Source organism: Shewanella sp. Isolate13 (genome assembly GCF_022398325.1).
Lineage (GTDB): Bacteria > Pseudomonadota > Gammaproteobacteria > Enterobacterales > Shewanellaceae > Shewanella.
In genome coordinates this window covers 115,343-173,013 of sequence record NZ_JAKEVD010000004.1, presented here as the reverse complement: position 1 = coordinate 173,013, position 57,671 = coordinate 115,343, and the positions used below count along the sequence as shown (strand labels likewise).

Annotated in this window: 57 protein-coding genes and 1 riboswitch (2 of these 58 running past the window's edge); of the genes, 45 read left to right on the top strand and 12 right to left on the bottom strand. The window is 47.1% G+C overall.

Annotated elements, in window-relative coordinates:
- From L1D44_RS04315 to L1D44_RS04300, 4 genes are all read right to left on the bottom strand, one after another.
- Positions 1–515, bottom strand: the 5' portion of a protein-coding gene (locus L1D44_RS04315; RefSeq protein WP_239888965.1) for a sulfite exporter TauE/SafE family protein. The gene continues 226 nt to the left of window position 1, outside the view; only the first 515 of its 741 coding nucleotides appear in the window; its start codon is at positions 513–515; its stop codon lies beyond the left edge, outside the window.
- Positions 516–751: 236 nt separating this feature from the next.
- Positions 752–1,384 carry a DUF3157 family protein gene (locus L1D44_RS04310; protein WP_239888964.1) on the bottom strand — a complete coding sequence of 211 codons (633 nt, stop codon included), beginning with the start codon at positions 1,382–1,384 and terminating at the stop codon, positions 752–754.
- Between the two features lie 134 nt (positions 1,385–1,518).
- On the bottom strand, positions 1,519–1,866 hold the full coding sequence (locus L1D44_RS04305) for a hypothetical protein (protein ID WP_239888963.1): 348 nt from the start codon (positions 1,864–1,866) through the stop codon (positions 1,519–1,521).
- Positions 1,867–1,898: 32 nt separating this feature from the next.
- Positions 1,899–2,438, bottom strand: a complete 540-nt coding sequence (locus tag L1D44_RS04300; RefSeq protein ID WP_239888962.1) for a porin family protein — start codon at positions 2,436–2,438, stop codon at positions 1,899–1,901.
- A 190-nt stretch (positions 2,439–2,628) separates the two neighbouring features.
- On the opposite strand from L1D44_RS04300, the gene L1D44_RS04295 reads away from it, so the two are divergent.
- Positions 2,629–3,882 (top strand): mechanosensitive ion channel family protein, encoded by a 1,254-nt coding sequence (locus L1D44_RS04295; RefSeq protein ID WP_220768912.1) that lies wholly within the window; start codon positions 2,629–2,631, stop codon positions 3,880–3,882.
- Between the two features lie 57 nt (positions 3,883–3,939).
- Here L1D44_RS04295 and L1D44_RS04290 read toward each other — a convergent pair whose 3' ends face one another.
- Both L1D44_RS04290 and L1D44_RS04285 read right to left on the bottom strand, forming a co-directional pair.
- On the bottom strand, positions 3,940–4,566 hold the full coding sequence (locus L1D44_RS04290; RefSeq protein WP_239888961.1) for a LysE family transporter: 627 nt from the start codon (positions 4,564–4,566) through the stop codon (positions 3,940–3,942).
- A 64-nt stretch (positions 4,567–4,630) separates the two neighbouring features.
- Positions 4,631–5,182, bottom strand: a complete 552-nt coding sequence (locus L1D44_RS04285) for a lysophospholipid acyltransferase family protein (RefSeq protein WP_239888960.1) — start codon at positions 5,180–5,182, stop codon at positions 4,631–4,633.
- Between the two features lie 141 nt (positions 5,183–5,323).
- Between L1D44_RS04285 and L1D44_RS04280 the strand changes: the two genes are divergently transcribed.
- Positions 5,324–5,746, top strand: a complete 423-nt coding sequence (locus tag L1D44_RS04280; RefSeq protein WP_220768915.1) for a nuclear transport factor 2 family protein — start codon at positions 5,324–5,326, stop codon at positions 5,744–5,746.
- A 117-nt stretch (positions 5,747–5,863) separates the two neighbouring features.
- On the opposite strand, the gene L1D44_RS04275 is transcribed toward L1D44_RS04280, so the two are convergent.
- On the bottom strand, positions 5,864–6,634 hold the full coding sequence (locus L1D44_RS04275; protein ID WP_239888959.1) for an NRDE family protein: 771 nt from the start codon (positions 6,632–6,634) through the stop codon (positions 5,864–5,866).
- Positions 6,635–6,720: 86 nt separating this feature from the next.
- A complete protein-coding gene (locus L1D44_RS04270) occupies positions 6,721–8,343 on the bottom strand; it encodes a metal transporter (RefSeq protein ID WP_239888958.1) in 1,623 nt (540 codons plus the stop codon).
- Between the two features lie 217 nt (positions 8,344–8,560).
- Between L1D44_RS04270 and L1D44_RS04265 the strand changes: the two genes are divergently transcribed.
- From L1D44_RS04265 to L1D44_RS04250, 4 genes are all read left to right on the top strand, one after another.
- Positions 8,561–9,157: a YhgN family NAAT transporter gene (locus L1D44_RS04265; protein ID WP_220768918.1), complete on the top strand. Its 597-nt coding sequence runs from the start codon at positions 8,561–8,563 to the stop codon at positions 9,155–9,157.
- Between the two features lie 176 nt (positions 9,158–9,333).
- Positions 9,334–11,505 (top strand): trehalase family glycosidase, encoded by a 2,172-nt coding sequence (locus tag L1D44_RS04260; protein WP_239888957.1) that lies wholly within the window; start codon positions 9,334–9,336, stop codon positions 11,503–11,505.
- A 136-nt stretch (positions 11,506–11,641) separates the two neighbouring features.
- A complete protein-coding gene (locus tag L1D44_RS04255) occupies positions 11,642–11,944 on the top strand; it encodes a hypothetical protein (protein WP_239888956.1) in 303 nt (100 codons plus the stop codon).
- 1 nt (position 11,945) lies between these two features.
- On the top strand, positions 11,946–14,753 hold the full coding sequence (locus tag L1D44_RS04250; RefSeq protein WP_239888955.1) for an immune inhibitor A domain-containing protein: 2,808 nt from the start codon (positions 11,946–11,948) through the stop codon (positions 14,751–14,753).
- Between the two features lie 91 nt (positions 14,754–14,844).
- On the opposite strand, the gene L1D44_RS04245 is transcribed toward L1D44_RS04250, so the two are convergent.
- On the bottom strand, positions 14,845–15,402 hold the full coding sequence (locus L1D44_RS04245; protein ID WP_239888954.1) for a chorismate lyase: 558 nt from the start codon (positions 15,400–15,402) through the stop codon (positions 14,845–14,847).
- Between the two features lie 159 nt (positions 15,403–15,561).
- Between L1D44_RS04245 and L1D44_RS04240 the strand changes: the two genes are divergently transcribed.
- From L1D44_RS04240 to L1D44_RS04230, 3 genes are all read left to right on the top strand, one after another.
- A complete protein-coding gene (locus tag L1D44_RS04240) occupies positions 15,562–15,963 on the top strand; it encodes a flagellar basal body-associated protein FliL (RefSeq protein ID WP_239888953.1) in 402 nt (133 codons plus the stop codon).
- Between the two features lie 59 nt (positions 15,964–16,022).
- On the top strand, positions 16,023–17,144 hold the full coding sequence (rlmF, locus tag L1D44_RS04235) for a 23S rRNA (adenine(1618)-N(6))-methyltransferase RlmF (protein WP_239888952.1): 1,122 nt from the start codon (positions 16,023–16,025) through the stop codon (positions 17,142–17,144).
- A 120-nt stretch (positions 17,145–17,264) separates the two neighbouring features.
- Positions 17,265–17,636: a DUF4440 domain-containing protein gene (locus tag L1D44_RS04230; protein WP_239888951.1), complete on the top strand. Its 372-nt coding sequence runs from the start codon at positions 17,265–17,267 to the stop codon at positions 17,634–17,636.
- Between the two features lie 12 nt (positions 17,637–17,648).
- On the opposite strand, the gene L1D44_RS04225 is transcribed toward L1D44_RS04230, so the two are convergent.
- Positions 17,649–18,554 carry a helix-turn-helix transcriptional regulator gene (locus L1D44_RS04225; RefSeq protein ID WP_202723717.1) on the bottom strand — a complete coding sequence of 302 codons (906 nt, stop codon included), beginning with the start codon at positions 18,552–18,554 and terminating at the stop codon, positions 17,649–17,651.
- A 44-nt stretch (positions 18,555–18,598) separates the two neighbouring features.
- Entirely contained in the window at positions 18,599–19,429 is an 831-nt protein-coding gene (locus tag L1D44_RS04220; RefSeq protein WP_239888950.1) for a formate dehydrogenase accessory sulfurtransferase FdhD, read from the bottom strand.
- Between the two features lie 296 nt (positions 19,430–19,725).
- On the opposite strand from L1D44_RS04220, the gene L1D44_RS04215 reads away from it, so the two are divergent.
- The 21 genes from L1D44_RS04215 (at position 19,726) to L1D44_RS04115 (ending at position 44,790) form a co-directional block, all read left to right on the top strand.
- A complete protein-coding gene (locus L1D44_RS04215) occupies positions 19,726–20,193 on the top strand; it encodes a DUF3305 domain-containing protein (protein WP_220768927.1) in 468 nt (155 codons plus the stop codon).
- Entirely contained in the window at positions 20,190–20,837 is a 648-nt protein-coding gene (locus L1D44_RS04210) for a DUF3306 domain-containing protein (protein WP_239888949.1), read from the top strand. The genes L1D44_RS04215 and L1D44_RS04210 overlap by 4 nt, the downstream gene beginning before the upstream one ends.
- A 144-nt stretch (positions 20,838–20,981) precedes the next feature.
- Positions 20,982–22,661: a 4Fe-4S binding protein gene (locus tag L1D44_RS04205; RefSeq protein WP_239888948.1), complete on the top strand. Its 1,680-nt coding sequence runs from the start codon at positions 20,982–20,984 to the stop codon at positions 22,659–22,661.
- 10 nt (positions 22,662–22,671) lie between these two features.
- Positions 22,672–23,346 (top strand): molecular chaperone TorD family protein, encoded by a 675-nt coding sequence (locus L1D44_RS04200; RefSeq protein WP_220768930.1) that lies wholly within the window; start codon positions 22,672–22,674, stop codon positions 23,344–23,346.
- Between the two features lie 172 nt (positions 23,347–23,518).
- Positions 23,519–23,719, top strand: a complete 201-nt coding sequence (locus tag L1D44_RS04195) for a twin-arginine translocation signal domain-containing protein (protein WP_239888947.1) — start codon at positions 23,519–23,521, stop codon at positions 23,717–23,719.
- Positions 23,720–23,734: 15 nt separating this feature from the next.
- Positions 23,735–26,584 carry a formate dehydrogenase subunit alpha gene (locus tag L1D44_RS04190; RefSeq protein ID WP_239888946.1) on the top strand — a complete coding sequence of 950 codons (2,850 nt, stop codon included), beginning with the start codon at positions 23,735–23,737 and terminating at the stop codon, positions 26,582–26,584.
- 26 nt (positions 26,585–26,610) lie between these two features.
- Positions 26,611–27,198, top strand: coding sequence for a formate dehydrogenase FDH3 subunit beta (gene fdh3B / locus L1D44_RS04185; RefSeq protein ID WP_220768932.1), 588 nt, complete (start codon positions 26,611–26,613; stop codon positions 27,196–27,198).
- A gap of 53 nt (positions 27,199–27,251) precedes the next feature.
- A complete protein-coding gene (locus tag L1D44_RS04180; protein ID WP_239888945.1) occupies positions 27,252–28,259 on the top strand; it encodes a formate dehydrogenase subunit gamma in 1,008 nt (335 codons plus the stop codon).
- A 534-nt stretch (positions 28,260–28,793) separates the two neighbouring features.
- Positions 28,794–28,991 (top strand): twin-arginine translocation signal domain-containing protein, encoded by a 198-nt coding sequence (locus L1D44_RS04175; RefSeq protein WP_220768934.1) that lies wholly within the window; start codon positions 28,794–28,796, stop codon positions 28,989–28,991.
- 18 nt (positions 28,992–29,009) lie between these two features.
- Positions 29,010–31,865: a formate dehydrogenase subunit alpha gene (locus L1D44_RS04170; RefSeq protein WP_239888944.1), complete on the top strand. Its 2,856-nt coding sequence runs from the start codon at positions 29,010–29,012 to the stop codon at positions 31,863–31,865.
- 29 nt (positions 31,866–31,894) lie between these two features.
- Positions 31,895–32,464: a formate dehydrogenase FDH3 subunit beta gene (gene fdh3B, locus L1D44_RS04165; protein ID WP_239888943.1), complete on the top strand. Its 570-nt coding sequence runs from the start codon at positions 31,895–31,897 to the stop codon at positions 32,462–32,464.
- A gap of 80 nt (positions 32,465–32,544) precedes the next feature.
- A complete protein-coding gene (locus L1D44_RS04160) occupies positions 32,545–33,525 on the top strand; it encodes a formate dehydrogenase subunit gamma (protein ID WP_239888942.1) in 981 nt (326 codons plus the stop codon).
- Between the two features lie 899 nt (positions 33,526–34,424).
- Positions 34,425–34,622, top strand: coding sequence for a twin-arginine translocation signal domain-containing protein (locus L1D44_RS04155; protein WP_220768938.1), 198 nt, complete (start codon positions 34,425–34,427; stop codon positions 34,620–34,622).
- An 18-nt stretch (positions 34,623–34,640) separates the two neighbouring features.
- On the top strand, positions 34,641–37,514 hold the full coding sequence (locus L1D44_RS04150) for a formate dehydrogenase subunit alpha (RefSeq protein WP_239888941.1): 2,874 nt from the start codon (positions 34,641–34,643) through the stop codon (positions 37,512–37,514).
- Between the two features lie 29 nt (positions 37,515–37,543).
- On the top strand, positions 37,544–38,113 hold the full coding sequence (gene fdh3B, locus L1D44_RS04145) for a formate dehydrogenase FDH3 subunit beta (RefSeq protein ID WP_220768940.1): 570 nt from the start codon (positions 37,544–37,546) through the stop codon (positions 38,111–38,113).
- A 75-nt stretch (positions 38,114–38,188) separates the two neighbouring features.
- Positions 38,189–39,172 carry a formate dehydrogenase subunit gamma gene (locus L1D44_RS04140; RefSeq protein ID WP_239888940.1) on the top strand — a complete coding sequence of 328 codons (984 nt, stop codon included), beginning with the start codon at positions 38,189–38,191 and terminating at the stop codon, positions 39,170–39,172.
- A gap of 259 nt (positions 39,173–39,431) precedes the next feature.
- Positions 39,432–40,760, top strand: coding sequence for a coproporphyrinogen III oxidase family protein (locus L1D44_RS04135; protein ID WP_239888939.1), 1,329 nt, complete (start codon positions 39,432–39,434; stop codon positions 40,758–40,760).
- A 230-nt stretch (positions 40,761–40,990) separates the two neighbouring features.
- Positions 40,991–41,833: a PfkB family carbohydrate kinase gene (locus L1D44_RS04130; protein WP_239888938.1), complete on the top strand. Its 843-nt coding sequence runs from the start codon at positions 40,991–40,993 to the stop codon at positions 41,831–41,833.
- Between the two features lie 314 nt (positions 41,834–42,147).
- A complete protein-coding gene (locus tag L1D44_RS04125; RefSeq protein WP_239888937.1) occupies positions 42,148–43,605 on the top strand; it encodes a sensor domain-containing diguanylate cyclase in 1,458 nt (485 codons plus the stop codon).
- A 99-nt stretch (positions 43,606–43,704) separates the two neighbouring features.
- The gene (locus tag L1D44_RS04120; protein WP_239888936.1) at positions 43,705–44,400 is read left to right on the top strand and encodes an MOSC domain-containing protein; all 696 of its coding nucleotides are present in this window, start codon (positions 43,705–43,707) and stop codon (positions 44,398–44,400) included.
- A gap of 39 nt (positions 44,401–44,439) precedes the next feature.
- Entirely contained in the window at positions 44,440–44,790 is a 351-nt protein-coding gene (locus L1D44_RS04115; protein ID WP_239888935.1) for a DUF4870 domain-containing protein, read from the top strand.
- Positions 44,791–44,918: 128 nt separating this feature from the next.
- On the opposite strand, the gene L1D44_RS04110 is transcribed toward L1D44_RS04115, so the two are convergent.
- Complete coding sequence (locus tag L1D44_RS04110) at positions 44,919–46,568, bottom strand: electron transfer flavoprotein-ubiquinone oxidoreductase (RefSeq protein WP_239888934.1); 1,650 nt, start codon at positions 46,566–46,568, stop codon at positions 44,919–44,921.
- A 257-nt stretch (positions 46,569–46,825) separates the two neighbouring features.
- Positions 46,826–46,962, top strand: a riboswitch (molybdenum cofactor riboswitch).
- Between L1D44_RS04110 and moaA the strand changes: the two genes are divergently transcribed.
- From moaA to L1D44_RS04035, 15 genes are all read left to right on the top strand, one after another.
- On the top strand, positions 46,950–47,930 hold the full coding sequence (gene moaA / locus L1D44_RS04105; protein ID WP_239888933.1) for a GTP 3',8-cyclase MoaA: 981 nt from the start codon (positions 46,950–46,952) through the stop codon (positions 47,928–47,930). (Overlaps the previous riboswitch by 13 nt.)
- A gap of 82 nt (positions 47,931–48,012) precedes the next feature.
- Positions 48,013–48,537, top strand: coding sequence for a molybdenum cofactor biosynthesis protein B (gene moaB / locus L1D44_RS04100; RefSeq protein ID WP_239888932.1), 525 nt, complete (start codon positions 48,013–48,015; stop codon positions 48,535–48,537).
- A 73-nt stretch (positions 48,538–48,610) separates the two neighbouring features.
- On the top strand, positions 48,611–49,087 hold the full coding sequence (gene moaC / locus L1D44_RS04095; protein ID WP_202287363.1) for a cyclic pyranopterin monophosphate synthase MoaC: 477 nt from the start codon (positions 48,611–48,613) through the stop codon (positions 49,085–49,087).
- An 8-nt stretch (positions 49,088–49,095) separates the two neighbouring features.
- On the top strand, positions 49,096–49,347 hold the full coding sequence (moaD, locus tag L1D44_RS04090) for a molybdopterin synthase sulfur carrier subunit (RefSeq protein ID WP_239888931.1): 252 nt from the start codon (positions 49,096–49,098) through the stop codon (positions 49,345–49,347).
- A gap of 1 nt (position 49,348) precedes the next feature.
- Positions 49,349–49,801: a molybdopterin synthase catalytic subunit MoaE gene (gene moaE, locus L1D44_RS04085; RefSeq protein WP_239888930.1), complete on the top strand. Its 453-nt coding sequence runs from the start codon at positions 49,349–49,351 to the stop codon at positions 49,799–49,801.
- Between the two features lie 33 nt (positions 49,802–49,834).
- Positions 49,835–50,614 carry a molybdate ABC transporter substrate-binding protein gene (modA, locus tag L1D44_RS04080; RefSeq protein WP_239888929.1) on the top strand — a complete coding sequence of 260 codons (780 nt, stop codon included), beginning with the start codon at positions 49,835–49,837 and terminating at the stop codon, positions 50,612–50,614.
- A complete protein-coding gene (modB, locus tag L1D44_RS04075; RefSeq protein ID WP_220768952.1) occupies positions 50,614–51,294 on the top strand; it encodes a molybdate ABC transporter permease subunit in 681 nt (226 codons plus the stop codon). Before modA ends, modB begins: the two co-directional genes overlap by 1 nt.
- Positions 51,275–52,381 (top strand): ABC transporter ATP-binding protein, encoded by a 1,107-nt coding sequence (locus L1D44_RS04070; RefSeq protein WP_239888928.1) that lies wholly within the window; start codon positions 51,275–51,277, stop codon positions 52,379–52,381. Before modB ends, L1D44_RS04070 begins: the two co-directional genes overlap by 20 nt.
- Positions 52,382–52,511: 130 nt before the next feature.
- The gene (locus tag L1D44_RS04065; RefSeq protein WP_239888927.1) at positions 52,512–52,862 is read left to right on the top strand and encodes a NirD/YgiW/YdeI family stress tolerance protein; all 351 of its coding nucleotides are present in this window, start codon (positions 52,512–52,514) and stop codon (positions 52,860–52,862) included.
- A 42-nt stretch (positions 52,863–52,904) separates the two neighbouring features.
- Positions 52,905–53,426 (top strand): hypothetical protein, encoded by a 522-nt coding sequence (locus L1D44_RS04060; RefSeq protein ID WP_239888926.1) that lies wholly within the window; start codon positions 52,905–52,907, stop codon positions 53,424–53,426.
- Between the two features lie 3 nt (positions 53,427–53,429).
- Entirely contained in the window at positions 53,430–54,107 is a 678-nt protein-coding gene (locus tag L1D44_RS04055; protein WP_028766736.1) for a response regulator transcription factor, read from the top strand.
- A gap of 82 nt (positions 54,108–54,189) precedes the next feature.
- Positions 54,190–55,413, top strand: a complete 1,224-nt coding sequence (locus L1D44_RS04050) for a sensor histidine kinase (protein ID WP_239889006.1) — start codon at positions 54,190–54,192, stop codon at positions 55,411–55,413.
- A 48-nt stretch (positions 55,414–55,461) separates the two neighbouring features.
- Positions 55,462–56,151, top strand: a complete 690-nt coding sequence (locus tag L1D44_RS04045; RefSeq protein ID WP_239889005.1) for a TIGR01621 family pseudouridine synthase — start codon at positions 55,462–55,464, stop codon at positions 56,149–56,151.
- A gap of 195 nt (positions 56,152–56,346) precedes the next feature.
- Complete coding sequence (coaD, locus tag L1D44_RS04040; RefSeq protein WP_220768956.1) at positions 56,347–56,826, top strand: pantetheine-phosphate adenylyltransferase; 480 nt, start codon at positions 56,347–56,349, stop codon at positions 56,824–56,826.
- A 6-nt stretch (positions 56,827–56,832) separates the two neighbouring features.
- A protein-coding gene (locus tag L1D44_RS04035; RefSeq protein WP_239888925.1) for a capsule assembly Wzi family protein crosses the window boundary here: on the top strand, positions 56,833–57,671 show its 5' portion. 661 nt of this gene lie beyond the right edge of the window; the window shows 839 of its 1,500 coding nt (coding positions 1–839); its start codon is at positions 56,833–56,835; its stop codon lies off the right edge, out of view.

Here is a 57,671-nt window from a genome sequence, read left to right as displayed (position 1 = left end):
ACCGTGGCTCGGATTTGGTCTTTCGACAGTACGCTACGTGTTAGGTATGCTACGACCACTGGCCCAGGCATTGCCATTGCGCTAGCCATGACACCAGACATGGTACCTACTCCGAAGCAGGAGCCTTTGCCCATGCTAGCTGGAGTTGTTTCATGTCCTTTATGGGATTTAATCATCTCTAAGATGGTTTGGACGGTAATCGCTAGAATAAGTAGTGCGACAGAAACTTTAAGCGCGGTAAGATCGAAATTGCTAAAAATAATAATGCCGATAGGATAACCGAGTACACACCCTAGCATTATTTTTTTAACGAGATCCATTGGTGCTATCTTGCGAATTTTAACCCAGTGAACAAGCGACATGGCTAAGGTTAATATAATGACAATTTGAACGGCTGAATTAGATTGCAATAAAATAAGTAAGAAGCTGACGCCAATTAAACCAAATCCAAAACCAGTTGCAGCCTGTAAAGTTGCCGCGAAAAACACTGTCATTAATAATAATGATAGTTCCATGAGTTAACCAAAGTAATATATTTAATCTATGGATGGATTATATGTTTAGCCCCCCTGTTTGGGTCAATTGATTAAATATTTATCAGCTATAACTAAATGTTATGCTGGGAACTAGGTGAGGTTAGATTTACTGAAAAAAGGCGAGTTAGATCGATATATTTTGCGCTTTTACAAGATACTTAAATGAAAAAAGCCGCAAGGGTAGAACCCTTACGGCTTAGTTTTATTTTGAGAGGTTACATGCGTGAGTCCATCTCACCCATTTTTAGGCTCATTAACTGTTTTGTCCACTGAGCCTTGTCGATGCCTTCAATCCAGAATATGCGGCTATCACGGGTTTGGCCTTTACGCAGATAGGTGTCAGGCATTCTGAATATCGCCTGCCAGACTTTCACCTTCTCTTTGCTGATCAGCGTACCTGAGTCGGCAAATAGGCTGATCTCTAGCTCTATCATCACATAATGCTCTGGGCTGGTGCTGTTAAGCTCGAAAGTCAGTCCTAGGCGGCCATCGTCGTCCCACTGACTGTTAAGCAAGCTGACTTTCACTCCGCCTTTAGCCGTCGACTTGAGTAGTGCCGATTGAGCGATAGCATTAGAGGTCAGTGTTTCTGTTGTTGCTTGCTCTGCTGTGGTTGCTGCAGTGCTGTCAGCTGCTGCAACTGTGCCGACCGTTGCCGGTAGGGTCGCAGGCACTGCTGTGTCGGGCTTGGTTTGACTCTCAAGGATCACATACTCCCAGGTGAAGTCATCGTTTAGTTTAACGGTTGCACCATTTTCTAGGGTCACCCGCGCCACCTCTTCGGCGAGAGCAGGGATAGAAAACATCAGTAACGCGATAGTGGCGTAGGTTCGCAGAGCTTTATACATGGCAATTAACCTATTTAAGTTGATTGCCCTAGCATAGACAAAGAATTACTCGATTCATACTCATGCTGATAAATATGTGATCTTTCGGTGCGCTAATTCAATGCCTTATAGAAAAGCTTCATGGAGTAAGCAGATTAGATGGAGCAGCCGATACTGGCTAGGAAATAGAGCAGACTCGGTCGCTGGCAATAGTGAGTGATAGCTTGCGCCTCCCATAAGGCGCATAGCGGTAAGTTAGGCTGACTGCAACTTCTTATCAAATAGCGGATTACATGGGGTAACCAATACTGGCTACAAAATAGAGCAGACTCGGTCGCTGGTAATAGTGAGTGATAGCTTGCGCCTCCCATAAGGCGCATAGCGGGACTGCAACTTCTTATCAAATAGCGGATTACATGGAGTAACCAATACTGGCTACAAAATAGAGCAGACTCGGTCGCTGGTAATAGTGAGTGATAGCTTGCGCCTCCCATAAGGCGCATAGCGGGATTGCAACTTCTTATCAAATAGCGGATTACATGGAGTAACCAATACTCAATACTGCAGACTCGGTGGCTGAGTTATAGCCTGCGCCTAGCATAAGGTGTTTGCCTATAACGTAACGTAGGCCCACTTCGGCTCCCCAGCTGGTATCTTTTTCAGTTTCCCAAACGGGTTCTGCGCCAACAACATAGGGGACGATATTGGTGGTCGAAGAATATTCTGTGGTGTAGGCAGTTGCACCGCCGTAGAGGCTTAGGTCTGCTGTTAGAGTATAGCTTAGGCCAAAGCGCCAGAGGGTATTACGAGTATAGGCTTCGCCCGGCGGCTCAACATATACGTCCTCCTTTTTACTCTGGGCATAGCCTATATAGTAGCCCCAATCGGCGTAGTCGCGGTCATAATGACGGGGAGCCAAGGTGATACCGTACATATCTTCTGCGGCCGGTATATAGTCTACAGTTATAGCCATAACTGGGGCTGGTTTAGTGTCGGCTTCTAGATTGAAGTCATTTGCTATGACGCTGTGAGGGCTTAGCGCAATTAGGCTGGCTATCAAGTATCGAGTCATCATCGCCTCAATTTAATGGCTAACAGATGCTAGAGATTGTTCTAAAACTTTGGTTTACAGTCAACCAACAGTGCTAAAATGACTGATATAATAGCGTTTTGTAGCGTTAATGTTTCTACCTTCACGTATTTGTGTTGGGGTGGTTTTAACGTATTGGTTGCTTATTTGAGCGCTTAAGAATTGGAGAATAGCTTTGGATCAGGAATTACGCGCTGTGATTGCTCAGTGGCTAACTAATATGGGGATAGACACTCAGCCGTCAGATGGTGTTTCGAGTGCAATTATGCTGTTTGCGTGTTTTGTGGTGGCCTTTATTGGTTATTACTTTGTGAAGCGCGGTGTTGTGACCACGATGAATCTAGTGATCCAGCGTTCCAAAGCCCACTGGGATGACATCTTCATGCGTCATCAAGTATTGGAGAAGATGGCGATATTGGTGCCTATTCTGATCTTGAATATTTTGATGCCCCTAGCGTTAACAGATCACAAGCTTCTTAGCAGCCTGACCGACCGACTTCTCGATGTCACTATTGTGGTGTTGTTTATCCGCGCCATATACAGCGCCCTAGACGCCGCCAATGAGATCGCGGATTACAATTTGGTCAGCCGTAGATTACCGATTAAGAGCTTTGTACAGCTGGCGAAGCTGTTCATGTTTTTTGTCGCCATCATCATCTCAATATCGGTTCTAGCCGATCAATCACCGATCTACTTTCTTAGTGGTTTAGGTGTTGCGACCGGTTTAGTTATGTTGGTATTTAGAGATACTATCTTGGGCTTTGTGGCCGGGATCCAACTTGCGGCCAACCGCATGGTGAGCCCTGGAGACTGGATCGAGATGGATAACTATGGCGCAAATGGTACTGTCGAGGAGGTATCATTAACCACGGTTAAGGTGCGTAACTTTGACCAAACCTTGACTATGCTACCAGCCTATTCCTTAACTTCAGGTTCTTTTAGAAACTGGCGTGGCATGTCAGAATCTGGCGGCCGTAGAATTAAGCGTGCACTACAGATCGATATTCAATCGGTGCGATTTTTAACTGAAGAAGATATGCATAGTTTAAGCAAGATCAATTGTCTTAAGGACTATTTCTCTGCAAAATCGGCGGAGATCATTACATATAACGCTCAAGTTGAAGATGCGGAGATGTATGTGAATAGTCGCCACCTAACGAATTTAGGTACCTTTAGGGCCTATGTTCAAGAGTATCTGCAGCGGCACGATAAGATCCGCAAAGATATGACCTTGATGGTGCGTCAGCTTGCGCCTACTGAGCTGGGAGTGCCGCTTGAGCTGTATATCTTTACGAACGATACCCGCTGGGAGTTCTACGAAGGGATCCAAGCCGATATCTTCGACCATCTGTTTGCGATATTGCCAGAGTTTGGCCTAAGAGTATTCCAAGGTCCAACTGGGGCGGATGTACGCAGCTTGAAACATTAGTCATACACTAAAAAGCCAGCTTGAAAGCTGGCTTTGCTATTTTCACTCACTTGGAAACTAGTTTTCTCGGCTGACTAATATTGCCGCCAAAGCCACAAATACCCCACCACTGGTTCTATCGAACCAATGTAGCTTGTTGCTGGATTTCAATGTGGGGGCAAGCACATTGGCCATGCTGGCGTAGATCATCACAAAGCTAAAGTCGACCACCGCCCAAGTTGCGGCCAAGATGAATAGTTGTGGCCCTTGGGGCGCACTGATGTCGATAAATTGTGGAAACAGAGCGGCAAAAAATAGCAGATCCTTGGGATTGCTGATCCCAACGAGAAAAGCTTGTTTAAATAGCTGCTTTGGCGTGCCTTTACCTTCGGTGGTTTTTAGATCCAGCCCTTTGCCATCGCCTTTAGTGAGGAGTAGCTTAATGCCTAGAAACAGCAGGTATGCTGCACCACACCACTTCAATACCGTAAAGCCATATTCAGTGGCACTTAGCAGTGCGCCTAAGCCCGCTGCCGAGGCCATCATCAGTAGCAGTGCCGATGTTACGCTACCAAATGCCGTTGCGACGCTACGGCTCTTACCGTAGTGAATGCCGTGACCCATAGACAATACGGCCATGGTGCCGGGAGAGACCGCAATCAACAAGATGGCGAATAGGTAGAGTAACCAGGTATCGAAGCTCATAGATTTTATACAATTTTGAATGTCTGGCTGCACTATAGCCGCCAGACATTATTTAGGCAATAAGCTAAGGGTTATAGTCAGGAATCGCTTTTGGATGACGGCCTTGAATTGAGCGATAAAAATCAACTATCTCATTCATCTCTTGCCGAATGTCACCAGTGGGGAGTTTTCCTTCGGCGATCACTATGGTTTTTTTTCCGAAATCGAGCCCCACGGTAATGATCGGTACCTGAGCTTTATTGGCAATATGATAAAAGCCTGTTTTCCAGCGAGATACCGGACTACGGGTTCCCTCCGGTGCCAAGGCTAGGCAGAAATTCGGGTCGGCTTTAAATAGCTCGGCCACGGCATCGACCAGATTATTACTCTTGCGTCTATCGACAGGGGTTCCGCCAATGGCTTTGAAAAACCAGCCCCAAGGGGGAATAAACAGTTGATGTTTACCTAAAAAGTTCACTTTTGCACCAAGTGCGCCACGGGCGATAACCCCTATGATGAAATCCCAGTTACTGGTATGTGGCGCAACAATGGCAATAAATTGTTTATCTTTTGGCAGCTCGCCGGATATTTTCCAGCCGATGAGTTTTAGCAGCCCTTTCCAAAATAGTTGAAACATATAACGAAAACCTTCCGGCCTTTTTTATGAGTATTGATGTTTTCTGCGGCTTTAGCCAATCATTTGCTAGGATTGGTGACAAGACGTCAGTGAGATAATTGAGTTATAGTACACCTAATAAAGCCCGATCGGAGAGTGGCAATGTTTAAAAAAGGAATCAGTGTCTTATTGTTGTGCATGGCATTTAACGTAAATGCTGTACCAACCGATGATATTGCTAATATTTTGGCTGAACAGCAAGCTGCATGGAATCGCGGCGACTTAGATGCTTATATGCAGGGCTATTGGAATGACGACAAGATGCGTTTCGTCTCCAATGGTAAATTTCGCTACGGTTGGGAGAAGACCCTAGCCGCTTATAAGAAGCATTATCCCGATAAAGCGACCCTAGGCACGCTGACTTTCACCATTAAAGAGATCAAGATGCTCAGTAACTATGCCGCAGTTGTTGTCGGTCGTTGGTCACTGGAACGCACCAAAGATAACCCGAATGGTGTGTTTACGTTATTGGTCGAGAAAATCGATGATCGTTGGGTGATCACCCACGACCACACCTCTGATTAGTCGTTAAGGAGAAAGTTATGGTTTTTCTTATCCCCGCAGTAGTGTTGGTTGCAGGTTCACTTTATCTGCTCAAGCACGCCCAAAAATAAGATTAATATGGGCGTAGTGTGAGTCTGTTTACTCACTCGCTGCAATCGTAAACTCATCGCGACCTAAGTTGCGCCCCTTACCGTCATATCTCACCTCGGTGAAGTGTATCTTGCCCTGTTTGTCTTTAAGGATGATGCTGGTTGAGCGAGTGCCATATTCTTCATGCTGAATGTAGATCGAAGACAGGTGCCGCTCCCACTCTAAACTCACCCCTGTCTGGGGCAACTCCTCATCTGGTGCTTGGGTGTTATCTGTCATGATGCCGAGCAGGGCATCGATATCGGGACTCGTATTGTCGGTAATATGCTGCTCGATCGCTAACGTACCACGGGCCATCTTGGGCCAAATATCATCGAGTGCACCATTGCTGATGGAGTGAAACCCAGGGCTGAGTCGGGTGAGTGTCTGACTACGGCTATTGAAACACTGAAGCTGTTCTTCATCGCCAAAGAGTAAATTAAATGGGTTGTAGAAACGGCTATGGAGCTGTAACCAATCATGATCGATTGCATCGTCTTCTAAGGCTTTTAATACTAGCTCTCCGCGGCTTCTCATATCATTTTGGTTGAGCTCTGGCGCGCGGATATTGGTCAAGCCTGCTATCTTGCCTAGTTGATTCACACCTAGCCAAGTTCCCCCTGCTTCTAGGTCTTTCCCGGCTAATAACGCGTTGGACTTATTTGAGGTTGGCCAGAAATGAGCGGCCTCAGTGGGGCGATGATGAAACTCATCGCGATTGGCGCAGATGATTAATGGGAATTGTGGGTGAGTCTGCAACGCAACAAAAAGGATGCACATAAACATAGCTCAATTCTAAGTCATGGATACAGGTTAATGCCCATGACTTAGAAAAGCTAGCCAGAGTCGATTAGACGAAGCAGGCGTTAATGGTGGTGCTTATGGTCATGCCCATGCTTATGGCTCTTTTCATGACTATGTCCATGACTGTGTACTGGCTCATGGCTATGCTCGTCACCATGGGAGTGTCCGTGGTCATGATTATGAGCTTTGGGCTTAAGCAGCATGAGTCGGCTTAAGAACTTACGTGGCCCAAGGCGAAGCAAGCTGGTGGCGAACAACATAGCCACAATTACCAAGCAGAAGCTGTTGAGTGTGGCGGGTAAATGAACCATGGCTTGCCACTTAGGATGCAGTAACTCAATTGCTCCAAGTAATGCAATTAGCAGGGCAAACAGGCTAGTTCTTTGGCTCCAATTCATCATTTTTAGCTGGGCCAAGTTAAATATTGGTGCGGCGATTAACGGTAAGATCACTGCCGTGGTTGTCCAGCCACTGTAAGCTAAAGATAAGGACAATACCGCTGCGCCGAGATTACAAAAGCGCATCGGCAGGAATACTAACAACAGCACGATGACTTGTACCAGTGGGCTTGAAAGTGGCACTGCTGGGTGACCAATCAGATTGGCTAACACTAAACTTAGCAAGATCCATGGTGCACTGCGGTCAACGAGGTGAGCGAAGCCAAAACGCCAAGCGGATTTGGGCAGCTCATCATGGGGGTCGGTAGGCTCGACATTGCAGCGAGTGAGCTGCCAACCAATAATCGCGACAGAGACCGCTTGGATCAGGGCGAACATGGGACCAAGTAGTAAGCCGGTAATAATGATTGCCTCTGGCCCAAGTAATCGCTGTAACCAAAGTTTACCCAGTTGGTCGTTGTGGGGCGTGAGTCCATAGTGGAAGCGCAGACTCGCCACGGCATAGCTTAGCAGTAATACGGGCGCGATAGTCAGCATCCAGTCGAGTAGGTGCTCGGTTGAGTGGCTATGGCTGTGGTGATGGTCGTGGCCACCAGAGTCCATCATCAGCAGTAAAAATAGCAGGGCGATACCGAGTAAGCTGCCGATCCCAGCTTGGTACTCATACTTGCCTTGTTTGTCGGTTACTGGCGTGCCATGGGGTTGATGTAACACCACATGTAGAATGGAGCCGGTAACAAATGCTTGTAAGTAAACGGTATTTTCAAGGCTTAAATGAGACAGCAGCTGCTCTCCGGCAAAGTAACCCACGGAGGTTAATAGCATCATGGCTGCCAGAACTGCCATAGCCCAACGACTGCCGACTTGTGGCTTGAGTAACCACCAGATGGCTACACCGACAGGCAGTCGATGCAGGATTATCCCCAGTGCGAGTAGAGGCGAGTTGCCGTCTTGTTGGGCTAATATCATCGCTCCACCATCTGTGATGGTGTGCAGTAGCAATCCGCCAATACCTAAGATTAAGGTGAGGTTGTGAGTGACTTCGGAGTAACGGTGGAATAACCGCTCACTCAGTGTCGGCCCCCAGATCCCGATAATCACAAATACAATTGCGAGAAATCCGCCATGTTCTAATAGCTCTGGAAGAATATGAACCAACACTAGGCCGCCCAGAGACACGAATATAAATCCGTCTAGGCCTTTTTGTAACCCGTTGCCTGTCGAAAAGAATCGATAAAACAGTGGGCCTAATAATAGTGCGATGCAGCTAGCTAATAGATACAGCATGGATTTCCAATTTAAACCACGAGAGCGAAAAAAGCGCCATAGTATACCAGTCTTGTGGGTAATTAGCAGAGTACTGTGTTGAATTTACATTGATACGCAGTTGCCGCTAAATACATACTTTTTGTGAACAAATGTGGCGTTTATTGACGTTGATTTGTTAATTTGTCGGTTAAGGTAATAGAATAGTATTTTTTACGGCGAATAGAAGCATTTATCTATGGATACTTTCTCAGCGGCAGTCATGTTGTTTCTCATTATGGATCCACTCGGTAATTTGCCTATATTTGCCTCTATATTGCGCCATATTGAGCCGAAGAAGCGCCGTCGTGTGCTGATCCGTGAGCTGATGTTTGCCTTAGTGATCATGATGTTGTTTCTGTTTGCGGGAGAGGCGATCCTTAACTTCCTTAACTTACGCACCGAGTCGGTGAGTATTGCCGGCGGTATTATTCTGTTCTTAATTGCGATTCGGATGATTTTTCCGCAGCCCGGTGGTGTGGTTGGTCTCGCTGCGGGTGAAGAGCCATTTATCGTGCCGATGGCCATTCCCTTGATGGCTGGACCTTCGGTGTTGGCGGCGCTTATTTTACTAGCTCACACCGATAATGATCGCATGTTTGATTGGACAATAGCGCTAGTCTCGGCATGGGGGGCAAGCGCGGTGATCTTACTCTTCTATAAGGTCTTTACTAAGGTGTTGGGTGAGAAGGGGTTAACCGCCGTTGAGCGTTTGATGGGCATGGTACTGGTAATGATCTCGGTACAGATGTTCCTCGATGGGGTTGCCAACTATATCAGTCACACAGGGCTATAGGCATGTAGATTAAAGCGCATCTTGAGGTGAGCTTCGAGTGACATCTGGCTAGCTGTTTGCGACGATAACTAGCCTTGATGGCTTTTTTTAAAGCGTGAGCTAAAGTTAAACTCACTTGCAGAACAAATTTTAGACTGCAATACTTGGGATATAATATTCAAAAATAACAATAACTCATGCTAACTTGTCTTCTATTGTGTGCCGCTAGCTTTTCTTCGCTCGATTCTACCGATTATCAGAACCTACTGCCTTACCAAGGTACACCTACTTCGATGGAGCAGCGTGATAGTAAGGGCAATCTTACTATTGGCTCAGTGTATACCGATCTGGGGGCTTGGCATGGCTTCCACCTGCCTGATAATGCGGATTATTATGGCAGCTTTACTGGCCCATTGTTTATCGCACAAGAATACAGCTTGCACTTGAGCGACAGTCTACAACGCTTGCAGTTGATCGATGTGGATAGCGATGAATTTGTCGCATTAGAGAGTGCGAGTCGCATCGAGATTTATAGCAGACCCGATGCCTTGGTGCAGACGTTTACTTGGTCCGATTTTCAGCTTAACTTGACCCTGAGTTATAGTGATAACCGTACGGCGGTGATTCATACAGAGCTGGTTAACCTCTCCCCGAAAGCACAAACCTGGCAGCTGGTTTGGCACGGCACACCCTTTAACTCACATCCTTCGTTGCTGGATTACAGCCTTATTAAGCAAGCTGAAGTGACAGCTAACCACATCAGTTGGCAACTCAAACCGATAATGGACACTTGGCGAATTCAGCTGGCCGATGCCGAGTATGAGCTGTGGTTCGATACCGATATGAAGATTATCCTCAATGAGCAATCGGGTTATCGTGCCTTTGCCGAGCCCGTGACTCTGGTGGGTGGGCAGCAACATACCTTGGTATCGGCGCAGCGATACTTTCATACCCAGGCCGAGCGCGGCGCGCATCAGGCACCAGACTGGGACAAGATAGGGGTTCAGCTCACCGATAATCGTGCTAAGTGGCAAGCTAGATTAGATAGAGCGATAGTGGGAGGCGATAAAAGTGCTCGCCAACTCGCCGTTAAGAGCATGATGACTCTGCTGCACAATTGGCGAAGTCCGGCAGGTGCGCTGCAACATGATGCGATTACGCCTTCGATCACCTACAAGTGGTTTAACGGTGTCTGGGCCTGGGATACTTGGAAGCAAGCGGTTGCCTTGGCTCGGTTCGATCCAGAATTAGCCAAGTCGAATGTGCTGGCGATGTTCGATTATCAATTTACAAGCCAAGATCCGGTGAGACCACAAGATGCTGGTAACCTTCCTGATGCGATTTTCTACAATAAGAATACCGATCGAGGCGGAGAAGGCGGGAACTGGAATGAACGCAACGGCAAGCCCCCGTTGGCAGCTTGGGCGGTATGGCAGATCTATCTACAGGATAAAGATGCTGCCTTTCTTCAGGCCATGTATCCCAAATTGGTCGACTACCACCTGTGGTGGTATCGCAACCGTGACAACAATGATAATGGCTTGGCTGAATATGGTGCCAACCTTCACCCTATGCACCTCAATCAAGATGGCTCGGTTAATCTTGAGGCGGTGATCGAGGCGGCAGCGTGGGAATCGGGTATGGATAATGCGCCTAGATTCGATGTGGATAGCGGCCTAGATGTGTGGCAAAACCGCCAAGGGGGGCAACTCGTTGGTTATTCGGTCTCCCAAGAATCGGTCGATCTTAATGCTTATCTCTATGCAGAGAAACGCTTCCTACAGCAGATGGCCGAAGTGCTAGCAGATGCAAGTGCCGAGCAGAAATGGGATGTGGAGGCCACTCGGCTCGCTAAGCAGATCCAGATGCAGATGTATGATCCTGAGTCGGGATTTTTCTATGATATTCGCTATACCTCAACTGGGAGTGAGTTGATGCTCAAGCAGGGCAAAGGCGTTGAGGGCTGGATCCCGCTTTGGGCGGGGGCGGCGAGTGAGGCTCAAGCCAAAATCATCGTAGAGCGCCACCTAAATGCTGGGCAATTTGGCACCTTAATTCCGTTTCCCACTGTGAGCGCCGATAGCCCGAATTTTGCTGCTGCTAAGTATTGGCGAGGCCCAGTGTGGTTAGATCAGGCCTTATTCGGCCTGCAAGGCGTCGAGCGATACGGTTATCACGATGAAGCTCGGCACTTGGCACTGCAACTGGTGACCGAGGGAGAGGGGATTCTTGGTCAGAGTCCAATCCGTGAGAATTATAATCCGTTAACCGGAGAGGGGTTGCATTGCACCAACTTTAGCTGGTCAGCCTCTGTGTTAATGCTTATATATCAGTCATGGCTAGCCGATATGAATGATAATCAATCATAGCTATTTGACTGTTAACTATATAAAAATCAGTTGATATGTCTATAAACTTAAAAAGAGCCACCTAAATATATTAATTTGACTGTTAATGTATTGCTGTTGTTGTTATTGTTTTGTATTCAGCAGTGTTGGGTGGCCTATGAAAGTTTCTCTCCTAGTTTTTAGTTTTCTTAGCTTTGTGTTTGTCTCGGCGTGCAATAGCCGATCTCAAGAAATTGAGCAGCAGTCTATTATCACCGATACTCACAATGATGTTCCTCGTAAGCATCTCCTATGTAGTTCAACTCCCCCTATTCAAGATACGACTAAGCTTAAGGCTAGCCTCAAAGAGCGAGGACTCATTACCGAGCAGATGACTGAAGCCGAAGCTGAGCAAGTTGTTATTGAGTATATCCGTCAGCGTCAGAAGGCGTTCCAAGAGTGTAAGAAAGGAGGTCAGTAGTATGACGAAACGATTAACAACAACGCTTTGTGCAGCTTTTGCTGCTGCGATAATCTTTCTCCCTTCACTCTCCTTAGCAGCTCCGATGACTGCTGGTACCACCGCCGATGCCAATATTATCAATAAAGAGCAGGTCTTATATTGGCTCATTAAACGCGGTGAACTTTCGGATAATGCAACCGATTTTGAAAAAGAGCAGGCGATAGCCGAATTTACTAAGAGAGCTTACGGCGCTAAAAAGCTGCCATTAATTCAGGCGCAGCAGCAAAGAAAACAGTTGTTGCAAGTGAGAAAACGCACTCAATCGATGAGTGATGTGACGCCACTGGTGAAGAGTTTTACTAATAAGACTGTAAAAGTACTTACGGTACTTATCGACTTCCCCGATCTCCCCTATAACGACAACGGCTTAAGCAGTAGCGACACTCAGATGTTCTACAACGATTATTCGGTTGAACACTATCGCTCACTGCTGTTTTCTGAAGTCGGTTATGACGGGCCGCAAGGTCAAACCCTGATGACAGGGTATCAATATTATCAAGCCGAATCCGGTGGCAGCTTCTTCTTTACCGGTGATGTAAAAGGCTGGTATCGAGCCGCGAATAACGCAGCTGTTTATGGTGGCAATGATCCCGATGACTATGATAACGATAGAGGGGTTTCTGATCTGGTTAAGGAGGCGATCACAGCGGCGGTTGCCGACATGAGTGAAGCCGAGTTAGCCAGTTACGATATTGAAGATCCTTTCGACTTAAACAATAACGGCGTAACAAATGAAGCCGATGGCATTATTGATCATGTGATGATCTTCCATTCGAGTATCGGCGAAGAAGCGGGGGGCGGCATGTTAGGCGCTGACGCTATCTGGTCCCATCGTTCTTTCGTCGATGGTGGCATTTACACGCTACCGGGCACCGAGGTTAAGCTTTCTGGCTATACGATTCAGCCTATCGATGCCGCACTGGGTGTGTGTGTGCATGAATTTGGTCATGATCTGGGGCTACCGGATGAGTACGATACTACCCAGTTAGGTAAAGGTTCTCCGGTTGGGTTTTGGTCGGTTATGGCAGGAGGGAGCTGGGCGGGGTCGTTGGCAGGCTCACTGCCGACTGGTTTCAGCCCTTATGCCCGCTCCTACTTGCAGACTATCTATGGCGGAAACTGGGTGACAGAGCAGAGTGTACAGCTCGATACGCTCTCCTCCTCTGGGCTCGATATTGATCTTGCTGAGGCGGTCAACCATGAGCAGGTCAACCAAATTTCTATTCCTATTCCGGCTATTGAGGTCGACTTTAAGGAGCCCTATAGCGGTGCGTATCAGTATTACTCAGATCAAGGTGACATGATCAACCATGCCATGTCATTTGATGTTGATCTGCCCGCTGCAACACCGCTGAGCTTAACCATGCGAGCACACTGGAATATTGAGCAAGATTACGATTATGCTCAGGTGATGGTAGATGGTATTGCGATTGCTGGGCATTACACTAAGGCGAGTAACTCGATTAATAATGAGCGTAACATTATTACGGGTAAGTCTAGCGACTTGGCTGGCGCTGAAGGCGCAGATGCTTGGGTGAATCTTCTATTTGATTTAAGCCCTTACGCAGGACGAAATGTTCAGATCTCGATACGTTATGTGACGGATCAAGCTGTGGGTGATTATGGCATTGTGGTCGATGACATCGTGATTTTGCTCGACAATACCGACACGGTCTTTTTCGATGGTGCAGAGCAAGAGGCCAATGTTGAATATGCAGGGTTTGTTCGGGTAACGAATAAGCGTCCCGGTAAAGATCGCCGCTATCTGGTGCAGTTAAGAAGTCAGCAAGGGGTCGACAAGGGACTCGAGTCTCGCTCCTACGATCCTGGTGTCGTACTCTGGTTTGAAAACTTGGAATACAGCAACAATGAAGTCAATAGCCATCCGGGCTATAGCTTAATCGGTGTGGTGGATGCTGATCAAAACTTAATCGCGACTAATGATTCCAGCGTGCAGGTAAGAGACGCCGCTTTCAGTCTCTTTAACCAGTCGAGTTACTTTAATGACAATCATTTAAGCTCGGTCAAACTGTTTGATGATGCAAATGATTACAGCGCCCCCCTGCAACCTGAGTCGGGGATGATTTTGCCTGAATTAGGCTTAACCATGGAGGTGATGAGTCAGTCGAGTGATAGTAGTAGTGCTAGGGTGCAGTTTAGGTATAGCGGCCAGACACCTCCCGAGTCTGGTACATTGAATGCAACGATCAGTTATAGCCAGCAGGGACGAGAAGTAAACTTTTCGGCAGATGCGAGTGGAGGGGATGGTAATTACAGCTATGCTTGGGATTTTGGTACTCAAGATGGACTGAGCACAGAAGCTGCTCCAAGCTACACTTATGTCAGTGGTGGTAATTACTTAGTGTCGCTCACGATAACCGACGGTAATGGAGAGAGCTTTACCAATAGCGTCAACCTGGTGATAGGCGAGGCTATTGTGGCCGATTTCACTCAAAGCATAACTAATCTGCAGGTTAGATTTATCAATCAGTCGAGCGGCGGAGATGGGGAGCTTAGCTATCAATGGGAATTTGGTGACGGCAATAGTAGCTCGGCAGCTGCTCCAACGCATACCTACGCCAGTGCAGGCAGTTACAGCGTGACTCTAACGGTTACCGATGCCGCAGGAGAGCAAGTACAAAAGACTACCACAGTCAGCGTAAAAGAGGCTGTGGTCAGCGGCGGAGGCTCATCGAGTGGCGGTAGCCTAGGTTGGGGAGCTCTGCTGATGTTGGGCGTGTTGGGTTTGGCTCGCCGCAAAGCTTAACTGATATTTAATCTTTAAAAACGCCCTAGGATGGGCGTTTTTTATGGCTAGTACGCTAATAACCTAAGAGAACGGGCTCTGTTGTGGTCAATTATAACTTAGCAATAGCCTGTTGAGCGGCAGGTAGAAAGACTTCGCTTACGATCAACTGTTCGCTCTCATATTGGAAGTAGCGGCGGCGTCCCCACAACTCTTGGCTCACATCTTGTTGCAGTGACTCCGCGAGTTTGGCGATCTTGCTACAGGCTGCGAAATGCGCCACTTCGATTCGCCCCGGAGTAAACTCGTCTTGAGAGTAGAGCAGCTCGCCTAAGGGTCTAACGCCTAAGCCAAGGAATTCTTGTTGTTTCTTTTCTAGCAGGCGTCCGGGAATTAAGGTTCTAGCGAACACCCATGGGGTGCCATCGAGTATGAGTAACACCTCTCGAACCCAGATGTTTTCACTGCCGAGTGCCTCCTCTTCTGGAGGGGCGAGGCTATCCTCTCCGAGCACTTTGACTTCAAAATTAATGCATTGTTTCTTAAGCTTTTTTGTTAGGCTACAAGTGCTTAGCAGCCAATCCTTAAAAGGTGGCGTAGGTAAGTTGGTGGTTTGTTCAGGTGAAAGCCATTGGATTGATTCACCATAAGGGAAGCTTAACCTAGTCATAGTCGTCTAATTCTCGGTACAATACAGCAAACCGAAGCAGTCTAGCACGCCCTAGCCGTTGCAGATAGATATTGTCAGACTTGGCTGTAGCTGATGGCGTTAACGTACATGGAATGAGAGCGCATCTCATCGAATATCGACTAAGGAGTAAGTTAAAAGATGAATAAACTAATAGCCGTATTGCTTATTACGCTCTGCAGTAGCTTTAATGCATTTTCTGCCGATAGTAAGCCACTCGAAGAATACGCTTATTATGGCTTTGAGCCTGAGATCGTCACTAACTATATCTCCAATAGAAAGAAACTGGGTTACGTTAGGCTTAGCGTCGAGTTGATGGTTAAAAAGCCTGAGCAATTAGTTAGCTTAGAGAGACACGATCCTTTGCTTAGGGCGGCAATTGTCGAGATCTTAGGTAACCAGACAGAAGATAAGGTGAAATCTTTGACTGGCAAAGAGGAGATCCGTCGTCAGTGCTATGAAAAAGTTAATCAGCTTCTGGAGCAAGAGACGGGTGAGCCGCTGGTGGTAAACCTACTTTTCACTAAATATTTATATGACTAATTGCAGAGCCAAATACCGCAGGTGCTTGCATTTTTTCTCTGGTGCCAACGGTATGAAAAATGATTAAAAGTAATAAGGGTAGGGTAAAACCCCAAAAGTCACAGGCTGTTAAGGTAAAGGCTGCTGGCAAGAGCAAGACTCAAAACTCTGCTCAAGCTAAGAGTCAGCTTAGTAAGTCTTTGCACCCGCGTAACCTCCATAACACTGGCTATGATTTTCCAGCCTTGGTGGCTGCATATCCTAGATTGAAGACTTTTGTTAAGCTAAACCCCTATGGCAACTTATCGATAGACTTTGCCGACCCACTCGCAGTCAAAATGCTAAATGCAGCGCTGTTAAAGCTGCATTATGGCGTTGATAAGTGGGATATCCCAGAGGGCTTTCTATGTCCACCCATTCCGGGGAGAGCCGATTATATCCACTATGTGGCGGATCTACTCGCGGTTAAGAAAACCAGTAAGAAGCGAGTGCCTAAAGGGCCTAGGGTTCGAGTGTTAGATATTGGTACCGGAGCGAATGTTATCTATCCGCTGCTAGGTATACAGTCCTATGGCTGGGACTTTGTTGGCAGTGATGTCGACCCATTGTCCATTGCCAATGCTCAGCAGATTTTTGCCAGTAACCCGGTCATTGCTGAGAGGTTCAAATCTCGACTACAAACTAACGCTAACCATGTATTTCATGGGGTGATTGAGCCAAATGAGCGTTTCGACCTGACCCTTTGTAACCCGCCATTTCATGCATCAATGGCTGAAGCGAGTGAGGGCACTGCGCGTAAGCTTAAAAACTTAGCTGCGAATCGGGCAAAGTCATCTCAGGTAAAGCCTTCTGTGAAGATGAAACCTTCGGCAAGTATAGAGTCTGCCTTGGTTAAAACCGATAGCACTCTCAATTTCGGTGGTCAGAAAGCCGAGTTATGGTGTGAGGGGGGCGAGCAGCAATTTCTGCGAACCATGATCAGTGAGAGTCATGATTTTGCTAGCCAGTGTTTGTGGTTTACCACCCTTGTCTCTAAAAAAGACAACCTTAAACCGGCCAAGGCCTTGTTGGCCAAGCTAAAGGCTGAAGAGGTGGAAGAGATAGAGATGCATCAGGGCAATAAAATTACTCGAGTGCTAGCTTGGAGCTTCTTGACGTCAGAGCAGCGGGCACTTTGGGTACAGTATCGGGATGCGCAATAGTGACCGAGTCACTTGTGCCATTCAAAGTCTCATAAAATAACGACTGTTGTAATTTCAAAAGTTTACAAACTTATCCTAGACTAAAACTATGCTGCCATTAATGGATAGTTGGACGCCCCAGTGAACTTTAAACTCGAAAATCTACTCGTTGAGCTAGAACTTTATCTGCAAAAACCAGAGGTGCGGGCCTGTCGCGCTGAGCTTGAGCGTCTTATCGACGATGACTTTCTGGAGTTTGCAGCGAGTGGCTGCAGCTTTGGTAAGCCGGAGGTGTTGGCAAGGCTGCCAGATGAACGACAGCCACAAATTGAAACCAGCCAGTTTGCAGTGCGAGAGTTATCGGAAGAGGTGTGTCAGGTTACCTATCGCGCCAAGCTAAAAAAAGCTGATGACAATGTCACCAGCTTTTCTATTCGTAGTTCCATTTGGCGCAAACACGGTGAGGCATGGCAAATTGTGTTTCACCAAGGCACTCAATGTAAGCCCTTCTAGTGTGACGGGCTGTTATTGACCGTTCCAGAGCAACTTACCGCAATCTGTTAAATCGTAACCACCTAGGGTTGCAGCAAGCTGCTGGGTTTGTGGTTCGGCAAGCAGGTTAAACAGCCTTTGTAGTTGACGTCTAAAGTAGATCCCCTGTGGCATCACGAAGTCAAAAGACTCAGTTACCAAAGGTACGAAACTCAAGCCACTTTCAAGTGCGACAGACTGACAGCCAAAACCGATATCGGCATTGTTACGGGCAATATAGCCAGCGAGTTCGCGCTCGCTTTGGGCAACAATGCTTGAATTAAGCTCTTCGAAAGCGGCACCTTGCTTCATTAGCCACTGCTCAAGGTGTTGCTGACTCCCTGCTCCCGCCTGTCGAGCCACCCAGCGCCAAGATTGTTGCGACACTTTGTCCAACTCTTGGCAACGGTGATGCATCTCTGGCCGCATCATTAGACCCTGTTTACGGGTATAACCATGAACCATGACCCATTGTTGATGGTTAGCATAACCTTGCAATAGCGCCGGATGACGGACGCTGCGCTCCTCGACGCTGCCCCAATGTAGCGTACAGACATCGGCGTAGCCACGAGACAATAAGTCTAAGCCGAGGCGTGAGCCGGTGGAGCTGTAACTGATAAGTTCACTCTTACCGACCTGAGACATCATTCTTGCTACAAGCATGGACAGTAGAGGATCATCACTACCTGTGATATGCATACGGTCTGATAGCATGCCACTGTGGCAAGAATCCATCACCCATCTGTCGATCAAGATCTTTGGAAACAGCCATTTACCCGTAATTTTAGTTGCGGGAAGAATACGATCATTGGCCATTGAGTAGACTTTCTTCTCATTGAGATCTAGGTACTCTGATACCTGTTTGGCACTCATATAGATCAGTTCAGTCGGCTCAGTCATTATTATTCCTTGTGGAGCTTACAATACTTGTAGTTAGGTTTTTTTTAGGAAAGTGCATCAAATTCAACATTTTCTGCGCCGTTGTAGATTAAGAAGTGACGGCCTTTTGCGCGGGCGATCATGGTTATTCCGAGCTTTTGTGCAAGCTCTAGTCCCATCTGAGTAGCGCCACTACGTGATAACACGACAGGGATCCCCATCTTAGCAACTTTTATCACCATCTCGGAGGTTAGTCGGCCCGTGGTGTAGAACAATTTATTGTTGCCATTGTCTTGGTTGAGCCACATTTCACCGGCTAAGGTATCAACGGCGTTGTGGCGTCCCACATCTTCAACAAAACCCACTATTTGGTCGTCTTGGCATAGTCCGCAACCATGTACTGCACCAGCATTCTTGTAGGTTTCGTTATAGGCACTGATGTTCTTTAGTAAGCTGTAGATCATGCTTTGCTTTAACTGTGGCGTAGGTAGAGCAATATCATCGAGTCCAGTCATAAAGTCGCCGTAAACCGTGCCTTGACCACAACCTGTGGTGACGGTTTTCTCTGACAACTTCTCTTCTAAGTTTTCAACTTTTTCGCTAGTTAGGATAGCGGCTGAATTCACATCCCAGTCAACGATAACAGATTCTAACTTGCTGATATCAGAGATAAAGCCTTGGTTTTTTAGGTATCCAAGTGATAATGCTTCGGCGCGTGCACCTAGCGTCATTAAGGTCACGATAGGTTGCCAGTTCAGGTAAACCGTTAATGGTCGCTCGCAAGCGATAAATTTATCGACCGTCTCACCATTTTCGTTGGTTGCAGTTACGGCAATCGTAAGTGGCACATTGGTATCGGTTTTAATCAACTTAGGATTGCTTTTATATGCAGTCATATGGCTCATCATCTGTTAAAAGGAAATTAATGCGCTTACTACTAAGCAATATCCATACCTAATTTTAGGGTGGTGAAATTTAGTGGTAGATCACATTTCCAATGGGTGAGTCGTCCATTTATGTCCTATCGTCAATTGCTATTTAGACAAAATGTCCTAGTCTTTGCTGGGAATAGTTGATCTAGTTCAAACTATTTTGTCGATAATGTGTGGCACATAAATTGCTTTGTTCTGGGGGAGAATTTATTTAGTGGGCCTGCCATATTGGCAGCCACCTCAGGCAAGACGGAGAGTGAATGCAACATACCGAAAGCCAATGGCCAATGTACGTTTCCCTTAAGAAGATAGAGAAACAAGTCGGAAGATGGACCTCTGTACAGTGGGAGGTCGACCAGATGCTTCCTGCCACCCACGCCGCACCTGAGGGTGCCTACCTAGTGTTACTGGAGTTACATAAAGATGAGCGTGGCAGCTACCGTATCAATATCGATATGGATAACGCCATGCTGTACATCGTCTGTGATGAAACGGAAGAGGGTGAGTGGAAGCCAGTTGCTATTTCTGCTGATCAAAATGTCGCAGCAGGTTGTTTAGAAGCCGACACCCCCGTATTGAACATCCCTATGCCTAAGGCGATCGCCTGTTGGATCGAGGCCTTTATCACCCGCCACGGTGAAGTTGAAATCTGTGCTCATCGCCGCAAACACGTTAACCGTCGTAAGAATGAAGGTCCTAGCACCGATCATGTGGCGGATAGATTATGAGTGGCTTCTTATCCCGTTGGAATTTGCGCAAGCAAAAGGTAGAAGCTGAGGGCGAAGCTAATGTCGCGGCCGAAGAGGCTGCGCAGAAACAAGCACAAGAGCAAGCCCTAGCAGCACAAGAGCAAGCAGAGGCCGAGTTAGCCTCCCAGACAGAATCCACCCCAGTTGCTGATGAATCTGGCGTGGAAAAACCGGCTGACAAGATGTTAACTGCCGAGGATCTGCCTGACCCCGAAAAGATTGAAGTTGGCGGCAGTTTTGCCAGCTTTATGGGGGCTAACGTTGATCCAGCGGCGAAGGCTGCGGCATTAAAGGCGTTATGGAAGCAACCTCATTACAGTGAGATCGATGGCTTACTTGAGTATGCGCTCGATTACAGTAACCAACCTAAGTTAACTCCCGATGTATCGGCTGAGTTAGCTAAAAAAGTTTTCCGTCATATCGTTAAAGATGAAGACGATGAAAAGGAAGCACAAGAGGGAGTCGAGGCTGTATCAGATGAGATGATTGCCGCTGAGAATTCCGATCAAAACGAACGCCTTAATGATGCTGATTCTGTGTCGGACATTTTGGACGGCCATAAAAATGACTTGTCCCAAAATGAACCAGAAAGCAGCGACGTTTCCAATAAGAACGTTGTTTAACGTCACTATAGAGTGTTTTTAATTCCACAAATTTGGTATGTGAATTGCTGTATTAGGAGTAATTAAAAGCTGGCGCTAATAAAAAGCGGTTAAAAACAGCGACACTAATACAGAAGCAGCCAAAGAACTGTTCAGGAACGCAATGTGAGCAATAGTGAAACACAGGTTGGACTCAAAGAGGTTCGACAGAAGGTCCTTGCTGGGACTCAGGTGATTCAAAACCTGATCCCGCCGACCGTTAGCTACACCACCGAAGGTAACGTTCTCGTTATCGGGCCAGAAGATTTGGCACGTTTAGCGGCTGATAAGTTATCTAGCATGGGGCAGTGTGCCATTTTGGCCAATGAGCCTATCACTAGCCAAGACGAAGCCCACTTGGAAAAAGTAATGACTGCCGCAGAAAATGTGGAAAGTTATTATAACAAACTTATTGAAATCAAAGGTTTCTTAGGTCAATTCCAAGTTAAGGTGGAGCATGACAGTGGCAGTGCTGAACTAAGTACGGTTGCTATTCGCAAAGCCCACTTCGACTTAATTCTCGATCTAAGCATGAGCCCTTGCATCAATCTTGAAATGCTACCGCCTGGTTATTTCTACGTGGGTCAAGATCAAGCTAAGTTGGATGAAGCATTAGAGCAACTTCCATCGCTTGTTGGTGAGTTTGATAAGCCACGTTATGTCAAGGTCAATAGCGATATCTGTGCCCATAACCGTAATGGTAATGAGGGCTGCACCCGCTGTTTAAATTTCTGTCCAGCGGATGCGATTGCGAGTGTAGAGAAAAAGATCGAAATCGACCCTTACCTATGTCACGGTGCTGGTAGCTGTACTAACGCATGCCCAACTGGTGCGATTAGCTATGATCTGCCGACTCCGCAAGCCATGCACACTTACCTGCAAAAGCTAGTCACTAGTTTCCGCTCTCAGGCGCAAACTGCACCGGTTATTCTTTTCCATGATATGGGTAAAGGTGCACAGTTGGTGACTGATGCGTTAGCCGGTGAGATTATTCCTATTGAGCTGGAAGAGATCACCGTTGCGAGCATGGATCACTGGATGTCTGCATTGGCATGGGGTGCTCGTCAGGTATTGATCCTGCAAACAGATGCCACTGCGCCAACATTGACGCAGATGTTGCAGGGTGAACTGGCATTAGCCAACGATATTCTCGATGAAATGGGCCAGCCACAGCGTATTAGTGTTATCACTGAAGCGCACTTAACAGAAGTTGGTGCTAAGGACCTTTCTGAGCTGCTTATTACCAGTGCTAGCTGGCCAGTCATCGTTCCTGCTGAATTTGCGGCAACGACCAAGCGTGAAACGATTTACAACGCAATCGATCACCTAAATGAGCAGGCTGCATCGGTCGATACTTGTCTTTCTCAAAGTAATATTCCATATGGCCGAGTGAGCGTTAACACCGAGAACTGTACCTTGTGTATGTCTTGTGTGTCGACCTGTCCAACGATGGCATTGACCGATGGTGGCGATCTACCAGCTCTCAATTTTGTTGAGCAAGACTGTGTACAGTGTGGGCTATGTGAAACTGCCTGTCCTGAGAAAGTCATCAGCTTAACGCCTCAGGTGAATCTTGATAAAGCTGCACGTCAGACGCGTCAAACCCTGCATGAGGAAGCTCCTTTCGAATGTATTACTTGTGGCACGCCATTCGCGACACAATCTATGGTGAAGCGGATGTTAGATGTCGTGGGTACCCACAGTGCCTTTAGCGCTAACACAGACCGCTTAAAAATGTGTGGTGACTGTCGAGTCAAAGACATGTTTGAAGACATTCTTCAAGATCCTGAAAAGCAACTGCGATAAGAGTTTAACTATGACCGAATTTGTAAGAGAAGTTTCAGAAAACGATCAGTTAAGAGCCGATATTTATCAGTTGCTAGCTGCATTATTGCGTCGTCAACCAAGCCCTGAGCTGCTTGCGTTCTTGTCAGGCTTAGAGATTGATGCCGATGATGACAGCGACATGACTAAAGCTTGGGTGGGTCTAAAGTTGGCCGCTCAGCAGTTTAGTGATGAACAGCTTGAAGATGAGTATTTCAACATTTTCCTTGGTGTGGGCAGTGGTGAAATCTTGCCATACGGCAGTTGGTTCATGACAGGTTCATTGATGGACAAGCCATTAGCCTTGTTACGTAACGATCTGATGCAGCTTGGTTTTGAGCGTGAAGAGGACGTTAAAGAGCCAGAAGATCACGTGGCTGCGCTGTGTGAAGTGATGGGAACCTTGATCCTAGAAGCGCCAGGCTATCGTCAGCTTGCTTTCTATCAGCGCCACATGGGCAGCTGGATTGAGCGTTTCTGCGATAACTTAGCTAAGGCGCCAAGTGCTGCGTTTTATGCAACCGTTGCTCAGCTAGCTAAGGCATTTTTCGTTATCGAAGCAAAAGAGTTTGAACAATTAAGTTTAGACATTCCTGTTAACTGCCCAGGCAGTGAAGCAGAAAAGTCGGAAAAGATTGAGCCTTCTACCAATGAGTTAGCGTCTTAATCGCTATCGGTAGAGGTTTAGATTTATGTCAGTTCAGCGTTTGTTGTTAATCGATAGGCCTGAGCTGACATAGACAAAACAGGGATTCTTTTGAACAAGGATCCAATAAGAACTGGATAGAGAGTTGAACTGTAACTTCCTATCTTAATTTCAGTAAATCTAAGGAGACACTATGAAGAAGCAAGCTTCCGACATGGGCCGTCGTCAACTGCTTAAAGCATTGGCTATCGGCGGTGCGGCTGGCGCAGTTGCAACTGCCAGTGGACAAGCTCTTGCCGCACAACCTGAACTCGCACCTGTTGCGAAAAAAGGCAGCGGTTACCAAGAGTCTGACCATGTTCGTAGTTATTACGACACATTGCGCAGCAAATAATTAAAGGAGAGTGTGATGCGATTAACCCGCAAAATAGACCAAGCTGTCAAAAGTAATAAGGCAGTATTAGGTCTAAACCGTCGCCAATTCCTCAAGTCCGCGAGCCTCGCGACAGGCGGTATTGCAGCGGCATCTATGCTTGGCGCAGGTATGATGCGCAAAGCCGAAGCTAAAGATATTCCCCACGACACCCCCACCGAAACTAAACGTACCATCTGTTCTCATTGCTCTGTAGGCTGCGGTGTTTATGCCGAAGTTCAAAACGGTGTATGGACAGGCCAAGAACCTGCATTCGATCACCCATTTAACGCGGGTGGACACTGTGCAAAAGGTGCGGCTCTACGTGAGCATGGACACGGTGAAAAGCGTCTTAAGTATCCAATGAAGTTAGAAGGCGGCAAGTGGAAGCGTCTTTCATGGGATCAAGCGATTGAAGAAGTTGGCCAAAAAGCACTAGATATTCGTAAAGAATCGGGTCCTGACTCGATATTCTTCATGGGTAGTGCGAAGTTCTCTAACGAACAAGCTTATATGTACCGCAAATTTGCGGCAATGTGGGGCACGAACAACGTCGACCACTCTGCACGTATTTGTCACTCTACCACTGTAGCCGGTGTTGCAAACACTTGGGGCTATGGTGCGCAAACCAACTCTTTCAACGATATTCGCAATGCTAAGGCGATGATGTTCATCGGCTCAAACCCTTGTGAAGCTCACCCAGTTTCGATGCAACATATTCTGGAAGGTAAAGAGCGCGGCGCGAAGATTATCGTTGTCGACCCTCGTTTCACCCGAACTGCAGCTAAGTCTGACGAGTTCGTGCATATTCGTCCAGGTACGGATATTCCTTTCATTTATGGTCTGCTTTGGCACATTTTTGAGAATGGCTGGGAAGATCAAACCTTCATCGATCAACGTGTTTACGGTATGGAACGTATCCGTGAAGAGGTGAAGAAATACCCTCCTGCTGAAGTTGCCAACGTAGTTGGCGCAACTGAAGAGCAAATGTACCGTGTCGCTAAGCTACTGGCTGAAACTAAGCCAGGTACAATTGTTTGGTGTATGGGTGGTACTCAGCACCACGTAGGTAATGCCAACACACGTGCTTACTGTATCTTGCAGCTAGCCCTAGGTAATATGGGGGTATCGGGTGGTGGTACTAACATCTTCCGTGGCCACGATAACGTACAGGGCGCGACTGACTTCGGTCTACTGTTCGATACGCTACCGGGTTATTACGGTCTGAAGACCGGCTCTTGGAAGCATTGGTGTAACGTTTGGGACTTGGATTACGAGTGGGTTAAGAGCCGCTTCGACCAAGAGCCACGTTTAGGTCAAGATCCTATGACCTCTACCGGTATCCCATGTTCACGTTGGCATGATGGTGTACTGGAAGACAAGTCTAAGATTGCTCAGAAAGATAACATCCATATGGCATTCTTCTGGGGCCAGTCGGTTAACACCGAAACCCGTGGTCGTGAAGTGCGTGAAGCATTGAACAAGATGAAGACGGTTGTTGTTGTGGATCCGTTCCCAACAATGGCGGGTGTGATGCATGAGCGTACCGATGGCGTTTACCTGCTACCAGCATGTACTCAGTTTGAAACTTACGGATCTGTATCGGCTTCAAACCGTTCACTTCAGTGGCGTACTAAGGTTATTGAACCACTCTTCGAATCTAAGCCTGACCATGTGATCATGTACAAGCTTGCCAAGAAGTGGGGCATCGATAAAGAGTTCTTCAAGCATATTAAAGTTAATGGTGATGAGCCATTGATTGAAGATATCACTCGTGAATACAACCGTGGTATGTGGACTATTGGTTACACAGGTCAAAGCCCTGAGCGTTTGAAGATGCACCAAGAAAACTGGGGCACATTCGATATTAAATCGCTTGAAGCACCAGGTGGCCCAGCTAAAGGTGAGACATATGGTCTACCTTGGCCATGTTGGGGTACGCCAGAGATGAAGCATCCTGGTACTCAGATCCTTTATCGTACAGGTCGTGAAGTTAAGTACGGTGGTGGTAACTTCCGTGCCCGTTATGGTGTTGAGCATAACGGCGTTAACATTTTGGCTGAAGGCTCTTACTCTAAGGGCAGTGAAATCAAAGACGGTTATCCAGAGTTTACCGACAAGATGCTGAAGCAGCTTGGCTGGTGGGACGACCTTACAGCAGAAGAGAAAGCGGCTGCTGAAGGTAAAAACTGGAAGACAGATATCTCTGGTGGTATTCAGCGTGTGGCTATTGCACATGGTTGTATCCCATACGGTAACGCGAAAGCGCGTTGTATCGTTTGGAACTTCCCTGATGATATCCCACTGCACCGTGAGCCACTATACACACCTCGTCGTGACTTGGTTGCTAAGTACCCAACTTACGAAGACCGTATGGTTGCCCGTCTACCGACCCTGTATAAGACAATTCAGGAGCAGGATTTCAGTAAAGGTTTCCCATTAATCATTACGACTGGCCGTTTGGTTGAGTACGAAGGTGGTGGTGAAGAAACACGTTCTAACCCATGGCTTGCTGAACTACAGCAAGAGATGTTTATCGAGATCAACCCAGCAGATGCTGCCGATCGCGGTATTCGTGATGGTGACGACGTATTCGTTCATAGTCCAGAAGGTGCGAAAATCACCGTTAAGGCTATGGTCATTCCACGAGTTGTACCAGGCGAATGTTTCATGCCATATCACTTCGCGGGTGTATTCGAAGGCAAGAGCCTAGAGAAGAACTACCCAGAAGGCACGGTTCCTTACGTAATTGGCGAAGCTGCTAATACGGTAATGACCTATGGTTATGATGTTGTGACTCAGATGCAAGAGACGAAAGTGAGCTTGTGTCAGGTCAGCAAAGCCTAATTAACTTGATGAGGAGATAAGCCATTATGGCAGTCATGAAATTCCTATGTGACACCAAGCGCTGCATCGAGTGTAACGGTTGCGTCACGGCATGTAAAAACGAAAACGCCTCAGCCATTGGCTGGGGGATCCAGCGCCGTCGCGTGGTTACACTAAATGATGGTGAGCCGGGTGAAGCGTCAATCTCAGTGGCATGTATGCACTGTACAGATGCACCTTGTATGGCAGTTTGTCCTGCAGACTGTTTCTACCGTACTGAAGACGGCATCGTCTTACACAACAAAGAAACCTGTATCGGTTGTGGTTACTGCTTCTATGCTTGTCCTTTCGGAGCGCCTCAGTTCCCTAAGAAGACAGCATTTGGTAGTCGCGGTAAGATGGACAAGTGTACTTTCTGTGCTGGTGGTCCAGAGCCTGATTTCTCTGAAGCAGAGCGTAAGTTATACGGTGCAAACCGTATTGCTGAAGGCAAGTTACCTATGTGTGCAGAGCTTTGTGCGACTAAGGCGTTATTAGCAGGTGATGCTGAAGTTGTTTCAAACATCTTCCGTGAACGCTCTGCCGCACGAGGTGCTCCTGGAGCTATCTGGGGCTACACCCCAACAACTGGCTAGTCTGGCTGAATAGGACTGTGGGTTTCGACCCGCAGTCCAATAAAGGAGTGAGTATGTTTATGAAATCACTGCGCAGCCTGTTTGCATTGCTAGTTATTCCGTTGATATTTTCAATGGGGTTGGGACATAGTGCTTCAGCAATGGCTGCGGATGACCAAACGAGTCAGCAACAAGCTGCAACCAATGATGCTGATCTATGGCGCGCGGTTAAGGCGGGTGACTCTGGTTACACTGTAGCCAAAGGCATTGAGACTGGTGTGCTAATCAATGTAGTGGGTAATGAAGGAAAGGATGTTCGCAATGAGTATTTAACTCCCGTGATGGGAATTACTGTTGTGGGTGTTTTTGCTGCATTTCTATTTTTCTATTTAGTCAATGGTCCCTCTAAATTGGGCAAAGGCTTTTCCGGAAAAATGGTGCTACGTTGGTCAAAAGCGGATCTATGGATCCACTGGGTATTAGCGACCTCTTGTTTAGCGCTGATCTTCACGGGTCTTAACATCATGCTAGGCAAACACATATTGCAGCCTTATGTCGGAGAGGGCCTGTGGGCTGGACTGATTTACGGCAGCAAAACAATACACGATTGGGTCGGGCCGATATTTATCGTGTCTTGGATCCTGTGCGTTGTAAAGTGGATGCCGATGCAGACCTTCAAGATGTATGACTTAAAGTGGTTCCTCGTGGTTGGTGGTTACGTCAACTTTGGACCATTTAAAGGTAAGCATCCTGATAGTGGATTTGCTAACGCCGGTGAAAAGATGTGGTTCTGGACCTTAACCATTTTTGGTTTGTTTATCGCCGCATCGGGTTTAATGCTGGTATTACCAGGTTTAGATCTGCCGCGTGAGGCTTCGATGGCTGCACTGTTAATCCACGCTATTAGCGCGGTTATCATTATCGCATTTACTATCGTTCATATTTGGATGGCAACGGTATTAAGTGAAGGTGGTATGGAGTGCATGGTATCGGGTTACTGCGATGAGAACTGGGCAATCCAGCATCACAATCTTTGGTACGATGAATTGAAAGAGAGTAATAGTATCGTCTATAAAGACTAATACTTACTTAGCTATCAAATAAAAAATGCCTCGACTTAGTCGGGGCATTTTTATTTCTGAAGCTCGGTAACAACTTACCGCTGATTTAATCAAATCGCTATAGCCATGCTGCCCCGTAAAAATGAATTTGGTATAAAAAACGTCTTTCAATGATGTAAATGTTAATAATTGGCATTAGTAAAATAAGCAGTAGTAATGGATTGTAATTGTTACATTTTTGATAAAGATGCCTAATGTTTGTTTTGGGTGTTTTTTGTACTTTCCTGTATCTTGGCTTCAGTAAATACGCACAGCTTAACAGTTTTGCCAAAATTCTGGTTAAAGTAGAAATTTAACCGGATTCAGATCAATTTTTTACATACTGAAATTCTTTATATTACTCGGGCTATTTTGTTGGATATCCTTAATAAATAAATGCTTTTTACATTTTAAACATTCGCTTAACAAGTGTTTGATTTACATTGTGGACGGTAGTGTTATTAGGTTTATCTTAAATTTTTATAACCAGAGTATTCCTTTCTACCAGGAGTAAAAATGAAGAAGCAACAGCCTGATCTGAACCGCAGATCTTTGCTGAAAGCACTGACTATCGGTGGCACTGCAAGTGTCGCTATCGCCGCCACTGGCGTAAGTGTTGCTCAAGCAAGTGAAAGTAAAGTCAGAACAACCAATGACAATGGCTATCATGAAACTGCACATATTCGCAGTTATTACAATAGCTTACGCGGCTAGTTTAGGAGAAGTAAAGCGATGAAGTTAACTCGCAAATCCAACGCGGCACCAACCGTAGAGAAAAAAACTCTAGGTCTTAGCCGTCGTCAATTTATGAAGCAAGCAGGTATCACATCTGGTGGTATTGCAGCGGCTTCTTTGTTGGGCACAGGCATGATGCGTCGCGCAGAAGCCAAAGATATCCCACATGATGCACCAACTGAAATCAAGCGTACTGTATGTAGCGCCTGTGCGGTAGGTTGTGGTCTATACGCTGAAGTACAAAATGGCGTTTGGACAGGTCAAGAGCCAGCTTTCGATCACCCATTCAATGCCGGCGGTCACTGTGCTAAAGGTGCTGCACTACGTGAACATGGTCATGGTGAGAAGCGTCTTAAGTACCCAATGAAGCTTGTTGATGGTAAGTGGAAAAAATTATCTTGGGAGCAAGCTTTCAACGAAGTTGGCGACCAGATGCAGAGCATTCGTAAAGAATCGGGTCCAGACTCAGTGTACTTCATGGGTAGCGCTAAGTTCTCGAACGAAGGCTGCTACATGTACCGTAAATTTGCGGCAATGTGGGGCACGAACAACGTCGACCACTCTGCACGTATTTGTCACTCTACCACTGTAGCCGGTGTTGCTAACACTTGGGGTTACGGTGCGCAAACTAACTCTTTCAACGATATCCAGAATGCAAACGCAATCTTCTTCATCGGGTCAAACCCTGCTGAAGCGCATCCTGTTGCAATGCAGCATATCTTGATCGCTAAAGAGAAGAATAACGCTAAGATTATCGTGGTTGATCCACGTTTCTCTCGCACAGCTGCTCACGCAGATCTTCACTGTGGCCTACGTCCAGGTACAGATATTCCATTTATCTACGGTATGCTATGGCACATCTTCGAAAACGGTTGGGAAGATAAGACATTTATCCAGCAACGTGTATTCGAAATGGATACTATCCGTGAGGAAGTGAAGAAGTTCCCACCGAAAGAAGTCGCTAACATCACAGGTTGTAGCGAAGAAGAAGTTTATCAAGCAGCTAAGCTAATGGCGGAAAACCGTCCAGGTACTGTTGTTTGGTGTATGGGTGGTACTCAGCATCACGTAGGTAATGCTAACACTCGTGCGTACTGTATCCTTCAGCTAGCCCTTGGTAACATGGGTGTGTCTGGTGGCGGTACTAACATTTTCCGTGGTCACGATAACGTACAGGGTGCGACTGACTTAGGTCTACTGTTCGATACACTACCTGGTTACTACGGTCTTAAGACTGGCTCTTGGAAGCACTGGTGTAACGTTTGGGACTTGGACTACGATTGGGTTAAGGCGCGTTTCGACCAAAACTCATACCTAGGCCGTATTCCAATGAATACCCCTGGTATTCCTTGTTCACGTTGGCACGATGGTGTTCTAGAAACCCCCGAGAAATTAGCGCAGAAAGACCGTGTTCGCATGGCATTTTTCTGGGGCCAATCAGTGAACACTGAAACTCGTCAGAACGATGTTCGTGATGCACTAGACAAGATGGACACTGTAGTTGTTGTGGATCCTTTCCCAACAATGGCAGGTGTTATGCACCGTCGTAAGAATGGTGTTTACCTTCTACCAGCTGCAACTCAGTTCGAAACTCAAGGTTCTGTATCTAACTCAGGTCGTAGCCAGCAGTGGCGCGAGCAGGTTATCCAGCCTCTATTCGAATCTAAGACTGACCTTGAGATCATGTACCGTCTATCTCAAAAGCTTGGTTTTGCTGACGAATATACTAAGCGTATCGCTAAAGATGCCAACGACGTTCTCGTTATCGAAGACGTGACTCGCGAAATCAACCGCGGTATGTGGACAATTGGTATGTCAGGTCAAAGCCCTGAGCGTATCAAAGAGCACACCATGAACTGGGGCACATTCAGCAACAAGACACTTGAAGCTGCAGGCGGTCCTGCTAAAGGCGAGACTTACGGTCTACCTTGGCCATGTTGGGGGACGCCAGAGCAGAAGCACCCTGGCACACAGATCCTTTATAACACAAACAAACACGTACTTGAGGGTGGCGGTAACTTCCGTGCTCGTTACGGTGTTGAGTATAAAGGTAAGAACCTACTTGCTGAAGGCAGCTACTCTAAAGGCGCTGAAATCCAAGACGGTTACCCAGAGTTCACTGCTGACATGCTTAAGCAATTAGGCTGGTGGGATGACCTAACAGCGGCTGAAAAAGCGGAAGCTGAAGGTAAGAACTGGAAGACCGATATCTCTGGTGGTATCCAACGTGTGGCTATGAAGCACGGTTGTATCCCATTCGGTAACGCTAAGGCACGTTGTATCGTTTGGACATTCCCAGACGAAGTACCTGTTCACCGTGAGCCGCTATACACGCCACGTCGTGATCTTGTGTCTAAGTACCCAACTTACGCAGACATGCAAGTACACCGTCTACCAACGCTATACAAGACTATTCAAGACAATGACAACACAGATAAGTACCCATTAGGTCTGACTTCTGGTCGTCTGGTTGAGTACGAAGGTGGTGGTGAAGAGTCGCGTTCAAACCCATGGCTTGCTGAGCTTCAACAAGAGATGTTTGTTGAAATCAACCCTGCCGATGCGGCTGATCGTGGTATTCGTGACGGCGACACTGTATGGCTAGAAGGTGCTGAAGGTGGTCGTATTAAGATCAAGGCAATGGTCACTCCACGCGTTAAGCCTGGTGTAACTTGGATGCCTTACCACTTCGCGGGTGAAATGCACGGCGAAAGCTTAGCGCCTAACTATCCAGAAGGTACTGTTCCTTACGTTATCGGTGAATCAGCTAACACTGCATTGACTTATGGTTATGACCCTGTGACTCAGATGCAGGAAACCAAAGCATCGCTATGTCAGATCACTAAAGCCTAAGTGCAGAATTAGCTAGGAGAATTGCCAGAATGGCTACAATGAAATTTTTATGTGATACCAAGCGCTGCATCGAGTGTAACGGTTGTGTCACAGCATGTAAGAACGAAAACGACTCTGCTCTAGAGTGGGGAATTCAACGTCGTCGCGTAGTGACTATCAATGACGGTGTTAAAGGCGAAGCGTCTATCTCAGTAGCGTGTATGCACTGTAGTGATGCACCTTGTATGGCAGTTTGTCCTGCAAACTGTTTCTACAAGACAGAAGATGGCATCGTACTTCACGACAAAGATACTTGTATCGGTTGTGGTTACTGTCTATACGCTTGCCCATTTGGTGCGCCACAGTTCCCTAAATCAGGTGCGTTCGGTGCTCGCGGTAAGATGGATAAGTGTACTTTCTGTGCCGGTGGCCCAGAAGAGAACTTCTCTGATGCAGAGCGTCAGAAGTACGGTGCAAACCGTATTGCTGAAGGTAAGCTACCTATGTGTGCTGAGTTGTGTGCAACTAAGTCACTACTAGCGGGTGATGCAGAGGTTATCTCTAATATCTTCCGTGAGCGTGTTGCATACCGTGGTTCTAAAAACGCAGTTTGGGGTTAATCAACTTAGGTTGACTAACTTCTAACGTACCCTGAGTGGCTCATTCGCTTGAGTCACTCAGTGGTAAAAGAGGACGTATTATGAACAAATGGTTAAAACACATAGGCGTGGCAATTGCACTGTTATTTAGTGTGTCTGTATTTGCCCACGATGCCCCTAAAGTGGGTGACACTAATGAAGTAAATGGTCAAATCTGGTCTCAGCTAAAAGCGGGTGAGGACGGCTACACGACTTCAAAGAGTGAATTCCACGGTCAAGCAATCAACACCTATGACCTGCGTGTACTTGAATTGCGCAGTGATATTCTTGCTCCAGCTATGATGGCTGCCCTTTTCGGCATGATCATCATCTTTGTCTTGTTTATCAAGGTGAATGGCATTTCGAAGCTGCACGGTGGTTTCTCAGGCAAGCTGGTTTACCGTTGGTCTAAGTTTGATGTATCAATTCACTGGCTAGGTGCGATCCCTTGTCTGTTATTGATCCTGACAGGCTTAACCCTACTTGCTGGACGTTTCTTCTTCCAGCCGTACATTGGCGAAGGCCTTTGGGCTGGTCTAGTGAACGGTGCTAAGCAGATCCACGACATCATGGCGATCCCGTTCATGATTGGTTGGGCACTTATGACTGTGCTTTGGGCTAAGAACCAGATGCCTAAGATGTATGACCTTAAGTGGATGATGGTTGTTGGTGGTTACATCAACTTCGGTCCATTCAAAGGTAAGCATCCAGACGCGGGTTTTGCTAACGCGGGTGAGAAATTATGGTTCTGGGCATTCGCTGTGTTCGGTTTAGTGGTTTCAGCATCGGGTATGCTGTTGCTATTCCCGAACTTGTTCGAGCCTAGCCGTACACTGAGCTTAGTGGCGCTAATTCTTCACTCTATCGGTGCTATCATCATCACTGCTTTCTCAATCGTGCATATCTTCATGGCAACGGTTATGTCAGAAGGCGGTATGGAGTGTATGGTTTCTGGTTACTGTGATGAAACATGGGCAAGCCAGCACCATAACCTTTGGTTCGATGAGATCAAAGAGAACGGTACCCTTAAGTACAAAGACTAATGCTAATTGCATTATCGCCTAAAAATGCCCCGACTTAGTCGGGGCATTTTTGTTTTTATCCCTAAACTGCCTACTTCTTATTATCAATTAAGTTTTGACTGAAACTAGCAGGGATTGAGCTTCATTAGTACACATCGGCCTGCTAATACGGCTTAGCAACTCTCTTTTACTTTAAGGCGTTGAGCCTATCGCCAATTAGACTTTATCTGAAACCGTGCGTGTTCAAGTGAGAACGGCACTGCATTAGCTACTAGGCCTCCGATTAGCGGTCGATGTTGGCTTATCCTCTTCAAGCGATGCTTGGCTTATTAATTCATTCAAACACAGCTTCATACCACAGATGGGGAAGTCTTGTTATTAGCCTAGTGCAAGTGCCTAAATCAGAGCTGAGTTACGGCTTGATATAGGAGCTGATGGTATTGGCTGAGGCTCCGCCTGGTCGCTACATGGCTGTAACAAGTCGGCATTATAATATGGCTAAAATCGCCTGAAACCATGCAAAAGGGTGGTTAGTTGGCAATATGTGTTAATGATTGGTATTATTTGGATTTTTGTTTGTAACTTACTGTGATAGTTGTTCTTTTATTTTTGTTTTGATTGGTTTTTGTGGTTCTTTTTTGTGGTTGAGCGTTTGTTGGTATTTATAAATGTGCGCTAGTTAACAGTTTCTGTAGATATGCGCTTAAATCGGAGGTTTAATCAGATTTCGATCAACTTTTAAGAAATCGAAATTCTTTATATTACGCCGGCTATATTGTTGGATACCCCTAATAATTATACATTTTTTACAATATTGAGCATTTGCGTTACAAGTCTCTTGGTTACATTGTAAATGGTCGCGTTATTAGGGCTGTCTTAAGTTTTTATAACCAGAGTATTCCTTCCTACCAGGAGTAAAAATGAAGAAGCAACAGCCTGATCTGAACCGCAGATCTTTGCTGAAAGCACTGACTATCGGTGGCACCGCAAGTGTCGCTATCGCCGCAACTGGCGTAAGTGTTGCTCAAGCAAGTGAAAGTAAAGTTAGCACAAATAATGACAATGGCTATCATGAAACTGCACATATCCGCAGTTATTACAATAGCTTACGCGGCTAGTCTAGGAGAAGTAAAGCGATGAAGTTAACTCGCAAATCTAACGCGGCACCGACTGTAGAGAAAAAGACTCTAGGTATTAGCCGTCGTCAGTTTATGAAGCAAGCCGGTATCACTTCAGGTGGTATTGCAGCAGCTTCTTTATTGGGCACAGGCATGATGCGTAAAGCTGAAGCCAAGGTTCAAACTGTTGCGCACGATGCACCAACAGAAATCAAGCGTACAGTATGTAGTGCTTGTGCGGTAGGTTGTGGTTTATACGCTGAAGTTCAAAACGGTGTGTGGACAGGTCAAGAGCCTGCATTCGACCACCCATTCAACTCTGGCGGTCACTGTGCTAAAGGCGCGAGCCTACGTTACCACACGCACTCATATAAGCGTGTTAAGTACCCAATGAAGCTTGAAGGCGGTAAGTGGAAGAAGCTTTCATGGGAGCAGGCTGTATCTGAAATCGGCGATAAGATGCTTGAGATCAATCAAACATCAGGTCCAGACTCAGTTTACTTCATGGGTAGCGCTAAGTTCTCAAACGAAGGTGCATACATGTACCGTAAGTTTGCGGCAATGTGGGGCACAAACAACGTTGACCATTCAGCGCGTATCTGTCACTCAACCACAGTTGCTGGTGTTGCGAATACTTGGGGTTATGGTGCACAAACCAACTCTTTCAACGATATCCGTAACGCAAAAAATATCTTCCTGATTGGGGCAAACCCAGCAGAGGCGCATCCAGTTGCGATGCAGCACATCCTGATCGCTAAAGAGCGCGGCGCGACTATTACTGTTGCTGATCCACGTTTCTCTCGCACTATGGCGCACGCCGATATCCACCTACCATTACGTCCAGGTACCGATATTCCTTTGGTTTACGGTCTAATGTGGCACATTTTTGAAAATGGTTGGGAAGATAAAGAGTTCATCCGTACACGTGCTTATGGCATGGACAAGATCCGTGAAGAAGCTGCGCGTTGGACTCCAGAAGAAGTTGAAAACGTCACTGGCGTATCTCGCGATGCAGTTTATGCTGCTGCGAAGCAGATGGCGACTAACCGTCCAGGTACTGTAATTTGGTGTATGGGTGGTACTCAGCACCACGTTGGTAACGCTAACACGCGTATGTACTCTATCCTGCAGCTAGTGCTAGGTAACATGGGTGTGTCTGGTGGTGGTACTAACATTTTCCGTGGCCATGACAACGTTCAGGGCGCAACGGACATGGGTCTGCTATTCGATAACTTACCAGGCTACTACGGCGTTGGTGAAGGCGCATGGCACCACTGGTCTCGTGTATGGGATCTACCATATGAATCAGTTAAAGCACGTTTCGACCAAAAGTCTTACTTAGGTCGTAGCCCAATGACCACTCCTGGTATGCCATGTTCTCGCTGGCAAGATGGTGTGTTAGAAGCTAAAGACAAACTTGCTCAAAAAGATAACCTACGTCTAGCATTCTTCTGGGGTCAGTCAATCAACACTGAAACTCGTCAGATGGAAGTGCGTGATGCATTGGACAAGTTAGAAACAGTCGTTGTTGTTGACCCGTATCCAACAATGGCGGGTGTTATGCACCGTCGTAAAGATGGCGTTTACTTGTTACCAGCAGCCACTCAGTTTGAGTGTGAGGGTTCAGTAAACAACTCTGGCCGTAGTGCACAGTGGCGTCAGCAAGTTGTTGAGCCAATGTTCGAGTCTAAGAATGACCTAGAAATCATGTACCGCTTAGCGAAGCATGTAGGCATTGCTGACACATGGACAAAGCACATCAAGGTTAACGGCAACATGCCAGATCCTGATGACATCATGCGTGAATACGCTAAAGGTATGCGTTCAATCGGTTACACAGGTTGGAGCCCAGAGCGTATCCGTGCTCACACCATGAACTGGGGTGATTTCTCTTCAGAAACACTAGAAGCACCAGGTGGCGTGAACAAGGGCGAAACTTACGGTCTACCTTGGCCATGTTGGGGTACGCCAGAGCAGAAGCACCCAGGTTCACAGATTCTATACCGCACAGGTATGAACGTTAACCAAGGTGGTGGTAACTTCCGTGCTCGTTTCGGTGTTGAGCATGAAGGCGTTAGCATTCTAGCTGAAGACTCAGCTTCTGTTGGTGCTGATATCCAAGACGGTTACCCACAATTCGATGACAAGATGCTGAAGCAACTTGGCTGGTGGGATGAGCTAACTGCTGAAGAGAAGGCACTAGCTGAAAACCGTACTTGGTCTACTGACTTAGGCGGTGGTATCGTACGTGTTGCACTAGCACACAACATGGTGCCATACGGTAACGCTAAAGCACGTTGTCGCGTTTGGACTTTCCCAGACGAAGTGCCTGTTCACCGTGAGCCAATCTACACTTCACGTCGTGATCTAATTGAGAAATACCCAACTCATAACGACATGCAAGTACACCGTCTACCAACGTTATTCAAGACGTTGCAAGACAAAGTGATCTCTGACGATCTAGATAAGAAGTACCCACTAATCGTAACTTCTGGCCGTTTGGTTGAGTATGAAGGTGGTGGTGAAGAGTCTCGTTCTTGCCCATGGCTTGCTGAGCTTCAGCAAGAGATGTTCATTGAAATTAACCCAGCAGACGCTGCTGATCGCGGTCTACGTGACGGTGATGACGTTTGGGTTGAAGGCGCTGAAGGTGGTCGTATTAAGATCAAGGCGATGGTAACTCCACGCGTTAAGCCTGGTGTAACTTGGATGCCTTATCACTTTGCGGGTGTTATGCATGGTGAAGATCTGCAATACCCAGAGTCGGGTGGCATTAGCACTAAACCTTACATTGTTGGTGAGTCAGCAAACACGGTAATGACTTATGGTTATGACCCTGTGACTCAGATGCAGGAAACTAAAGCATCACTTTGTCAGATTGCTAAAGCATAATTGCAGTATTCGCTAGGAGAATTGCCAGAATGGCTACAATGAAATTTTTATGTGATACCAAGCGCTGCATCGAGTGTAACGGTTGTGTCACAGCATGTAAGAACGAAAACGACTCTGCTCTAGAGTGGGGAATTCAACGTCGTCGCGTAGTGACTATCAATGATGGTGAGAAAGGCGAAGCGTCTATCTCAGTAGCATGTATGCACTGTAGCGATGCACCTTGTATGGCAGTTTGCCCAGCAAACTGTTTCTACAAGACAGAAGATGGCATCGTACTTCACGACAAAGATACTTGTATCGGTTGTGGTTACTGCCTATACGCTTGCCCATTCGGCGCGCCTCAGTTCCCTAAAAAGGGTGCATTTGGTGCTCGTGGCGTTATGGACAAGTGTACTTTCTGTGCCGGCGGCCCAGAAGAGAACTTCTCTGATGCAGAGCGTCAGAAGTACGGTGCAAACCGTATTGCTGAAGGTAAGCTACCTATGTGTGCTGAGTTGTGTGCAACTAAGTCACTACTAGCGGGTGACGCAGAAGTTGTTTCTGCAATCTTCCGTGAGCGTGTTGCATACCGTGGTTCTAACAAAAATGTTTGGGGCTAAGCCTTAGATATTGAGTTAGTCCATAATCGCTGCAAGCTGTCTACCTGAGGTGGCTTGCAGCAATCAGGAGTTGATATGAACAAATGGTTCAAACACATAGGCGTGGCAATTGCACTGTTCTTCAGTGTATCTGTATTTGCCCATGCTACTGACAAAGTGGGTGACACGATTGAAGTTAATAACGGCCAAGTCTGGGCTCAGCTAAAAGCGGGCGAAGAGGGGCGTACAACTTCAACAAGTGAATTCCACGGTCAAGCGATTAACATGTATGACCTACGTGTTCTTGACTTGCGTAGTGATATTCTTGCGCCTGCGATGATGGCAGCCCTTTTCGGCATGATCATCATCTTTATTCTGTTTATCAAAGTGAACGGCATCTCTAAGCTTCATGGCGGTTTCTCTGGTAAGCTGGTATATCGCTGGTCTAAGTTTGATGTCTCGATTCACTGGCTAGGTGCGATTCCTTGCCTACTATTGATTCTGACAGGCTTAACCCTACTTGCTGGACGTTTCTTCTTCCAGCCGTACATAGGCGAAGGCTTCTGGGCTGGCCTAGTTAACGCTGCTAAGCAGATCCACGACATCATGGCAATTCCGTTCATGATCGGCTGGGCGTTAATGACAGTGCTTTGGGCTAAGAACCAGTTACCGAAGATGTACGACCTTAAGTGGATGATGGTTGTTGGTGGTTACATCAACTTCGGTCCATTCAAAGGCAAGCACCCAGATGCAGGTTTTGCAAACGCCGGTGAGAAGCTATGGTTCTGGACTTTCGCAGCTTTCGGTCTAGTTGTTTCGGCATCGGGTATGCTGCTGCTATTCCCTAACTTGTTCGAGCCAAGCCGTACGCTAAGCTTAGTGGCGCTAATTCTTCACTCTGTCGCAGCTATCATCATTACTGCTTTCTCAATCGTGCATATCTTCATGGCAACGATTATGTCTGAAGGTGGTATGGAGTGTATGGTTTCTGGTTACTGTGATGAAACATGGGCAAGCCAGCACCATAACCTTTGGTTCGATGAGATCAAAGAGAACGGTACCCTTAAGTATAAAGAGTAATCCTCTCTACACTTAAATCCTAAGCACCTCAGCTATTCATTGCTGGGGTGTTTTTATATTAGAATGAAGCTGTACACTTTATGCGCAATCGCTAAAGTATGACCCGCTTAACAAAAAAACCTACATTTCATTGATAGGAAACGCTAAGTTATAACCTAATCACGTTTTGTGCTTATTTAAAGTGCTAATTTTGCTCTCCGCTAGTGCATTCCAATTTTCCGATTCTTTTGTAATTAGCATTCTTCTTATAGGAATTTTTATGTCTTCGATTATTTTGCCTGAAATTGCTCAACCATATAACGCCAATATCACCACACCGAACTGGATGATTAGCGGTATGGAAAAGGTGATGCAATTTTATGTAGACCGCAATTTAAGACTGGACACGGTTTCGGCTGAGATGATGCCAAATCCAATTGAAGGCAAGAAGTACATGCTGTATGCGCATGTGCCTTTCTGTCATACCCTATGCTCATTCTGTACTTTCCACCGCTTCCTCTTTAAAGAGGATAAAGCGCGCGCTTATTTCATCTCTTTGCGTAAAGAGATGGATATGGTTAAAGCCTTAGGTTATGACTTTGAGTCTATGTATATCGGTGGTGGCACTACAACCGTATTAGAAGATGAGCTTGCCCGCACTATCGAGCACGCTAAGAAGCTATTCCCGAGCATTAAAGAGGTGTCGTGTGAGTCAGACCCTCAGCACTTAGATAGCGAAGGTTTTAAGCAGCTTGAAGGCTTAGTGGATCGTATGTCTATCGGCGTTCAGAGTTTTAACGATGACATTCTGACCATGACGGATCGCATCGAGAAATTCGGCTCAGGACAGCAGACTTTCGATAAGATCATGGCGGCTAAAGAGCTGTTCCCGATCATCAACGTTGACCTAATCTTTGGCTTCCGCGGTCAGACCGATGAAGTGATCCAGCATGACTTAGATATGGCTTCTAAGCTTGATCCACGCCAGATCACTACCTATCCGTTGATGATCACTCACCAGACTCGTAAGAGCGTAAAGGGTAAGTTGGCTGCACCACATGGTGATATGGCGCGTCAGTACCGCCAAATCCTAAACAGTTTGAACGGTCAGTATAACCAGCTATCAGCATGGGCATTTGGTAAGGCGAATAACGAAGGCTTCGATGAATACGTAATCGATTACGACGAGTATTTAGGGGTGGGTTCTGGCTCGTTTAGCTTCCTAAATGACACCCTGTATGTGAATACCTTCTCACTACGTAAGTACCAGGAGCGTATCGCAAATGGCCAGATGGGCGTCGATCAGCAGAAGAATTATGGTCGCAAGGAAGTGATGCAGTACCGTTTCTTACTGGGCATGTTCTCTGGTCGCCTGTCGCGTAAGTATTTCCGAGATACCTTCGGTGTGAACCTCGATACCGCCTTGTTTAAAGAGATGACATCGATGAAAGCCATCGGCGCGATTAAGAATGACCCAACAGACCCAGATAAGCTGATTGTTACCGATAACGGTAAGATGATGGGACTACTGATGATGAAAGAGTTCTATTCAGGCATGGATAACGTTCGTGCTCAGCTACGTAAGCCACTTAAAGCTTGCGATATGTAATTAGCAATTAAGGGGAGCTTAGAGAGCTCCCCTTTTTTATTTGTGAGACCTTACTGTCAGCCTCTCCCGCATTTTCCCCGCCAAGTAAGCCGCTTCGAAATAGCACAATCACAGTCGCCAGCATAAAAACAGACATAGGGCTAAGTCATCCACTTAAACCAACGTTATGACTTGGAAGGCGCAGGTAAATCTCATACTATCAATCTACTTGTTTTTCTTATCGAGCAGATATGGCGAATATATTACTGGTAGCAAACCTCAATTGTGATCGTATTTTTTTGCTTAACCACCCTATTAAAACTGGCGGCCGATTTCATTATAAAGATGGTGGTCAGCGCTTAGGTGGTGGTGGCGCCAATACGGGCATTGGTCTCGTCTGGGCTGGGCATCAGGTATCTTTAGTCACTGAGGTTGGCCGTGATAAGGTTGGTGATTGGTTAATCGCCGAGGCCAGTACTCAAGGGATTAATTGCAGCCTGATCCAGCGCCGTGCAGGCAACACCTGTGAGATGTTGTTGATGATGACGCCGGACGGTGAGCGAACCATCATCAGACCCGAGCGCCCTAAGTTCGAATTGCCATTGCCACCAAACTGGCAAGATGTGGATGCCCTCTATATTAACTCTTCAACCGAAGGCGCGGCGAGTTGGTCTAAGACCGCCATGGCTCATTGCTTAGTAGTGGCACAGTTAGCCAAGGATGAGCGAGCGCGTCCCTGCCATGTGCTTATCGCATCTTTGAGTGATATGCAGGGCAGGTGTGAAGGAGACCGTTGGACGTTTGCTAAAACCATTGCTGGCGATAACCTTAAGTACTTCGTGGTTACTGACGGTGAGAAGGGCGCGATGCTATACAGCGATACTGGATGTGAGCATGTTGCGGCTGTGCCTAGCCAAGTCGTTGACACCACGGGAGCTGGTGACGCATATGCAGCAGGACTGATTCATGGCTTAGTAAGTCAAAAGGATATTATCGAGTCTATGCATGAGGCGGCTGTTTGGTCAGGGTTTGCGGTGTCTTGTAATAGCTCGATCCCAGGTAAGGGGCTCAAGGCGTATTTAGCCCCTGAGTAGATTTTGTCATGTCATGGCTAAGGTATATTAGAGTCATAGCTATGTCATATCAGTGACATATAAGTGTCACCTTCAGCGCATAGGATACGAAGCAGATAACCTTTAAGTGTAGAACTTCCGTTCCTAAGTGGTGCACTTTGCCTCGCCTCTCCTGCGGGGCTTTTTTATTTAATGTAATTGGAATAATGGGTAAAAATGTCGACAATTGCTTAAAAGTCGATGCTAGTCACTTATTTTTTAGTTATCATTTACAAAAAATTAACAATGCTTGTGTGCTAATTCGCAATGGTTAGTTGATGTGATTGAGGCTGAGTATGAGTAATAGAGTTTGGAACGGTAAAAGGCGCTTTATATGGATTCTTTCTCTATTGCTACTAATGGCTTTTGCGGTGACGAGTGGTATCAGCTATAAAGTTGCCCATGACTCATTGAGTGAGCAGATTAAAGAAAATAATTTGCCACTGACAAGCGATAATATTTACTCGGAAATTCAGCAAGATCTGCTTAGACCGATTTTTATCTCCTCATTAATGGCGCAGGATACCTTTGTCAGGGATTGGACCATTAACCATGAACAGACTCCAGAGAAGCTGATCCGTTACCTCAAGGAGATCCAAGATAAGTACGCCACAGTGACCAGTTTTTTTGTCTCTGAAGCCTCACGTAAGTATTACCACTCTAGTGCTGTGTTAAAGCAGATAGAAGATATCGATCCGGAGGATGCCTGGTATTTTCGTGTGCGCTCCCTTCCCAAGCATGAACACTATGAAGTCAATATCGATCAAGACACAGCCGATAACAATCGGACTGTGATTTATGTTAACTACAAGGTGTTTGATTTCGATGGCAACTTTATTGGGGTAACGGGTGTTGGTCTGGCAGTCGAGAGCGTTAAACGCCTGATTGAACTCTATCAGGCTAGATATAATCGCAGTGTCTACTTTACCGATAGGCAAGGCAATATCACCTTACACAGTGAGCAATATAGTGGCGGGGCTAGCTTACAGCTCAGCCCTGGACTCGAAACCCTCGCAACCCGAATTCTTACCAGCCCTAGCACCTCGTTCTCGTACGAGAAGGGTGGGGAGACGGTCTATCTCAATAGCCGCTTAGTGTCTGAGTTCAAGTGGTATCTAATTGTAGAGCAGCAGGAGGCGCGCGGTGAGAAAAAGCTGCTGACGACCTTTTGGGCCAACATAGGTTTAAGCTTGTTTATAACGCTAGGGATCTTACTTATCGCCAATATGACCTTAGGGAAATACCAAGGCAAATTAGAGCTGATGGCCTCAACCGATAAGCTGACTGGTGTGGCTAATCGCCAAGCCTTTGAGGATTCTTTTGCTCGGTCGTTGGCTCAATCGGTATTAGAAAGTACGCCTATGTCGGTATTGCTGCTTGATATAGACCATTTTAAGAGGGTCAATGACTCTCACGGCCATAATATCGGTGATTTAGTTATCCAAACCCTAAGCCAGCAACTTAAAGCTCTGTTAAGAAGCGATGACCTCTTGTGTCGTTGGGGCGGTGAAGAGTTTTTGATCTTACTACCTGGGTGTGGCTTAAGTCAGGCTGGTGAGATTGCCGAGAAGCTTAGAAAGCAGGTTGAGGAGCGGCAACTGACCGTCAATGGCTGCGAGATCAGTGTCACCATAAGCTGCGGCGTGGCTGAGTGCCGAACATCGGAAAAGGCCGAAGAGCTGATAAATCGTGTCGATATCGCGCTCTATCAAGCAAAAGAGCAGGGGCGTAACCGGGTCGTTCTTTCCTATTAGCCCGTTAATAGTGGCGTAGACTCGAAGGCTTGAGCTAGGGGCGTTTTTTGTTGGCGATGATGTTAGGATAGTTTTGGGTTTTCAACAGAGTAGATACGGATGGCACCTCAAACACTGGTCGAACAGATCTCAGGCCTATACCACGGCGAAGTGATAGTGGCTCTCGCGGGCGTAACCTCAGGGATTAATCATAAGCTTAGGGCTAATGAACTGAAAATCGGTATCCAAGCCGTTGTCGGAGATGCGCAAGCCGATCCTAAGCATCATGGTGGGCTAGATCGAGTGTTACATCATTTCCCACGGGAGCATTATGGCCAGTATCGCCGCTGGGATTTAATGAGTCGTTTTAAAGATGCTCCTGCTATGGGAGAAAACATCAGTACTGTAGGATTAGATGAGACTCAGGTGAATATTGGCGATATCATCAAAATCGGTGAGGTGGAGCTACAAGTAACGCAACCGCGTTCGCCCTGCTTTAAGCTTAATCTGCAGTTCGGTCATGATGACTTTGCCTTAGCCATGCAGCAAAGCGGCCGCTGCGGTTGGTTTTACCGAGTGTTAAAGTCTGGCACCATCTATGAGACTGACACCGTCCAGCTGCTTGAGCGCCTGACGGATATCAGTGTCGCCGAGGCGATGCATATCTATTTTTTACCTGAATTTAATGCCGAGCAATACCAGCGTCTAGCCGATTGCGAAGGGCTAGCGGCGGCTTGGGTGAACAGCCTTAAGCGTCGCATCGAAAATAGGGTCATCGAAGACTGGCAGATGCGTTTGTATGGCCCCAAAAAATAACTAATTTACGGATATGAATAATTTCAAGGAGCGGAATGTATGACTCGAGATGAAAAGAACATGGGAGTATTGGTACACCTAGCGAGCTTTTCTGGTTACCTCATCCCATTCGGCAGTATTTTAGGCCCACTTATTGTTTGGCTAATGAAGCGCGATGAGTATGCATTTGTAGAAAGCTGTGGCCGAAATTGTCTGAATTTTAAGATTAGCGTGATTATCTACTTTATTATCAGCGGGATCTTAATGCTGGTGGGTGTAGGTTTTCTGTTGATAGGGATCCTAGCCATCTTCGATATCATAGTGACCATTATCGCCGCGATTAAGGCCAGTGAAGGTGAGAGCTATAAATACCCACTGACGATAAACTTCATCAAGCCAAGAGCTTATTAATCAGCTCGCTATAGCCATGATGCTTTAAACAAAAATGCCTATTGGAAAGATCCGATAGGCATTTTTGTTTCCAGCCCTAAACCACCTTCTTCAGAGGGTGGCTCTACTTGGACTGGCTATAAACGCAATTACATATTGGGGTAGTTTGGACCACCGCCGCCCTCAGGCGTTACCCAAGTGATATTCTGACTCGGGTCTTTAATATCACAGGTCTTACAGTGAATGCAGTTCTGACCGTTAATGACAAACTTCTTCTCGCCGGCTTCCTCGACAATCTCATACACACCAGCAGGGCAGTAGCGCTGGGCGGGTTCATCATATTTCTCCAGGTTTACCTCAATAGGGATGCGTGCATCTTTGAGGCGCAGGTGACATAGCTGATCTTCTTCATGGAAGGTGTTAGATAGATACACCGAAGAGAGCTTATCGAAGCTCAGCTTACCATCCGGCTTAGGGTAATCAATCTTGCTGTAAGCGCTCGATTCGGCCATCTGTGCATAGTCAGGCTTCTCGTCCCTAAGGGTGATAGGCAGCTTACCGCTAAACCAGTTTTGATCGATATAGTTAAATGCACCACCTAGATAGGTGCCAAATTTGTGCATGGCAGGGCCGAAGTTGCGTGATGCATATAGCTCCTCTTTGAGCCAGCTTTCATCGAATCTATCTTGTAGGCAATCGAGATCTTTACCCGATTCGACACCGGCCATCATAGCTTGAGCGAGTGTTTCTGCAGCCAGCATGCCGCTCTTCATCGCCGTATGCGTACCCTTAATCTTGGCAAAGTTCAGCGTACCGGCATCGCAGCCGATAATCATGCCGCCAGGGAAGGTGAGCTTAGGCAGAGAGTTTAGGCCACCTTTAGTGATGGCTCTGGCACCATAGGCGATACGCTCGCCGCCAGTGAGCGTTTTAGCGATAACGGGGTGCGTCTTATAGCGCTGGAACTCATCGAATGGGCTAAGGTGTGGATTCTTATAGTTGAGATCGATAATCAAGCCAACGGCAACTTGGTTGTCTTCCATATGATACAGGAAGCCGCCACCAGAGGCGCCTTCGGTAAGCGGCCAGCCACCGGTGTGAACTACCTTACCTAGCTCATGTTGTTCGCTGGGTACCGTCCAGATCTCTTTAAAGCCCAGGCCGTAATGTTGCGCTGTCTTACCGTTATCGAGATGATATTTCTCGATAAGCTGTTTACCAAGATGACCACGGCAACCTTCACCAAATACGGTATATTTGGCGTGTAGCTCCATGCCCGGCTCATAGCCATCTTTGGGCTGGCCGTCTTCGCCAACGCCCATGTCACCAATTTGAATGCCTTTGACACTACCGTCTTCGTTAAACAGCAGTTCGCTTGCAGGGAAACCAGGAAAGACTTCTACACCTAACTCTTCGGCGCGCTCGGCGAGCCAGCGACAAAGGTTACCAACACTGATGATATAGTTGCCTTCGTTGTGCATGGTTTTAGGGATAAGTGCATTAGGTATCGCGCGCGCAGCAGTTGCGGAGCTGAGCATATGCATCTCATCGTGAGTCACGGCTGTGAGCAGGGGAGCACTCTTATCGCGCCAGTCATCAAAGAGTTCATCCAGCACCTTAGGTTCGAATACTGCACCTGACAAGATGTGTGCACCGACTTCGGAGCCTTTTTCAACGACGCAGACCGTGAGTTCCTGGCCAGTGTCTTGAGATATTTGCATTAAACGACATGCCGCAGCTAATCCAGAGGGCCCCGCGCCCACGATTACTACATCGAATTCCATCGATTCGCGTTCCATCAGATCACCTTTCCTTCTTATTTCCCCCGATGACAATAGTGCCAATTGAATCAAGCAGACTATAAACGGGTGTTTTAATGTTATTCGTTCACCTTACCTTAAAATTGGATAAGGGCACAGCGTTTCCAAGCTTATGCTGCAGATATTTTAAGCATTTTTTGCCGTGACAACTGTCACAAAAACTTTATATGTGTCGATTTTTGACGGCAAATGTGGGGTTTTGGGTATGGTTTGTCACAAAAATACGCCTATAATCAAGGTTGACGGTTCTCCGAGCTTCTTACCCTACGTCGAGACAGATACGGGTTTTTAGCCGTGGCAATAACGCCACCGGGGTGAGAAAAGAAATGATCTCACCTCCCCTTACTTGGAAAGGTGATCATGTCCCAACTACAAGACAACTTTGGTCGACGGTTTCATTATCTGCGTATGTCAGTCACTGACGTATGTAATTTTAAGTGTACGTATTGTCTCCCCGATGGCTACCGCCCAGATGGCAAGCCTAAATTTCTCGATCTCAACGAAATCGAGCATTTGGTCTCGGCTTTCTCACAGGTCGGCACACAAAAGATCCGGATCACCGGTGGTGAGCCTTCACTGCGTAAAGATTTCACCGACATCATTCGTATCGTTAATGACAACGATAAGATTAAAACCATTGCGACCACGACTAACGGCTATCGTTTAGCTAAGCACGCCCAAGAGTGGTATGACGCAGGGTTAAGACGCATCAATATCTCGGTCGATAGTTTGGACCCAAAGATGTTTTACCAGATCACTGGTGAGAATAAGTTTGATGAGGTGATGCGCGGTGTCGATGCCGCCCTAGAGGCTGGATTTGAGCGTGTTAAAATTAACGCCGTACTGCTTAAGGGTCTCAACGATAAAGACTTACCGCGATTTCTACACTGGATAAAACATACGCCAATCGATCTACGTTTTATCGAGCTGATGGAAACGGGCTTAGGCCACGATTATTTCAAGGCCCACCATCTAGCGGGCAACGACATCAAGTTACAACTAGAACAGGCGGGTTGGCAGTTCGATACGCCAGCGGTTGACGATGGTCCTGCGCAAAACTTCAGTCATCAAGACTATCAAGGCCGCATCGGGCTTATCATGCCCTATGCAAAGAACTTCTGTGCCAGTTGCAACCGCCTACGTGTATCGGCAAAAGGGAAACTGCATCTCTGTTTGTTCACTGAAAATGGCGTCGATCTGCGTGACTTGCTACAAACACCGGATCAGCAAGCGGAGTTGATTGAGCGCTTACATGGTCAGCTTGCCCAGAAGAAGCAGACACACTTCTTACATGACGGCATCACAGGTGTGACACAGCACCTCGCTTCTATCGGCGGCTAGTTAAACTCTGATCTGACGCAACTAAGTTGCGTCAGAAGCTAGGTATAATTATCGCTATGACTCGAATAAATAAGAGACCATAATGGGACACTGCACTCAAAGCCAGTTTACGGCGCTAAACATTGCTGTTTTAACCTTATCTGATACCCGTAACTTTGATTCGGATACATCGGGAGCTTTTCTTGAAAGCGCGTTGCTAGAGGCAGGCCATAAGCTTGCCGATCGTCAGATTATCAAAGATGATAAATATCAGATCCGTTCGGTGCTATCCCAATGGATCGCCTCCGATGACGTGCAGGTGATCATTACCACTGGCGGCACAGGCTTTACCGATAGGGACAATACCCCAGAAGCGGTTAAGCCATTGTTTGATAGAGATATCGAAGGTTTTGGTGAGCTTTTCCGTCATATTACTTATACCGAGCTTGGCACATCGACCGTGCAGTCTCGTGCTTTAGGTGGCATCGCCAATAAAACGGCTATTTTCTGTCTGCCTGGTTCCACTGGTGCGTGTAAGACTGGCTGGAATAAGCTGATTAAAGAGCAACTTGATGCAACACATCGTCCTTGTAACTTTGTGATGCACGTGAAAAAAATCACCGAATAGGTCTCATCGAGACCCGTTTTACGGTGCTGTTTTTAGGTACTTAGACCCAAATTTATAAAAAGGCGTAAACCCAATGACCAATGCTTTTACCCATATCAATGCAGATGGTAATGCTCACATGGTAGATGTGACAGATAAGTCTGTTACCGAGCGTGAAGCGCGAGCCGAAGCCTATATTGAGATGGCGAGTGAAACTCTAGAGATGATCATGAGTGGCAGTCACCACAAAGGTGACGTATTCGCGACAGCCCGTATTGCGGGTATTCAAGCGGCGAAGAAGACTTCCGATCTTATCCCACTTTGTCACCCTCTGATGCTGACTAAGGTTGAGGTTGAGCTAGAGGCACAACCAGAGCATAACCGCGTATGGATCCGCAGTCTTTGTAAGCTTTCGGGTAAGACTGGCGTTGAGATGGAAGCATTAACCGCAGCTTCAACGGCCGCACTGACTATTTACGATATGTGTAAAGCGGTGCAAAAAGATATGGTAATTTCTCAGGTGCGTCTACTGGAGAAACGTGGCGGCAAGTCTGGGCATTTTAAGGTATAGAGACCAATATGATTAACGTACTATTTTTCGCACAAATTAGAGAACTGCTTGGCACCGCTAGCGTAAAAGTTGAAGCCAGTGAACACACCCAAACAGCCGAAGGCCTACGTGCTACTTTAGCCGCGACCGATGACAAGTGGGCCAAGGTCATGGCATCTGATAAGCTGCTGGTGGCGGTTAATCAAACCATCAGTCAGTGGGATACACAGATTGTCGATGGTGATGAAGTGGCATTCTTCCCACCTGTAACAGGGGGTTAAGATGATCCGTGTTCAGACTCAGGACTTTAGTGTACCCGATGAATATCAGCTAATTAGCCAAGATAATAGCGATGGCGCGGTAGTGACTTTTGTCGGTAAGGTGCGTGATTTTAACGACGGTAGCGCAGTTACCGACTTAACGCTTGAACACTATCCAGGCATGACAGAAGCGGTGCTGAATCAGATTGAAGCAGAGGCGCGCGAGCGTTGGCCGCTAAACAAGGTGACCATCATTCATCGCGTTGGTGCCATGGCGCTTGGTGAACAGATCGTATTTATTGGCGTGACTAGCGCCCACCGTAAAGCGGCTTTCGCTGCTTGCGAATTTTTGATCGATTTTCTTAAGACAAAAGCACCGTTTTGGAAGTTAGAAGCGGGTGATAAAGGCGCAAATTGGGTGGAAGCCCGTGACGCCGACGAACAAGCTGCAAAGATGTGGGATCAAAAGGCGTAACTTGACGCCTTTGAATGCCAGGAGAACCGCTCAATGAAGTTTAGAGTAATGGTGCTTGCTCTATTGCTACCGTTTTTAGCAATGAGCAAAGGTGTGCTAGCGGCGCAAGATGTGCCAGCTATAGCGGCGGCATCGAGTATTAAGTTTGCCCTCGATGATATCGCTAAGCAATTTACCCAAGATACAGGCCGCAAGGTGCGGATCTCCTATGGCTCCTCCGGCAATTTTGTTGCCCAGATAAAGCATGGTGCCCCGTTCGAATTATTTCTATCGGCCGATGAGCGCTATATCAAGCAGCTAAGTCAAGCCAAACAGACACCCGATGACGGTGTTGTGTATGCCGTGGGGCTGCTCGCGATTGCCGCGCCCAAGTCGTCGCCATTAACCTTAGATCCTGACTTAGATGGGGTGAAGCGGTTGATGGACTCGAAGCAGTTAAAACGCTTTGCCATCGCTAACCCTGAACATGCCCCCTACGGCGAACGCGCCGAAGAGGTGCTGAAGAAGCTAGGCCTGTGGCAAGATATTCAGCCAAACTTGGTCTTTGGTGAAAACGTGTCACAGGCGGCGCAATTTGCCGTGAGCGGCGCCACTCAAGGTGGTTTGGTTGCTCTATCATTAGCGGTGGCGAAACCTTTCAAGGCGCGAGCTAACTATGTGGTGATCCCACAAGAGTACTATACGCCATTGAGTCAGCGCATGGTGCTAACCCTGAAGGCGGGCGAAACCGCCAAACTGTTTTATACCTATCTGCAATCTGAGGCCGCTCAGGATGTATTTGCCGATTACGGCTTTGCGAGAGCGATGAATTAATGGATTGGGAAGCGTTACTGCTATCGATTAAGCTCAGTAGTGTGACTGTGCTTATTTTGATCCCGCTGGCGATTCTAGCGGGGCGTTTTCTGGCTTATCGCCATTTTCGTGGCAAGTCTTGGGTCGAAGCCTTAGTCATGGTGCCTTTGGTGCTTCCACCAACCGTTATCGGCTACTATTTGCTGGTAGGGCTCGGCAGTGAATCTTGGCTAGGCCGTATGTTAGAGCAACTACTTGGTCACCAGCTGGTTTTTCACTTCTCCGGCCTAGTGGTCGCCTCCATCTTAGTCAATATTCCCTTTGCGATTCAGCCAATTCAGCGCGCCTTTGAAGCTGTGCCTGAAGATGTGCGCGATGCCGCTGCCTGCTGTGGTATGAGCCGACTTAAGGTGTTGTTTAAGATTGAACTGCCTATGGTGTGGCCTGGCGTGTTAACCGCCATGGTGCTCTGTTTCTCTCATGTGCTGGGTGAATTTGGCGTGGTGCTGATGATGGGCGGTAATATCGCCGGGGAAACCAAGACCATCGCCATCTCGATATATGACAGTGTGCAGGCATTTGATTTTGCCAGTGCCGGTAATATGTCGCTGGTACTGCTGCTGTTTGCGATTACCGTATTGGCGTTAACGACCAGTTTGTCGCGCCGTGTTGGAGGCCAGCATGTTGCAAAGCGTCGCTGATCTATATTGCCGCATTAAGCAGACCAAGCATATCAAGCTTGATGCTGAGTTCAGTTGCAAGGCGGGAGAAGTATTAGCCGTTGTTGGTCCCTCTGGCGGCGGCAAGTCAACCTTACTGCGGATGATCGCCGGTTTGACACTGCCTGAAAATGGCGTGATCCGCTATGGTGATAAGCCTTGGTTTGATCGCGAGCAGAACATACAGCTAAGCCCTCAGCAACGTCATTTAGGTTACGTTCCACAGCATTTTGGTCTGTTTCCTAATTTAACCGCCCTCGAAAATGTGGTGGCGGCGCTGGATCATATCCCTAAGGCTGAGCGAGAGGCGCGGGCAAAAGACTGGCTTGAGCGGGTCAATCTTCATGGCCTGCCAGACCGACTTCCAGCACACCTTTCCGGTGGTCAGCGTCAACGGGTGGCACTGGCTCGAGCCTTGGCGCGAGAACCTTCGGTACTGTTGCTCGATGAGCCTTTCTCGGCTGTCGATAGGGAGACCCGTGAGCGTCTCTACCTTGAATTGGCTCGGCTGAAAGAGCAGCTAGCGATTCCTGTCATCATGGTGACCCACGATCTCAATGAAGCCTTGCTATTAGCCGACAGCATGATTTTGATCAGCCAAGGTAAGATGCTGCAGCAAGGTCGACCTCATGAAGTTTTAACCCGCCCGCGAGATGAGGCGGTTGCGAAACAGATGGGTCTGCGCAATATCTTCGATGCTCATGTGATCGCTCAGGAAGAGGAGCGGCAGATCACTTGGCTGAAATTTGGTGAGCATCTGATCGCCAGTACTTATTTTGAAAGCTTAGATGTGGGTACTAAGGTGCGCTGGGTGATCCCCAATCAAGGGGTGCGCTTTAACTCGATTAAGAAGGGGCGTTTGTGCCGCAGCTTCAATAAACTTGATATTACCGTCGACTCTATGCTGGTCATGGGGGAGACGGTGCGAGTGCTGGCAAGTGTCGTTGGTGTGCAGCATAAGATCCATGCCGAAGTGCCACTGCATTTAGCCCAGAAACTGGAGTTGACGGTGGGCACACAAACGACCGTTGCGCTCAAATCTGAGCTCATCCATATACTGGAAAAGTAGCTTTTTTAGGTGGGGATTATCGGCGCTCATCTATGCTTTAAGCATATGATCAAAGTTTAATCTTTGCTCCATCTAGATGTTATAGACAATGACATAAACTAGGCTCATATATTGAGAGGAGTGCTATTTTATGTCTAAAAAATTAACGGGTTTAATCGTATTATCGGCGGTATTAACGCTTCCAGCTTTCGCTGCTTACAATGGCCCAGGCCCTGAAACTCAGGTTAAGACGGCGTCTGATGCGGCTAAAGCTAAAGATAATACCCCTGTTGAGCTGACAGGCTATCTAGTGCAAAGCCTAGGTGATGAAAAGTACCTTTTCCGTGATGAAAGTGGTGATGTTGAGGTTGAGATCGATAATGCGCTTTGGCGTAATATTGAAGTATCGGATGACACTAAGGTGAGACTTGTCGGTGAAGTAGACGATGAGTGGCAAGGTATTGAAATAGAAATTGACAGTATGCGTCTGGTTTCTGAATAATCCTTTCAAAAAGTGGTTTAGCGTTTTATTTTCGGAGGAGCCATGGCTCGCTGGCTAGTTGGTTTGTTATTAGTATCTGGTAGCGCGTTTGCTGGACAAGGCTTGTATTCAATGATCTCTTCGGGAAACTATCCCTTGCCTACAGAGATGATGCAGCAACTTGAGCAGTTGAATGATGGCGTGATCTCCGAATTTGAAGCTGATATCGAAAATGGCGAATTGATTTATGAATTCAAGATGATCGATCCTCAGACAAAAACCATCACAGAATATGAATACCGTGCGATAGATGGCAGTTTGAAAGAGCGGGAAGTAGGGCGTCTAAAGGGTGATGATAAAGACGAACTTGCTGGCGTACTCGTACTGCAACAAAATGGCCTATCGCTCTCAGAAATGTTGACCCTAGTGAATGAAGAAAATAGCGGCCATATTGTTAAGGCCGAAGTCGATAACGACCTAGGGATTAGTTATATAGAATTAGAGATCCTCGATGTCGATGGTAAACATCAGTTAGCCTTCGATATTGAAAACAAACAATTATTACCACTGCTCAAATGGGACTAGAACATGAAAATACTCATGGTTGAAGATGACGCGACTACCATCGAATATGTCGTAAAGGGATTTGTTGAGCAAGGGCACAATATAGAAACGGCAACAGACGGTCATCAAGGCTTACTGCTTGCGACCAGCATGAAGTACGACTTGATCATTTTGGATCGTATGTTACCACAGCTAGATGGTTTGAAACTGTTAGCGGCGCTGCGCGCCACCGGCAGCCAAACGCCAGTGTTGATCCTGTCTGCGCTAAGTCATGTTGATGAGCGTGTTAAGGGGCTGCGTGCGGGCGGTGATGACTACATGACTAAGCCTTTTGCCTTCTCTGAGCTGCTGGTTCGTGCTGAAAAGCTGATGCAACGTGGTGAATCGCAGCCAACTATCACAGATCTCAATGTGGGCCCGCTGACCATAGAGTTGTTGACGCGCAAGGTGACACTCGATGGACAGGAGATCTTGCTGCAGCCCAAAGAGTTTCAGTTACTTAAGTACCTAATGGAGCACGTTAACCAAGTGATTAGTCGTACGCTGCTATTCGAAGCGGTGTGGGATTATCATTTCGATCCGCGTACCAATGTCATCGATGTACATATTGCTAAGCTAAGACGTAAGTTTGAAGAGCTAGGCCACGGTGAGTTAATCGAAACTGTTCGAGGTGCTGGATATCGGTTACGCCAAGGGCATTAAGCCCTATCAGAGTAGTGCCTGGCGCATTACCATCATATTCTCAGCCCTAGTAACTGTCATCATTGGCACCTTGTTATTGGGAATGTATCGCCAGCTGATCAATGAGCAAGAGCATCAGCTGGACTTGCATCTCGATGCTGAAAAGACCCGCTATCAACAGATGGCGCTGACCTTGGATAGGCGCAGCTTTGCGACTCAGGTACGCAGTGCCGATCCCAAAGTGACCTTGATTGTTTGGCGCGACTCCCTCGATCTTATCGGCTCATTGAGTATGATCCCCAAAGATATGCCTATGCTACCGGAGAAACGTGAGTTTCCGGTGTTTACCGGTGGGCCTGAGAAGCTACATATCTTAACCGGTGGTATGGTGATGACCCGTTACGGCCCTATGCTGATTGCCACTCGTGTCGATCAGCTTGGTGCCCTTATCGATAAATTTACCAATGCTGCCATTACCGCGCTGATGTTGACTCTAGTGTTGACGTTAGCCTTGGGCTATCTGTTCTCTAAAGCTATTTTGCGGCGTTTGGTGCAGTATAACCGCTTAAGTAAACGCATTGAGCGTGGTCAATATTCGACGCGCCTGCCCGTGGGCTGGCGTGAAGATGAGTTTGATATGCTTGCACGACAGTTTAATGGTGTGCTCGATGCGCTAGAGAAAAACCTTGCGGCAGTGCGCGGCGTGACCGATAACATCGCCCATGATCTGCGGACCCCGCTATCACATCTTCGTATAGGACTCGAGCAGTTACCGGCTAAGCCTAAAGAGGAGCTTGAGGAGAGCTGTGCGATCCTCACCGAAGAGCTAGATCACTGCCTAGCTACCTTCGATGCCATGCTGTCGTTGACTCGTATCGAAGAGGGTCAGCAAACACTGGAGCTGCAAGAGGTTAGCCTAATCGAGCTCAGCCAAGATCTGTTTGAGATGGCCGAGGCGATGGCCGAGTTCAACGGTCAGTCACTCAAGCTCACTACAGGTGAAGAGTTCCAGCTCAGTGGTGATAAGTATCTGCTGTTCCAAGCCTTGTTTAACTTAGTCGATAATGCGATTAAGTATTCCGGTGAAGGTGCCACGATCAGTATTTCCCAGAATCGTAATGTCATCTCTATCCAAGATAATGGTCCAGGGATCCCCGAGGGCTCTCGTGAGAAGGTGTTCGAACGTTTGGTGCGTTTAGATCCTAGTCGTCATCACAAGGGGACAGGTTTAGGTTTGTCTATGGTGAAGGCGATTCTGTCGCGACATAATGCTAAAATAGCCCTAACCGATAATCAGCCTGGCCTAAAGGTGATTATTACCTTTTAGTCTAGCGATAGCTAAGCTGCTCTAGGGGGCTTAGTGGAACCTTCATTTATGTATCGAGTCATTGCCGATGAGCGCGACTTTATTGTGATCAATAAGTCGGCCGAAGTGCATTTTCATAGCCAAGATGGCAGCGCCGGCGTTGTCGCTCAGGCCGAGGCCGATCTCGGCATTAAGCTCTACGCCGTACACAGGCTAGATACTATGACCTCGGGGCTGATCATCCTCGCTAAATCGAGCACGGCTGCCGCCGAGTTTACCCGTATGTTTTCCGCGCATCTGGTGCAGAAATACTATCTTGCGCTAGCAAAGGGCAAACCAAAGAAGAAGCAGGGCTGGGTCATCGGCGATATGGCCAAGTCTCGTCGCAGCATGCATAAGCTTCTACGTAGCACCGATAATCCAGCCATCACTCAGTTTTTCTCTCACTCGATTGGCGAGGGGGAGCGACTGTATCTACTTAAACCCCACAGTGGTAAGACGCATCAGCTAAGAGTTGCCCTAGCTAGCATAGGTGCGCCGATCTTGGGTGATACCCTCTATGGTGGTGAAAGTGCCGATAGAGGCTATCTCCACGCCTACTGTTTGCACTTTGATTATCAAGGACAAGAGTATCAATATACCGCTCAACCAAGTACTGGTGAGCATTTCCAAGATACTGGTGTAAGCCAGCAACTTAATGTTTGGCAGCAGCCCCATCAATTAACTTGGCCCAAGCTGAAAAAGTCCACGACCAGTTAACTGGGTTATCTCTTTGTTTTTCCGCCTCAGAGAAAAGTTAATACCTTGATGCGCCTTGTCGCTTATCTGGGCTTTTACATTCACAATTCGCTCAATAACGAGTAGGATAGGGGGCCTAAAAAGTCCATATTCTAGGACGATTAATTTCAAGGTAGTTCAGACTGCTAAGTAACAACTTTAAGGGTAGATTTTAACGTGCATAAGCGAGCCATATATCCTGGAACATTTGACCCAGTTACAAATGGTCATGCCGATTTGATTGAGCGTGCGGCAAATTTATTTGAGCATGTCATCATTGGCATTGCAGCCAACCCTTCTAAGCAGCCAAGATTTACCCTTGCTGAGCGAGTCGAATTACTCAAAACGGTTACTGCACATTTAGATAATGTCGAGGTGGTGGGGTTTAGTGGCCTACTGGTTGACTTTGCAAAGGAACAAAATGCCAGCGTGCTGGTCAGAGGCTTACGTGCGGTATCTGATTTCGAGTATGAATTTCAGTTAGCTAACATGAATCGTCGTCTGAGCCCAGAGCTTGAGAGCGTATTTTTAACGCCGGCGGAAGAGAACTCATTTATCTCATCTACCCTAGTGAAAGAGGTGGCGCTTCATGGTGGTGATGTGAGTCAGTTCGTTCATGTTGAAGTGGCAAATGCATTAACAAACAAGGCTAAATAGTTGTCCATGCTTAAGTTTATCCAGTTTTACACGGTTAGATTCATAGCCATTCTAGCCCTAACCTTCTCTGGGGGCAGCATTGCCGCGCCTTGGGTCGATACCTCCGATATCTACCTCAGAGCCGATATTCAAGCCCTTGCCGATGCGGGAGTCATTACCGTTCCGGTTAATACCTATCCCTTGATGTGGTCGGGTATTGGTGGCGACTTGGCCAAGGTCGAACCTTCGACACTCACTCCTGCATTAGTCGAGGCCTTTTCCCGTGTTAATTATTACTATCGCAATGCGGTCGATAATCGTGGCAATGTTAGCGTAAAGCTGGCTGCGGCGAGCGATCCTGCTCGTTTTCAGCACTTTGGCTCGGACTATCGCGAGCAGGGAGAAGCCAGCGCTTCTTACGAGTATTTAGGTGATAGGTTTGCCTATAAAGTCTCGGCATCGGCGAATTACGATCCCGCAGATGACGAAGAGTTTCGCTTCGATGATTCCTATCTTGCCATGGCGATGGGTAACTGGATGTTTACTTTCGGTGCCATCGAGCAGTGGTGGGGACCCGGTTTTGATTCATCGCTACATAAATCGAATAACGCCCGTCCGATGCCATCACTCATGCTGAGCCGCAATAATGCTCAAGCTTTCGAGACGCCTTGGCTATCGTGGTTAGGCCCTTGGACATTTACCGCTGGGGTGAGCATGTTCGAAGAGGAGCGTTATGCTCCTCATACTCTTTTATGGAACTTCCGCGGATCGATTCGTCCCTTTAGGCAGTTGGAGATAGGCCTTTCTTGGACGACGCAGTTCTGTGGCGAAGGCCAAGAGTGTAGCTGGGAAAGCGCCTTTAAATC

Excerpts from the sequence above, each read along its gene's own strand:
- L1D44_RS04310 (WP_239888964.1), bottom strand. The coding sequence starts at position 1,384 with ATGTATAAAGCTCTGCGAACCTACGCCACTATCGCGTTACTGATGTTT.
- L1D44_RS04305 (WP_239888963.1), bottom strand. The coding sequence starts at position 1,866 with ATGCGCCTTATGGGAGGCGCAAGCTATCACTCACTATTACCAGCGACC.
- L1D44_RS04300 (WP_239888962.1), bottom strand. The coding sequence starts at position 2,438 with ATGATGACTCGATACTTGATAGCCAGCCTAATTGCGCTAAGCCCTCAC.
- L1D44_RS04290 (WP_239888961.1), bottom strand. The coding sequence starts at position 4,566 with ATGAGCTTCGATACCTGGTTACTCTACCTATTCGCCATCTTGTTGATT.
- L1D44_RS04285 (WP_239888960.1), bottom strand. The coding sequence starts at position 5,182 with ATGTTTCAACTATTTTGGAAAGGGCTGCTAAAACTCATCGGCTGGAAA.
- L1D44_RS04280 (WP_220768915.1), top strand. The coding sequence starts at position 5,324 with ATGTTTAAAAAAGGAATCAGTGTCTTATTGTTGTGCATGGCATTTAAC.
- L1D44_RS04275 (WP_239888959.1), bottom strand. The coding sequence starts at position 6,634 with ATGTGCATCCTTTTTGTTGCGTTGCAGACTCACCCACAATTCCCATTA.
- L1D44_RS04270 (WP_239888958.1), bottom strand. The coding sequence starts at position 8,343 with ATGCTGTATCTATTAGCTAGCTGCATCGCACTATTATTAGGCCCACTG.
- L1D44_RS04265 (WP_220768918.1), top strand. The coding sequence starts at position 8,561 with ATGGATACTTTCTCAGCGGCAGTCATGTTGTTTCTCATTATGGATCCA.
- L1D44_RS04260 (WP_239888957.1), top strand. The coding sequence starts at position 9,334 with ATGCTAACTTGTCTTCTATTGTGTGCCGCTAGCTTTTCTTCGCTCGAT.
- L1D44_RS04255 (WP_239888956.1), top strand. The coding sequence starts at position 11,642 with ATGAAAGTTTCTCTCCTAGTTTTTAGTTTTCTTAGCTTTGTGTTTGTC.
- L1D44_RS04250 (WP_239888955.1), top strand. The coding sequence starts at position 11,946 with ATGACGAAACGATTAACAACAACGCTTTGTGCAGCTTTTGCTGCTGCG.
- L1D44_RS04245 (WP_239888954.1), bottom strand. The coding sequence starts at position 15,402 with ATGACTAGGTTAAGCTTCCCTTATGGTGAATCAATCCAATGGCTTTCA.
- L1D44_RS04240 (WP_239888953.1), top strand. The coding sequence starts at position 15,562 with ATGAATAAACTAATAGCCGTATTGCTTATTACGCTCTGCAGTAGCTTT.
- rlmF (WP_239888952.1), top strand. The coding sequence starts at position 16,023 with ATGATTAAAAGTAATAAGGGTAGGGTAAAACCCCAAAAGTCACAGGCT.
- L1D44_RS04225 (WP_202723717.1), bottom strand. The coding sequence starts at position 18,554 with ATGACTGAGCCGACTGAACTGATCTATATGAGTGCCAAACAGGTATCA.
- L1D44_RS04220 (WP_239888950.1), bottom strand. The coding sequence starts at position 19,429 with ATGACTGCATATAAAAGCAATCCTAAGTTGATTAAAACCGATACCAAT.
- L1D44_RS04215 (WP_220768927.1), top strand. The coding sequence starts at position 19,726 with ATGCAACATACCGAAAGCCAATGGCCAATGTACGTTTCCCTTAAGAAG.
- L1D44_RS04210 (WP_239888949.1), top strand. The coding sequence starts at position 20,190 with ATGAGTGGCTTCTTATCCCGTTGGAATTTGCGCAAGCAAAAGGTAGAA.
- L1D44_RS04200 (WP_220768930.1), top strand. The coding sequence starts at position 22,672 with ATGACCGAATTTGTAAGAGAAGTTTCAGAAAACGATCAGTTAAGAGCC.
- L1D44_RS04195 (WP_239888947.1), top strand. The coding sequence starts at position 23,519 with ATGAAGAAGCAAGCTTCCGACATGGGCCGTCGTCAACTGCTTAAAGCA.
- L1D44_RS04190 (WP_239888946.1), top strand. The coding sequence starts at position 23,735 with ATGCGATTAACCCGCAAAATAGACCAAGCTGTCAAAAGTAATAAGGCA.
- fdh3B (WP_220768932.1), top strand. The coding sequence starts at position 26,611 with ATGGCAGTCATGAAATTCCTATGTGACACCAAGCGCTGCATCGAGTGT.
- L1D44_RS04180 (WP_239888945.1), top strand. The coding sequence starts at position 27,252 with ATGTTTATGAAATCACTGCGCAGCCTGTTTGCATTGCTAGTTATTCCG.
- L1D44_RS04175 (WP_220768934.1), top strand. The coding sequence starts at position 28,794 with ATGAAGAAGCAACAGCCTGATCTGAACCGCAGATCTTTGCTGAAAGCA.
- L1D44_RS04170 (WP_239888944.1), top strand. The coding sequence starts at position 29,010 with ATGAAGTTAACTCGCAAATCCAACGCGGCACCAACCGTAGAGAAAAAA.
- fdh3B (WP_239888943.1), top strand. The coding sequence starts at position 31,895 with ATGGCTACAATGAAATTTTTATGTGATACCAAGCGCTGCATCGAGTGT.
- L1D44_RS04160 (WP_239888942.1), top strand. The coding sequence starts at position 32,545 with ATGAACAAATGGTTAAAACACATAGGCGTGGCAATTGCACTGTTATTT.
- L1D44_RS04155 (WP_220768938.1), top strand. The coding sequence starts at position 34,425 with ATGAAGAAGCAACAGCCTGATCTGAACCGCAGATCTTTGCTGAAAGCA.
- L1D44_RS04150 (WP_239888941.1), top strand. The coding sequence starts at position 34,641 with ATGAAGTTAACTCGCAAATCTAACGCGGCACCGACTGTAGAGAAAAAG.
- fdh3B (WP_220768940.1), top strand. The coding sequence starts at position 37,544 with ATGGCTACAATGAAATTTTTATGTGATACCAAGCGCTGCATCGAGTGT.
- L1D44_RS04140 (WP_239888940.1), top strand. The coding sequence starts at position 38,189 with ATGAACAAATGGTTCAAACACATAGGCGTGGCAATTGCACTGTTCTTC.
- L1D44_RS04135 (WP_239888939.1), top strand. The coding sequence starts at position 39,432 with ATGTCTTCGATTATTTTGCCTGAAATTGCTCAACCATATAACGCCAAT.
- L1D44_RS04130 (WP_239888938.1), top strand. The coding sequence starts at position 40,991 with ATGGCGAATATATTACTGGTAGCAAACCTCAATTGTGATCGTATTTTT.
- L1D44_RS04125 (WP_239888937.1), top strand. The coding sequence starts at position 42,148 with ATGAGTAATAGAGTTTGGAACGGTAAAAGGCGCTTTATATGGATTCTT.
- L1D44_RS04120 (WP_239888936.1), top strand. The coding sequence starts at position 43,705 with ATGGCACCTCAAACACTGGTCGAACAGATCTCAGGCCTATACCACGGC.
- L1D44_RS04115 (WP_239888935.1), top strand. The coding sequence starts at position 44,440 with ATGACTCGAGATGAAAAGAACATGGGAGTATTGGTACACCTAGCGAGC.
- L1D44_RS04110 (WP_239888934.1), bottom strand. The coding sequence starts at position 46,568 with ATGGAACGCGAATCGATGGAATTCGATGTAGTAATCGTGGGCGCGGGG.
- moaA (WP_239888933.1), top strand. The coding sequence starts at position 46,950 with ATGTCCCAACTACAAGACAACTTTGGTCGACGGTTTCATTATCTGCGT.
- moaB (WP_239888932.1), top strand. The coding sequence starts at position 48,013 with ATGGGACACTGCACTCAAAGCCAGTTTACGGCGCTAAACATTGCTGTT.
- moaC (WP_202287363.1), top strand. The coding sequence starts at position 48,611 with ATGACCAATGCTTTTACCCATATCAATGCAGATGGTAATGCTCACATG.
- moaD (WP_239888931.1), top strand. The coding sequence starts at position 49,096 with ATGATTAACGTACTATTTTTCGCACAAATTAGAGAACTGCTTGGCACC.
- moaE (WP_239888930.1), top strand. The coding sequence starts at position 49,349 with ATGATCCGTGTTCAGACTCAGGACTTTAGTGTACCCGATGAATATCAG.
- modA (WP_239888929.1), top strand. The coding sequence starts at position 49,835 with ATGAAGTTTAGAGTAATGGTGCTTGCTCTATTGCTACCGTTTTTAGCA.
- modB (WP_220768952.1), top strand. The coding sequence starts at position 50,614 with ATGGATTGGGAAGCGTTACTGCTATCGATTAAGCTCAGTAGTGTGACT.
- L1D44_RS04070 (WP_239888928.1), top strand. The coding sequence starts at position 51,275 with ATGTTGCAAAGCGTCGCTGATCTATATTGCCGCATTAAGCAGACCAAG.
- L1D44_RS04065 (WP_239888927.1), top strand. The coding sequence starts at position 52,512 with ATGTCTAAAAAATTAACGGGTTTAATCGTATTATCGGCGGTATTAACG.
- L1D44_RS04060 (WP_239888926.1), top strand. The coding sequence starts at position 52,905 with ATGGCTCGCTGGCTAGTTGGTTTGTTATTAGTATCTGGTAGCGCGTTT.
- L1D44_RS04055 (WP_028766736.1), top strand. The coding sequence starts at position 53,430 with ATGAAAATACTCATGGTTGAAGATGACGCGACTACCATCGAATATGTC.
- L1D44_RS04050 (WP_239889006.1), top strand. The coding sequence starts at position 54,190 with ATGTATCGCCAGCTGATCAATGAGCAAGAGCATCAGCTGGACTTGCAT.
- L1D44_RS04045 (WP_239889005.1), top strand. The coding sequence starts at position 55,462 with ATGTATCGAGTCATTGCCGATGAGCGCGACTTTATTGTGATCAATAAG.